Annotated in this window: 57 protein-coding genes, 1 pseudogene and 2 riboswitches (1 of these 60 running past the window's edge); of the genes and pseudogenes, 21 read left to right on the forward strand and 37 right to left on the reverse strand. The window is 69.3% G+C overall.

Features of this window, described 5'->3' with window-relative positions; all coding sequences use genetic code 11:
* Positions 1–155: 155 nt before the first annotated feature.
* From AU196_RS14155 to napA, 6 genes are read right to left on the reverse strand one after another with little or no spacing between them, the layout of a single operon-like run.
* Positions 156–782, reverse strand: coding sequence for an LON peptidase substrate-binding domain-containing protein (locus tag AU196_RS14155; protein WP_059095716.1), 627 nt, complete (start codon positions 780–782; stop codon positions 156–158).
* 4 nt (positions 783–786) lie between these two features.
* Positions 787–1,194, reverse strand: coding sequence for a hypothetical protein (locus AU196_RS14160; protein WP_231737573.1), 408 nt, complete (start codon positions 1,192–1,194; stop codon positions 787–789).
* A 9-nt stretch (positions 1,195–1,203) separates the two neighbouring features.
* Positions 1,204–2,334 carry a glutamate--cysteine ligase gene (locus AU196_RS14165; protein ID WP_059095779.1) on the reverse strand — a complete coding sequence of 377 codons (1,131 nt, stop codon included), beginning with the start codon at positions 2,332–2,334 and terminating at the stop codon, positions 1,204–1,206.
* Complete coding sequence (sodC, locus tag AU196_RS26135; protein WP_059095780.1) at positions 2,312–3,037, reverse strand: superoxide dismutase[Cu-Zn]; 726 nt, start codon at positions 3,035–3,037, stop codon at positions 2,312–2,314. Before sodC ends, AU196_RS14165 begins: the two co-directional genes overlap by 23 nt.
* Positions 3,038–3,047: 10 nt before the next feature.
* Complete coding sequence (locus AU196_RS14175; RefSeq protein WP_059095781.1) at positions 3,048–3,500, reverse strand: LytR C-terminal domain-containing protein; 453 nt, start codon at positions 3,498–3,500, stop codon at positions 3,048–3,050.
* Between the two features lie 50 nt (positions 3,501–3,550).
* Positions 3,551–3,859 carry a nucleoid-associated protein NapA gene (napA, locus tag AU196_RS14180; protein ID WP_011557996.1) on the reverse strand — a complete coding sequence of 103 codons (309 nt, stop codon included), beginning with the start codon at positions 3,857–3,859 and terminating at the stop codon, positions 3,551–3,553.
* Between the two features lie 136 nt (positions 3,860–3,995).
* Between napA and AU196_RS14185 the strand changes: the two genes are divergently transcribed.
* Genes AU196_RS14185 through AU196_RS14195 form a run of 3 tightly spaced genes read left to right on the forward strand, consistent with a single transcriptional unit; the run spans position 3,996 to position 6,303 of the window.
* Positions 3,996–4,589: a peptide deformylase gene (locus tag AU196_RS14185; RefSeq protein WP_059095717.1), complete on the forward strand. Its 594-nt coding sequence runs from the start codon at positions 3,996–3,998 to the stop codon at positions 4,587–4,589.
* 4 nt (positions 4,590–4,593) lie between these two features.
* Positions 4,594–5,496 carry an N-acetylglutamate synthase, CG3035 family gene (locus AU196_RS14190; RefSeq protein ID WP_059095718.1) on the forward strand — a complete coding sequence of 301 codons (903 nt, stop codon included), beginning with the start codon at positions 4,594–4,596 and terminating at the stop codon, positions 5,494–5,496.
* A 3-nt stretch (positions 5,497–5,499) separates the two neighbouring features.
* The gene (locus AU196_RS14195) at positions 5,500–6,303 is read left to right on the forward strand and encodes an exodeoxyribonuclease III (RefSeq protein ID WP_059095719.1); all 804 of its coding nucleotides are present in this window, start codon (positions 5,500–5,502) and stop codon (positions 6,301–6,303) included.
* Here the strand turns inward: AU196_RS14195 and AU196_RS14200 are convergent.
* Together AU196_RS14200 and AU196_RS14205 are read right to left on the reverse strand one after the other, a co-directional pair.
* On the reverse strand, positions 6,293–9,037 hold the full coding sequence (locus AU196_RS14200; RefSeq protein ID WP_059095720.1) for a helix-turn-helix transcriptional regulator: 2,745 nt from the start codon (positions 9,035–9,037) through the stop codon (positions 6,293–6,295). The genes AU196_RS14195 and AU196_RS14200 overlap by 11 nt on opposite strands.
* Before the next feature lie 44 nt (positions 9,038–9,081).
* Positions 9,082–10,782 carry an MFS transporter gene (locus AU196_RS14205; RefSeq protein WP_157546322.1) on the reverse strand — a complete coding sequence of 567 codons (1,701 nt, stop codon included), beginning with the start codon at positions 10,780–10,782 and terminating at the stop codon, positions 9,082–9,084.
* Positions 10,783–10,862: 80 nt separating this feature from the next.
* Positions 10,863–10,972, forward strand: a riboswitch (TPP riboswitch).
* Here AU196_RS14205 and thiD point away from each other — a divergent pair.
* The 5 genes from thiD (at position 10,962) to AU196_RS14230 (ending at position 14,903) form a co-directional block, all read left to right on the forward strand.
* Positions 10,962–11,810: a bifunctional hydroxymethylpyrimidine kinase/phosphomethylpyrimidine kinase gene (thiD, locus tag AU196_RS14210; protein WP_059095722.1), complete on the forward strand. Its 849-nt coding sequence runs from the start codon at positions 10,962–10,964 to the stop codon at positions 11,808–11,810. Its footprint overlaps the riboswitch before it by 11 nt.
* Positions 11,797–12,432, forward strand: a complete 636-nt coding sequence (locus AU196_RS14215) for an alpha/beta hydrolase family protein (protein WP_059095723.1) — start codon at positions 11,797–11,799, stop codon at positions 12,430–12,432. Before thiD ends, AU196_RS14215 begins: the two co-directional genes overlap by 14 nt.
* A 10-nt stretch (positions 12,433–12,442) precedes the next feature.
* The gene (locus tag AU196_RS14220) at positions 12,443–13,066 is read left to right on the forward strand and encodes a septum formation family protein (RefSeq protein ID WP_059095724.1); all 624 of its coding nucleotides are present in this window, start codon (positions 12,443–12,445) and stop codon (positions 13,064–13,066) included.
* A gap of 46 nt (positions 13,067–13,112) precedes the next feature.
* Complete coding sequence (locus AU196_RS14225) at positions 13,113–14,603, forward strand: flavin-containing monooxygenase (RefSeq protein WP_059095725.1); 1,491 nt, start codon at positions 13,113–13,115, stop codon at positions 14,601–14,603.
* Between the two features lie 33 nt (positions 14,604–14,636).
* Positions 14,637–14,903 (forward strand): DoxX-related protein, encoded by a 267-nt coding sequence (locus tag AU196_RS14230; protein WP_059095726.1) that lies wholly within the window; start codon positions 14,637–14,639, stop codon positions 14,901–14,903.
* Here the strand turns inward: AU196_RS14230 and AU196_RS14235 are convergent.
* Positions 14,870–16,117, reverse strand: coding sequence for a TetR/AcrR family transcriptional regulator (locus tag AU196_RS14235; RefSeq protein ID WP_059095782.1), 1,248 nt, complete (start codon positions 16,115–16,117; stop codon positions 14,870–14,872). The genes AU196_RS14230 and AU196_RS14235 overlap by 34 nt on opposite strands.
* A gap of 120 nt (positions 16,118–16,237) precedes the next feature.
* Here AU196_RS14235 and AU196_RS14240 point away from each other — a divergent pair, with 120 nt between their 5' ends.
* From AU196_RS14240 to AU196_RS14250, 3 genes are read left to right on the forward strand one after another with little or no spacing between them, the layout of a single operon-like run.
* Positions 16,238–16,576 (forward strand): hypothetical protein, encoded by a 339-nt coding sequence (locus AU196_RS14240; protein WP_059095727.1) that lies wholly within the window; start codon positions 16,238–16,240, stop codon positions 16,574–16,576.
* Positions 16,577–16,585: 9 nt separating this feature from the next.
* Positions 16,586–17,833, forward strand: a complete 1,248-nt coding sequence (locus AU196_RS14245; protein ID WP_059095728.1) for an APC family permease — start codon at positions 16,586–16,588, stop codon at positions 17,831–17,833.
* Positions 17,834–17,839: 6 nt separating this feature from the next.
* A complete protein-coding gene (locus AU196_RS14250) occupies positions 17,840–19,126 on the forward strand; it encodes a uracil-xanthine permease family protein (RefSeq protein WP_059095729.1) in 1,287 nt (428 codons plus the stop codon).
* Here AU196_RS14250 and AU196_RS14255 read toward each other — a convergent pair.
* The 12 genes from AU196_RS14255 to thiO all read right to left on the reverse strand — a co-directional run bounded on the left by AU196_RS14255 (position 19,123) and on the right by thiO (position 31,528).
* The gene (locus AU196_RS14255; RefSeq protein ID WP_059095730.1) at positions 19,123–20,415 is read right to left on the reverse strand and encodes a hypothetical protein; all 1,293 of its coding nucleotides are present in this window, start codon (positions 20,413–20,415) and stop codon (positions 19,123–19,125) included. The genes AU196_RS14250 and AU196_RS14255 overlap by 4 nt on opposite strands.
* Positions 20,416–20,904: 489 nt before the next feature.
* Positions 20,905–22,347, reverse strand: coding sequence for a M20/M25/M40 family metallo-hydrolase (locus AU196_RS14260; protein ID WP_059095731.1), 1,443 nt, complete (start codon positions 22,345–22,347; stop codon positions 20,905–20,907).
* Positions 22,347–23,852, reverse strand: coding sequence for a M28 family metallopeptidase (locus tag AU196_RS14265; RefSeq protein ID WP_059095732.1), 1,506 nt, complete (start codon positions 23,850–23,852; stop codon positions 22,347–22,349). The genes AU196_RS14260 and AU196_RS14265 overlap by 1 nt, the downstream gene beginning before the upstream one ends.
* A 36-nt stretch (positions 23,853–23,888) precedes the next feature.
* The gene (locus AU196_RS14270; protein WP_059095733.1) at positions 23,889–24,887 is read right to left on the reverse strand and encodes an HTTM domain-containing protein; all 999 of its coding nucleotides are present in this window, start codon (positions 24,885–24,887) and stop codon (positions 23,889–23,891) included.
* The gene (locus AU196_RS25850; RefSeq protein WP_059095734.1) at positions 24,884–25,441 is read right to left on the reverse strand and encodes a hypothetical protein; all 558 of its coding nucleotides are present in this window, start codon (positions 25,439–25,441) and stop codon (positions 24,884–24,886) included. The genes AU196_RS14270 and AU196_RS25850 overlap by 4 nt, the downstream gene beginning before the upstream one ends.
* A gap of 5 nt (positions 25,442–25,446) precedes the next feature.
* Positions 25,447–26,697: a hypothetical protein gene (locus AU196_RS25855; RefSeq protein WP_197415795.1), complete on the reverse strand. Its 1,251-nt coding sequence runs from the start codon at positions 26,695–26,697 to the stop codon at positions 25,447–25,449.
* A gap of 461 nt (positions 26,698–27,158) precedes the next feature.
* The gene (locus tag AU196_RS14285) at positions 27,159–27,899 is read right to left on the reverse strand and encodes an ABC transporter permease (RefSeq protein WP_059095736.1); all 741 of its coding nucleotides are present in this window, start codon (positions 27,897–27,899) and stop codon (positions 27,159–27,161) included.
* Positions 27,899–28,801: an ABC transporter ATP-binding protein gene (locus tag AU196_RS14290; RefSeq protein WP_059095737.1), complete on the reverse strand. Its 903-nt coding sequence runs from the start codon at positions 28,799–28,801 to the stop codon at positions 27,899–27,901. Before AU196_RS14290 ends, AU196_RS14285 begins: the two co-directional genes overlap by 1 nt.
* On the reverse strand, positions 28,798–29,556 hold the full coding sequence (locus AU196_RS14295) for an SGNH/GDSL hydrolase family protein (RefSeq protein ID WP_231737575.1): 759 nt from the start codon (positions 29,554–29,556) through the stop codon (positions 28,798–28,800). The genes AU196_RS14290 and AU196_RS14295 overlap by 4 nt, the downstream gene beginning before the upstream one ends.
* A 10-nt stretch (positions 29,557–29,566) precedes the next feature.
* Positions 29,567–30,325, reverse strand: a complete 759-nt coding sequence (locus tag AU196_RS14300) for a thiazole synthase (protein WP_059095738.1) — start codon at positions 30,323–30,325, stop codon at positions 29,567–29,569.
* Positions 30,318–30,515 carry a sulfur carrier protein ThiS gene (thiS, locus tag AU196_RS14305; RefSeq protein ID WP_059095739.1) on the reverse strand — a complete coding sequence of 66 codons (198 nt, stop codon included), beginning with the start codon at positions 30,513–30,515 and terminating at the stop codon, positions 30,318–30,320. The genes AU196_RS14300 and thiS overlap by 8 nt, the downstream gene beginning before the upstream one ends.
* Positions 30,512–31,528, reverse strand: coding sequence for a glycine oxidase ThiO (thiO, locus tag AU196_RS14310; protein ID WP_059095740.1), 1,017 nt, complete (start codon positions 31,526–31,528; stop codon positions 30,512–30,514). The genes thiS and thiO overlap by 4 nt, the downstream gene beginning before the upstream one ends.
* Positions 31,517–31,632, reverse strand: a riboswitch (TPP riboswitch). (Overlaps the previous gene by 12 nt.)
* 34 nt (positions 31,633–31,666) lie before the next feature.
* Between thiO and thiE the strand changes: the two genes are divergently transcribed.
* Positions 31,667–32,350 (forward strand): thiamine phosphate synthase, encoded by a 684-nt coding sequence (gene thiE / locus AU196_RS14315; protein WP_059095741.1) that lies wholly within the window; start codon positions 31,667–31,669, stop codon positions 32,348–32,350.
* Here the strand turns inward: thiE and AU196_RS14320 are convergent.
* A pseudogene (locus AU196_RS14320) lies at positions 32,337–32,840 on the reverse strand (NUDIX hydrolase); the annotation flags it as partial. The gene thiE and the pseudogene AU196_RS14320 sit on opposite strands and share 14 nt — an antisense overlap.
* A 132-nt stretch (positions 32,841–32,972) precedes the next feature.
* Between AU196_RS14320 and glnX the strand changes: the two are divergent.
* Genes glnX through AU196_RS14335 form a run of 3 tightly spaced genes read left to right on the forward strand, consistent with a single transcriptional unit; the run spans position 32,973 to position 37,584 of the window.
* A complete protein-coding gene (gene glnX, locus AU196_RS14325; protein ID WP_059095743.1) occupies positions 32,973–34,292 on the forward strand; it encodes a protein kinase G-activating protein GlnX in 1,320 nt (439 codons plus the stop codon).
* 32 nt (positions 34,293–34,324) lie between these two features.
* On the forward strand, positions 34,325–35,293 hold the full coding sequence (locus tag AU196_RS14330; RefSeq protein WP_502687263.1) for a glutamate ABC transporter substrate-binding protein: 969 nt from the start codon (positions 34,325–34,327) through the stop codon (positions 35,291–35,293).
* Positions 35,293–37,584, forward strand: a complete 2,292-nt coding sequence (locus AU196_RS14335; protein ID WP_059095745.1) for a serine/threonine-protein kinase PknG — start codon at positions 35,293–35,295, stop codon at positions 37,582–37,584. The genes AU196_RS14330 and AU196_RS14335 overlap by 1 nt, the downstream gene beginning before the upstream one ends.
* Positions 37,585–37,661: 77 nt before the next feature.
* Here AU196_RS14335 and AU196_RS14340 read toward each other — a convergent pair whose 3' ends face one another.
* From AU196_RS14340 to fgd, 4 genes are all read right to left on the reverse strand, one after another.
* Positions 37,662–38,519 (reverse strand): putative endonuclease domain-containing protein, encoded by an 858-nt coding sequence (locus tag AU196_RS14340; RefSeq protein ID WP_059095746.1) that lies wholly within the window; start codon positions 38,517–38,519, stop codon positions 37,662–37,664.
* Between the two features lie 158 nt (positions 38,520–38,677).
* Positions 38,678–39,865, reverse strand: coding sequence for an acetate kinase (locus tag AU196_RS14345; RefSeq protein ID WP_059095747.1), 1,188 nt, complete (start codon positions 39,863–39,865; stop codon positions 38,678–38,680).
* Complete coding sequence (gene pta, locus AU196_RS14350; protein ID WP_231737577.1) at positions 39,862–41,949, reverse strand: phosphate acetyltransferase; 2,088 nt, start codon at positions 41,947–41,949, stop codon at positions 39,862–39,864. The genes AU196_RS14345 and pta overlap by 4 nt, the downstream gene beginning before the upstream one ends.
* 65 nt (positions 41,950–42,014) lie before the next feature.
* Positions 42,015–43,025, reverse strand: coding sequence for a glucose-6-phosphate dehydrogenase (coenzyme-F420) (fgd, locus tag AU196_RS14355; protein WP_059095749.1), 1,011 nt, complete (start codon positions 43,023–43,025; stop codon positions 42,015–42,017).
* Positions 43,026–43,060: 35 nt separating this feature from the next.
* Here fgd and AU196_RS14360 point away from each other — a divergent pair, with 35 nt between their 5' ends.
* A complete protein-coding gene (locus AU196_RS14360) occupies positions 43,061–43,792 on the forward strand; it encodes an MBL fold metallo-hydrolase (protein ID WP_059095750.1) in 732 nt (243 codons plus the stop codon).
* Here the strand turns inward: AU196_RS14360 and AU196_RS14365 are convergent.
* Both AU196_RS14365 and AU196_RS14370 read right to left on the reverse strand, forming a co-directional pair.
* Positions 43,789–44,097 (reverse strand): hypothetical protein, encoded by a 309-nt coding sequence (locus AU196_RS14365; protein ID WP_059095751.1) that lies wholly within the window; start codon positions 44,095–44,097, stop codon positions 43,789–43,791. The two genes, AU196_RS14360 and AU196_RS14365, sit on opposite strands and share 4 nt — an antisense overlap.
* Before the next feature lie 20 nt (positions 44,098–44,117).
* The gene (locus AU196_RS14370) at positions 44,118–44,612 is read right to left on the reverse strand and encodes a GNAT family N-acetyltransferase (protein WP_059095752.1); all 495 of its coding nucleotides are present in this window, start codon (positions 44,610–44,612) and stop codon (positions 44,118–44,120) included.
* 59 nt (positions 44,613–44,671) lie between these two features.
* Between AU196_RS14370 and AU196_RS14375 the strand changes: the two genes are divergently transcribed.
* The gene (locus AU196_RS14375) at positions 44,672–45,535 is read left to right on the forward strand and encodes an SDR family oxidoreductase (RefSeq protein WP_059095753.1); all 864 of its coding nucleotides are present in this window, start codon (positions 44,672–44,674) and stop codon (positions 45,533–45,535) included.
* A gap of 22 nt (positions 45,536–45,557) precedes the next feature.
* Here AU196_RS14375 and AU196_RS14380 read toward each other — a convergent pair whose 3' ends face one another.
* The 6 genes from AU196_RS14380 to AU196_RS14405 are packed head-to-tail and all read right to left on the reverse strand — an operon-like array spanning position 45,558 to position 49,683.
* On the reverse strand, positions 45,558–45,941 hold the full coding sequence (locus AU196_RS14380) for a hypothetical protein (RefSeq protein ID WP_059095754.1): 384 nt from the start codon (positions 45,939–45,941) through the stop codon (positions 45,558–45,560).
* Complete coding sequence (locus AU196_RS14385) at positions 45,942–47,180, reverse strand: O-succinylhomoserine sulfhydrylase (protein WP_059095755.1); 1,239 nt, start codon at positions 47,178–47,180, stop codon at positions 45,942–45,944.
* Positions 47,177–47,590, reverse strand: coding sequence for a rhodanese-like domain-containing protein (locus AU196_RS14390; RefSeq protein WP_059095756.1), 414 nt, complete (start codon positions 47,588–47,590; stop codon positions 47,177–47,179). Before AU196_RS14390 ends, AU196_RS14385 begins: the two co-directional genes overlap by 4 nt.
* 19 nt (positions 47,591–47,609) lie before the next feature.
* Positions 47,610–48,068: an Rv0361 family membrane protein gene (locus AU196_RS14395; protein WP_059095757.1), complete on the reverse strand. Its 459-nt coding sequence runs from the start codon at positions 48,066–48,068 to the stop codon at positions 47,610–47,612.
* 3 nt (positions 48,069–48,071) lie between these two features.
* On the reverse strand, positions 48,072–49,331 hold the full coding sequence (gene purT, locus AU196_RS14400) for a formate-dependent phosphoribosylglycinamide formyltransferase (RefSeq protein ID WP_059095758.1): 1,260 nt from the start codon (positions 49,329–49,331) through the stop codon (positions 48,072–48,074).
* A 22-nt stretch (positions 49,332–49,353) separates the two neighbouring features.
* Entirely contained in the window at positions 49,354–49,683 is a 330-nt protein-coding gene (locus AU196_RS14405; RefSeq protein ID WP_059095759.1) for a UBP-type zinc finger domain-containing protein, read from the reverse strand.
* Positions 49,684–49,725: 42 nt separating this feature from the next.
* Between AU196_RS14405 and AU196_RS14410 the strand changes: the two genes are divergently transcribed.
* A complete protein-coding gene (locus tag AU196_RS14410; protein WP_059095760.1) occupies positions 49,726–51,327 on the forward strand; it encodes a Na+/H+ antiporter in 1,602 nt (533 codons plus the stop codon).
* On the opposite strand, the gene AU196_RS14415 is transcribed toward AU196_RS14410, so the two are convergent.
* Positions 51,324–51,797 carry a MarR family winged helix-turn-helix transcriptional regulator gene (locus AU196_RS14415; protein ID WP_059095761.1) on the reverse strand — a complete coding sequence of 158 codons (474 nt, stop codon included), beginning with the start codon at positions 51,795–51,797 and terminating at the stop codon, positions 51,324–51,326. The two genes, AU196_RS14410 and AU196_RS14415, sit on opposite strands and share 4 nt — an antisense overlap.
* 59 nt (positions 51,798–51,856) lie before the next feature.
* On the opposite strand from AU196_RS14415, the gene AU196_RS14420 reads away from it, so the two are divergent.
* Genes AU196_RS14420 through AU196_RS14430 form a run of 3 tightly spaced genes read left to right on the forward strand, consistent with a single transcriptional unit; the run spans position 51,857 to position 55,319 of the window.
* Positions 51,857–53,881 (forward strand): MMPL family transporter, encoded by a 2,025-nt coding sequence (locus AU196_RS14420; RefSeq protein ID WP_059095762.1) that lies wholly within the window; start codon positions 51,857–51,859, stop codon positions 53,879–53,881.
* A gap of 30 nt (positions 53,882–53,911) precedes the next feature.
* Entirely contained in the window at positions 53,912–55,117 is a 1,206-nt protein-coding gene (locus tag AU196_RS14425) for a cytochrome P450 (RefSeq protein ID WP_059095763.1), read from the forward strand.
* 7 nt (positions 55,118–55,124) lie between these two features.
* The gene (locus tag AU196_RS14430) at positions 55,125–55,319 is read left to right on the forward strand and encodes a ferredoxin (RefSeq protein WP_059095764.1); all 195 of its coding nucleotides are present in this window, start codon (positions 55,125–55,127) and stop codon (positions 55,317–55,319) included.
* Here the strand turns inward: AU196_RS14430 and AU196_RS14435 are convergent.
* Both AU196_RS14435 and AU196_RS14440 read right to left on the reverse strand, forming a co-directional pair.
* Entirely contained in the window at positions 55,276–55,920 is a 645-nt protein-coding gene (locus AU196_RS14435; RefSeq protein ID WP_059095765.1) for a hypothetical protein, read from the reverse strand. The two genes, AU196_RS14430 and AU196_RS14435, sit on opposite strands and share 44 nt — an antisense overlap.
* 44 nt (positions 55,921–55,964) lie before the next feature.
* Positions 55,965–56,216, reverse strand: partial view of a PaaI family thioesterase gene (locus AU196_RS14440; protein WP_059095766.1) — the end only. 396 nt of this gene lie beyond the right edge of the window; 252 of the gene's 648 nt are visible here — the last part of the coding sequence; the start codon falls outside the window, past its right edge — the gene reads right to left on this strand; it ends in the stop codon at positions 55,965–55,967.

A 56,216-nucleotide genomic window follows, 5' to 3' on the forward strand; every position in this document is an offset into this window, starting at 1 on the left:
CAAGGAAGGTGCGCCCCGCACCGACCGCGGATTGAAGATGCCCAGACGCCGCCGCACCCGCGCCCAAGACCGCGCCCGCCGCATCCAAACCGAACGCCGCCTCAACGACGACCTCGTCGCCGAACGCACCAAACCACCACCGTTCTGACGCGGTATCACTCGGAGAGCTGGAACTCCACCATCGCCGTGACCGTGTCGACGGCCTCACTCAACGCGGTCAACCGCGCCGACACCGAGGGCGCCGACAGCACCGCATACCTGTCGGCCTGCCCCATCGGCACGCGGGCCGCCAAGCCGTACAGGCGCTTCACGACGTCGGACTCCTCGGGCCCGAGCACAGCCGAGCGGCCGGCGAACTCCGAACCCCTTGCGGCGGCGACGCGTTCGTACAGAGCGACGATGCGGTCCTCGACGTCGAACACCGCCGCGGAGTCGATCGAACCCACTTCGTCATCCCACATCTCGATGTCGGCCCGCGGATACGGCGCGTCGTCCAGCCACCGGGTCACCCGGATCCGTTCGCCCATCAGGCATTTGAGCCGGAACTGCGACACACCCAGATCGGCGTATTCCACGATGCGGGCCAGCGACCCCACGTTGCTGCGGCGATCACCCCCACCGACCTCGCGTCCCGCCTCGATCAGCACCACACCGAACGCGGGATCGGTCATCGCGAGGCAGTCCTGCACCAGTGCGACATACCGCGGCTCGAAGATCCGCAGGGGCAGTTCCTCACCGGGCAGCATCGCCACCTCGAGCGGGAACATCGGCGTCACGGTCATCGGCTCAGTTGAAGCCGCCCCCGACGACCGCGTCCTTGACGAGCGTCGCCGGATCGGCGAATGTGCACATCGCGCTGGCCATCGTGATCCACAGTTCCGGGTTGAGCGCGACGAGTTCGTTCTGCTCGCCGATCGCCTCGATCACCTGGCGCTGCGTCTGCGGGTCCATCCCGACGAAGTCGCCGCAGGCGGTGTCGACCAAGCCGGTCCCCGGCGCACCGGGCGGCCGCGGCGCACGCGACGTCGGGTCGGGCACCCGGGCCCTGGTGGTCGGTGACGTGCTCGTCGTCGGGGTGCTCAGCCCGGTCTGGTCGGGATCGGCCATCGGCGTCCCGGTCGTGACGGTGCTGCAGCCGGCGGCGGTGAGCGCGCCGACCACGCACACCGTCAGCACCCATCGCCGCGCCGTCATCGGACCAGCCTATAGCTCCAGTTCGGCAACCAGGGCGTCAACGACCGCACGCAGATCGCCGTCGTGTTCTTCGGCCACGCGGCGCTGCCGCTGATAACTGGCGCCGTCGCGGTAGATGTCGGCCACCCCGGCGAGTTCATCGGCACAGCCCAGCGATCGCGCCACCGGCTCCAGATGAGTCAGCAGATCGTCGAGATCCTCGGTGACCAACCGCTCGTTGCTCTCCGCGTCGAGGATGATCTCCGCGTCCAGCCCGTACCGCGCGGCGCGCCACTTGTTCTCCTGCACATGCCACGGCGGCATGACCGGCAACTGCTCGCCCGCGTCCAGCCGACGGTCGAGGTCGACGACGAGGCAGTGCGTCAGCGCCACGAGCGATCCGAGCTCGGCGATGTTGGACACCCCGTCGAAGACGCGGATCTCCACGGTCCCCAGGTGGGGCGAGGGCCGGATGTCCCACCGGATCTCGTTCATGTGGTCGATGATGCCGGTCTTCTTCTGGTCGTGGACGAACCGTTCGAACTCCGGCCACGACTGGAACTGGAACGGTAGGCCTGCGGTCGGCAACTGCTGGAACATCATCGCCCGGTTGCTGGCGTATCCGGTGTCCGCGCCGTCCCAGTACGGCGACGACGCCGACAGGGCCAGCAGGTGCGGGTACTGGTTCAGCAACGAGGAGATGATCGGCATGACCTTGTGCGCCGACGAGATCCCGACGTGCACGTGCACACCCCAGATCAGCATCTGCCTGCCCCACCACTGCGTGCGCTTGATCAACTCGGCGTAGCGCGGTGCATCGGTCAGCTGCTGCCTCGACCAGTCGGCGAACGGGTGCGTGCCTGCGCAGAACAACTCCATGCCGCGGTCGCGCACGATCCGCCGGACGGTCTGCAGGGTGTTGCGCAGATCCTCCATCGCCTCACCGGTGTTCTCGCAAATCCCGGTAACGACCTCGACGGTGTTGCGCAGCAACTCCTTGTGCACGTGCGGGGTCTCGCCGATCTCGGCGATGACGGTGGCCGCCTCGTTGCTCAGATCGCGGGTGTGGGCGTCGACGAGCGCGAACTCCCACTCCACGCCCACGGTGGGCCGGGGTGACCCGGCGAAGTCGATCCGGCTATTCGGCGGGACGGATAACACCGCACGCCACCCGCCCACCGGCGTCACCGGTGGCCATGGTCGCCTGATCCGGTCCCGGGGTTCCGTTGACCTGGTTGTAGCGCTCCGGCGGGATGTTGGCGAAGTTATCGGACTTCTCATGGATGATGATCGCGGTTCCCTCACCGGAAGTGAGGTCCTCGGCGGTGAACGCGTCGGTGGTGGTCATGACCTCCGCCGAACCGTCCTCGCGCACCTGCAACGAGGTGAGGTCGCCGCTGGCCGGGTGCCCGGTCTTGCCCTCGGTCTGGAAGTGCCCACCCGCGGAGTTGAAGTTGCCAGGCGCGCCGCCGCTGGGAGCCACCGAGTTGGGCTCGCACTTGCCGACCTGATGGACATGCATCCCGTGGAAACCCGGCTCCAGCTGACCGGCGGCGACGGTCTGGACGGTCACCGTGGCGAAGCCGCCGCTGAAGTCGAACTCGGCCTTCGCGACGGTGGTGCCGTCGGGGCTGCGCAGGTCCGCGGTCAGCTTCTGGCCGCCCTCGGCCTGGCCTTCCGAACCGCCACCGCCCCCCTCTTGTCCGCCCGGCTCCGCCGACGGCGACGGCGAACCGGTCCACACCGGCGGCGTGGTGCCCGGCTCACTGGACACCGGTTCATTGGGACTGCACGCGCTCAGCGCGAGCGCGGGAACGGCGAACAGGGCGGCGACGGCGGCGGATTTCAGACCGGGCTTGAGCATGGTCACGAGCCTAACCGGTGACCGCCACGATCACGCCTGGTGGTTGTTCGGTCAGCTCGGGGACCCGCGGCTCGACCGGCGCCTCGAGCAGTCGGCCCACCTCGTCGGCGGCCTCCTGCTCGCCCTCGCCGAAGTAGACGGTCGTCCCGGTGACGCCCTCGAGCGTCAGGTTCCCGGTCTCGGTGACGTTCCAGCCCTCGTCCCGCAACCGGGTCGCCACGCCCTCCGCGGCGCCTGCCACATCGGAGATGTTGAAGACCCGGACCTCGGGACGGGCACCGGCCTCCCTGGCGGGTTCGGGCGACGGGGTGACGGTCGTGGTGGTGGCGACGGTCGCCTCGTCGGCCGACGAGTCATCGGATCCCAGTGCCTGCAATCCCACCAACAGGAAGACGATGCCGAGAAAGAGCAGCACCATGACGATGGCGCGCAAAGGCAGTCCGGAGGATTCTCGCTGGTTCATCACGCCCCACTGTAGCTAGCGGGCGGCCTCGCCCCGCACGACGCGCGGTATCAGGTGACCTCGAAGCCCAACCGGCGCGCGGCCCGCGCCTTCTGCCGGCTCGCCCGCAGCCGACGCAGGCGTTTGACCAACATCGGATCCGCCGCCAGCGCCTCCGGCCGGTCGACGAGCGCGTTGAGCACCTGGTAGTAGCGGGTGGCCGACATCGAGAACAGTTCTTTGATGGCGTCTTCTTTGCTGCCCGCGTATTTCCACCACTGGCGCTCGAACGCCAGAATGTCGAATTCGCGCCTGGTCAGTCCTGCAGGCAGATCAGAGTCGTCGCCGGATTGCTCAGTCTGCGCCATGGCGCCGTCCATATTGCTCCTCGGACCCTCCGACATTCGAAATGACATCCATGTGGTTCGGCGCTCATTCAATCACGGCGACAGGAGTTGCGGCGTCACCGATGCGGGCGAGTCGGCTCACTGAAGCTGCTCCCCTAAGCTGCACGACGTGGCAGTCGTTCCGATCCGCATCGTGGGAGATCCCGTCCTGCGCACCGAGACCACCCCGATTCCCGTCGGCGAGGACGGTTCCCTTCCCGCCGATGTGACCGACCTCATCCGCGACCTCTACCAGACGATGGACGCCGCCAACGGTGTCGGCTTGGCCGCCAACCAGATCGGCGTCTCCAAGCGGGTGTTCGTCTACGACTGCCCCGATTCGCGCGGTCGCGGGAGCCGGCGGCGCGGCGTCGTGGTCAACCCGGTGCTGGAGACGTCCGAGGTCCCCGAGACCATGCCCGATCCCGACGACGACGAAGAGGGCTGCCTCTCGGTGCCCGGTGAGCAGTTCCCCACCGGCCGCGCCGACTGGGCCCGGGTGACGGGTCTGGACGCCGACGGTGCCCCCGTCACCATCGAGGGCACCGGACTGTTCGCGCGAATGCTGCAGCACGAGACCGGCCACCTCGACGGCTTTCTCTACCTCGACCGCCTCGTCGGCAGGCACGCCCGCGCGGCCAAGCGCGCGGTCAAGGGCAACGGCTGGGGGGTGCCCGGGCTGAGCTGGATGCCGGGCGAGGATCCCGACCCGTTCGGCCACTGACCCCGTGCCCGAGCTGCCCCGCCCCGGCACCCGGGTGAGCCTGCGCTACCGGCTTGCCCCCGGCTCGGTCCCGCCGCTCAACGACGTCGTCGGCCACCTGCTCGACCGCGAGCCGGTGGTCCGCGTCCGCACGAAAGCCGGTGACTGCGTGGAGATCTCCCCGACGGACGTGGTCAGCGTGCGGGTGCTGACCGACACCCCCGTCAAGGCGTCGCAGATCCGCGCCGTCGAGCACGCGGCCGCGTTGGCATGGCCGGGTCTGCAGCGGGTGTGGGTGGACGGCTGGCTGTTGCGCGCCTCCGACGGCCACACCCACCGCGGCAATTCCGCTGTCCCTCTTGACATCAACGCCCACGCGGCGACCGTCCCGGCGATCAGGGACTGGTACGCCGAGCGCGGCCTCACCCCCTGGCTGGCGGTGCCCGACCGGTTGGTGCGGTTACCGCGGGATCTCACCGAGGCCGACATCCACCTGGAGAGCATCGTGATGGTGCGCACCCTGCACGACGTGACGGCGCCGACCATCACGGTCGCCTCGCGACCCGATGCCGCGTGGCTGGCCGTCTACGAGCGCGACGTGCCCGCCGAGGTGTTGACGGCGGTGGTGGACGGGCAGGTCGGGTTCGGCCGCATCGACGACGCCGCGGTGGGCCGGGCGGCGGTCACCCCCGCGCACGACGGCACCCGCTGGGTGGGGCTCTCCGCCGTGCGCGTCGCCGAGGACCGGCGCCGTCGCGGCCATGCCCGCACCCTGTGCGCCGAGCTGCTGCAGTGGGGGGTGCGCAACGGCGCGAGCCACGCCTACGTGCAGGTGCTCTCCGACAATGCCGGCGCCATCGCGCTCTACGAGTCGATGGGGTTCACGGCACAGCACCGGGAGCGCTACGTCGACGCTTCTAAGCTGTAGCGCATGCGGCTGGCCACCTGGAACGTCAACTCGATCCGCGCCCGGGTGGACCGGGTCACCGACTGGCTGGAGCGGGCGGACGTGGACGTGCTCGCCATGCAGGAGACGAAGTGCAACGACGAACAATTCCCCACCATGCCGTTCGCCGCACTCGGCTACGACGTCGTGCACTGCGGGTTCAACCAGTGGAACGGTGTCGCGATCGCGTCGCGGGTGGGCATCGACGACGTGCAGGTCGGATTCGACGGCCAACCGACCTGGGGTGGCAAGCCCGACGTCGAGGCCGCTGCCGAGGCCAGGGCGCTCGGGGCGACGTGCGGGGGCGTGCGGGTGTGGAGCCTCTACGTGCCCAACGGCCGGTTCGTCGGCTCACCGCACTACGCCTACAAGTTGGAATGGCTTGCCGCACTGTGTGATACCGCTCACGGCTGGCTGAAGGCCGACCCAGCGCTGCCGATCGCGATGGTCGGCGACTGGAACATCGCCCCCACCGACGACGACGTGTGGAGCGTCGAGGCCTACCAGGACAGCACCCACGTCACACCGCCCGAGCGGGACGCCTTCACCGCGATCGTCGACGCGGGGTACGCCGACGTGGTGCGGCCGTTCACACCCGGGCCCGGCGTCTTCACCTACTGGGACTACACCCGTCTGGCGTTCCAGAAGCGGCGCGGTATGCGCATCGACTTCATCCTCGGATCGCCGGCCTTCGCCGACCGGGTCACCCACGCCGAGATCGTGCGCGAGGAGCGCAAGGGCAAGGGCGCCAGCGATCACGCCCCGGTGCTGGTGGACATCAGGCGTTGAGCACCCGGGCGAGTTCGCTGCGCGAACGGATGCCGAGTCTGCGGTAGACGCGCGAGAGGTTGGCCTCCACCGTCTTCTCGCTCACGAACAGCGCGGCGGCGATCTCGCGGTTCGTCATCCCCTGCGCGGCGAGGTCGGCGAAGCGTCGCTCGGAATCGGCGAGGCCTGCCGCGGTCTGCCGCCCGGTGAGCCCGGCCAGTTCGGCGCGGGCCTGCCGAGCCCACAGCTCCGCACCGATCCGGTCGAACGCCGCGAGAGCGGTCGAGACGGTGGCGGTGGCGCTGTCATACTGACGCCGCCGGTGCTGCAGCCGACCCACCACGAGCTGGGTGCGGGCCAGTTCGAGCGGCATCGACAACCGCTCGTGTTCCTTCAACGCGCGCTCGCCCGCGGTGATGGCGCCGGTGAGGTCACCGCGCGCCGCGAGCAGCACCGCCCGGCACCGCGCGCCGACAGCCAGCATCCACGGCCGGTCGAGGCGGGTTCCGTTGTCCTCCAACGCTTCGACGAGGCGTTCGGCGTCGTCGAAGATGCCGACGCCGACGAGCGCCTCCGCGGTGTCCGGCAGGAACGGCGCCGTGATCAGTTCGGTGGACGCGGGCATCGCCGACCACCCCTCGACCGCCGGGCCCAGCACCTCCACCGCGGCCTCGTGGTTCCCGAGTGACACCTCGAGAAGTCCGAGGCTGGTCACCACCCACACGCCCAGCCGGCTCGACTGGCAGCGCTCCCCGACGGCGAACGCCTGCTCGGCGAAACGGCGGGTCTGTTCCTCGCGGCCGAGGTGGGCGCTGACCATGACTCGCACGATCAGCGCGATGAACAGCGGCAGATCACCATGTGACTGCAGGGCCCGCTCGACGCTGTCCTCGGCCACCCGCTCGGCCGCGCGCAGATCGGCCCGCCAGATGTGGACCTGGCCGAGATGGAAGTCGAGGAACGACCGTTCGCTCTCGTCACCGCGGTCGATGCTGTGCTGTGCGATCGCGGTGAACTGTTCGGCCGCCTCGTCGAGCCGGTCGGTCCACAGCATGAGCAGTGCGTGCAACGTCCTGGGCCGCGCCGCCAGCGGCATGTCCTCGGGTTCGTCGAAGTCGAACACCCCCGCCAGTTCCGCCTCGTCGAGTCCGTCGCCGATCAGGAAACGCAACAGCGCCCGCATGGGCCGGGCCTGACTCAACAGATCGGCCCGCTGCAGTGTCGAGGCCTGGGCCACCGCTTCTTCGGCGCGCTGCACCGCCCGGTCCACGCGTCCGGCGTTGAATTCCATGAACGACAGCATCACGAGCATCTGCACCCGCCGGTCGGGGCTGACACCCGGCTCGGCGAGGGCCCGCTCCAGCAGCGTCCCGGCTTCGGCAGAGCTGTTGTCCCACAACCGCACGAGGCCCAGCAGGTGCAACGCCGTGGCCCGCAGTTCACCTGGGTCCATCTCGGAGATGCTGTACTCCAACAGCTCCCGCGCACGCACGGTGTCGCCCGCCTCGAAGTGGCACGCAGCGGCGCGCAGGGCACGTTCTGGGGTGTCACCGCCGCGGGCGCGGGCCATGTCGAGCAGTTCCGCGGCCGCCGCGGGCGCACCCCGCTGGTGTGCCGATTCGGCCGCCTCGTCGAGCGCCTTGACCGTCTTCTCGTCGGCGCCGTCGCCCGCGAGGGCTCGGTGGCGGGCCCGCGACTCCGGGTTGTCGACGATGTCGGCCAGCCGGCCGTGCATCCACCGTCGTTCGTCCGTCGACGCCTCGACATACACCCCGCGGGCCAGCAGTGGATGGCTGAAGGTCACCTTGTACCCGTTGATCTCGACGATCCCGTGTCGTTCGGCCTCCTCCAGCGCGGCGACGGTCCACTCGACGTTCTCACCCACGGCGCGCGCCACCAGATCCACGGTGGGCGACGCGATGCACGCGGTCGCCAACAGCACTTCCCGGGTGTGGTCGGGCAGCCCGGCGATCCGTGTCCGCACCAACTCGGCCAGCGTGGCGGGCAGCGGCGGCCCGGCGTCGGCGGCGTCGCGGTTCAGCGCGCGAGCCAATTCGAGTGCGTAGAAAGGGTTTCCGGCCGACACCTCGTACACCCAGTCCATCTTGGGGCGGGTCAGCGACTGGCCGAGCTGGTGGTTGATCATGGCGTGCAGGCCCCCGACCGACATGGGGTGGACCTGGGCCCGGTGCAGACGCTCCGGACGCGACGGTTCCAGCATCAGGTCGGTGCCGTCGCCGTCGCCGGCGCGCACGGTGACGAGGAAGCCGATGGCGCCCGTGCACCGCCGGGCCACCGACGCGAGCACGACGGCGGTCGGCGGGTCGAGCCACTGCATGTCGTCGACCGCGACCAGGACGGGGCTGGCCTGGGCCAGCCGTTCGACCACCGACCGCACGGCGGCGGCGACGGCGCGCTGATCGGTGCCGGGGCCGGTGTCGTCGGCGTGCGACAGGACCCGGTCGATCGCGAGTCGCTGCGGTGCGGGCAGGTGGTCGAGCACGGCCGCGTCGACCTCGGTGAGCAGTTCGGCCAGCGACGAGTACGCCGCCGCCGACTCGCTGGCCACCGGGTGCGCCGAGAGCACTTGGAAGCCGCGGGCGCGGGCGCGTTCGATGCCGGCCCGCCACACGGTGCTCTTACCGATCCCGGCGTCGCCCTCGAGCACCAGCACCGAGGTACCCGTCGGCACTGCGGCGAGCAGGCTGTCGACGGCGCTCAACTCCGCATCGCGGCTGATGAGCTGCAGGGGCACTCACGTATCTTCGCAGCCGATCGGGGGCGCTGCGCGCCGGATCGTCATGGTTGCTCGGCGTAGCGCCCCTCGTTGAACAGCGACGCGACCGCACCGATCAGCATCATCACCGCGGCGGCGCCGAACACCACCACCAGACCGGTGTGGAAGGGTTCGATGATCAGGTGCGGGAAGAACGTCTGACCGGTCAGCACCTCGGCGTTGACGCCGGGCTGCTGCAGCGCATGTGACGGTTCCAGCAGTTCGCCGATCGGGTTGTAGCCCAGGAACGCCGCGAACAGGCTGCCCACGGGCGGCGTGCCTGCGACCTCGTCGGCGACTGCGGCCGAGACGCCCTGCGCCTGCAGTCCGGTGCTCATGGCCCCGGGCAGCGTGCTGGCCAGGCCGACGATCATCAGCGAGAAGAAGACGCCGATCGACAGGGATCCGCCGGCGTTGAAGAACGTGGCCCGCACACCGGAGGCGGCACCCCGTGCGGTCGGCGGCACGCTGGACATGATCGACGCCGAGTTCGGGGAGGTGAACACGCCGCCGCCGACGCCGTTGAGGAAGATCAGCGTCGCGAAGATCCAGTAGTCGAAGTCGACGGGGATCATCACCAGCGCCACGAAGGTGACACACATCAGCAGCATGCCGCCGACGGCGAACGGCCTTGCGCCGTAGCGGTCGGACAGCCATCCCGACACCGGTCCGGCCACCAGGAATCCGAAGGTCAGCGGCAGCATGTAGATCGCCGCCCACAGCGGGGTGACCTCGAAGTCGTAGCCGCGCAGGGGCAGCCAGATGCCCTGTAGCCAGATGATCAGCATGAACTGCAGCCCGCCGCGGCCGACCGACGACATCAGCCCCGCCAGGTTGCCCATGCCGAACGCGGTGATGCGGAACAGCCGGATGTCCACCAGTGGCTGGGCGACCCGCAACTCGATGACGCAGAACGCCACCAGCGCCAGCACTCCGAAGGCGATGGCGGCGAGCACCCACGGGTTACCCCACCCGGTGGGTGAGCCGCCGTACGGCTGGATGCTGTAGGTGATGCCGGTGAGCAGCACCGTCAACCCGACACCGAGCGTCGACGCGCCCGCCCAGTCGAGGCGTCCGGGGCTGCGCTCCCCCACTTCGCGCAGCGATTTCATCGCCCAGACCGTGCCGAGGACGCCGATCGGCACGCCCACCCAGAAGATGGCCTGCCAGTGCCACTCGGACAGTGCGCCGCCGATGACCAGTCCGAGGAACGAGCCGGCAACCGCGGCAACCATGTTGACGCCCAGCGCCATACCGCGCTGGTGGGCGGGGAACGCATCGGTGAGGATGGCCGCCGAGGAGGCGATCAGCATCGCACCGCCGACACCCTGGACCACCCGCCACCCGATCAGCCACCACGCGCCGGCGTCGAGGTCGAACGGTTGGAAGGACAACGCGACCGCGCAGAGCGTGAAGACGACGAAGCCGAGGTTGTAGATGCGGACGCGGCCGAACATGTCGCCCAGGCGGCCGAACAGCACCACGAGCACCGCGGTGACCACCATGTAGCCCATCAGCAGCCACAGCAGGTAGGTGACGTTGGCCGGCTGCAGGGGGTTCAGGCCGATGCCGCGGAAGATCGCGGGCAGCGAGATCAGCACGATCGAGGAGTTCACCGTCGCCAGGAGCATCCCCAGCGTGGTGTTGGAGAGCACCACCCACTTGTAGCGGGGGTGGTCACGATCGGTGGTGATCCGGCGGCGGCCGGTGAGCTCGGTGGTCATCAGAACACATATATTAGCTATACAAATAATCGGCGGCAATCCGTTCACCCACTCCGGGGTCTGCGCTAGGTTGAGAGCGCACGAGACCACGCGGGAGCGCGCACCGAGCGTGCTGAGAGGACAACTGGGGTTGTCGACCGTACGAACCTGACCGGGTAATGCCGGCGTAGGGAGTTCTGATGACCGACACGACATACCTCCCCCTGCCGCCGCCCGGCCAGACCCCGGCGCGGGTGCTCACCATCGCGGGCACCGACTCCGGCGGCGGCGCCGGGATCCAGGCCGACTCGCGGACCTTTGCCATGCTGGGCGTACACGGGTGCGTCGCGGTGGTCGCCGTCACCATCCAGAACTCGTTGGGCGTCAAAGGTTTTCACGAGATCCCGGTCGACATCATCACCGGGCAGATCGAGGCGGTGGTCGAGGACATCGGCGTCCAGGCCGCCAAGACCGGGATGCTGGCCTCCTCCGAGATCATCTCCGCCGTCGCCGACACCTGGCGCCGTCTGCAACCGGCCCCGCTGATCGTCGACCCGGTGTGCGCGTCGATGCACGGCGATCCGCTCCTGCACCCGTCGGCGCTCGACGCGTTGCGGACCGACCTGTTCCCGATCGCCACGCTGGTCACGCCCAACCTCGACGAGGTGCGGCTGATCACCGGCATCGACGTGGTCGACCCCGCGTCCCAGCGGGACGCCGCACGGGCCCTGCACGCGCTCGGTCCGCAGTGGGCGCTGGTCAAGGGTGGCCATCTGCGCTCCTCGGCGCACAGCCCCGACCTGCTCTTCGACGGCACCGAGTTCCATGAGTTCGACGCCGAGCGCATCGACACCGGCCACGACCACGGCGCGGGCGACAGCCTGGCGGCCGCCACGGCGTCGGCGTTGGCGCACGGGTACTCCGTCCCGGACGCGGTCGCGTTCGCCAAGGCGTGGGTGACCGAATGCCTGCGCGCCGCATACCCGTTGGGCCACGGCCACGGTCCGGTCTCCGCGCTGTTCAGGCTGGGCGCCGATGAACCTCGATGACATCGCCGGCATCGCCCACCACCCGGAGGGCACACCGTGCGGGGCGGTGCTGCTGACCCACGGCGCCGGCGGCAACCGGGACTCCCCGTTGTTGGTCCGGTACTGCGACGAGTGGGCCGGACGGGGCTGGCTGGCCGTGCGCTACGACCTGCCCTACCGCAGGCGTCGGCCGAAGGGCCCGCCGTCGGGGTCGGCCGCCGCCGACCGGGCGGGGGTGGCCGATGCGGTCAGCGCGGTCCGCGAACTGTCGGACGGCCCGGTGATCGCCGGCGGCCACTCCTACGGGGGCCGGATGACGTCGATGGCGGTCGCCGGCTCGCCGGATGACGACGGGGTGGCCGTCGATCTGCTGATGCTGTCCTCCTACCCGCTGCATCCGCCCGGTAAGCCGGAGCGGTCGCGCACCGAACACCTGCCCCGCATCGGGGTGCCGGCGGTGTTCGTCCACGGCACCGCCGATCCGTTCGGGAGCATCGACGAACTGGCCGCGGCGACGGCGCTCGTCGGCGGCCCGACCGAGCTCGTCGAGATCACCGGCGCGCGGCACGACCTGGGGTCCAAGGCGCTCGACGTGCCGCGACTGGCGGTCGACGCCGCGCTGCGACTGCTGGCGACCGGTTAGGGTCGAACACATGACCACGCCGCCGGGCCCGCCCGGGCAGCCCCCGTACGGTCAGCAACCCTACGGTGAGCAGCCCTTCGGTCCGCCCGCCTACGGTCAACCCGCCTACGGTCAGCCGTACTTCCCTCCTCCCCCGCCGCAGCCCTATGCCGGGATGCCGCAGGCCGGACCGCCACCGGCACCGCCCAAGAAGAACAGGCTGTGGCTGATCCTGGGCCTGGTGGCGCTGACGGTGGTCGTCATCGCGATCGCGGTGGTGCTCTTCGTCGTCCTGGTGCTCCGTGAGGGAACAGTCACAGCAACGCAGGTGAAGCTGGGCGACTGCCTGTCCGAGATCCCCGACGGCAGCCAGGTCCGGACCCTCAAGACCGTCGACTGCGCCGAACCCCACGTCGGCGAGGTGTTCGCGGTGCTCGAGATGCCCGACGGCGCCTTCCCCGGCCAGGACGCCCTGGTGGAGTACGCGAACCGGTGCGCCCCCGAGCTGGCGAGTTACTCACCGGCGGCGGTCACCGACGACACCGTGCAGTTGTTCGTGCTCTTCCCCACCGACGAGACCTGGTCCGACGGCGACCGTGCGGTGACCTGCGTCGCAACCCTGAATCCGCCGCGCGCGGGATCACTCAAGCGCTGACGCCGGCGCGACGGGGCCACGCTGATACCTGGGGTACCGTCTACTCATGACTTCGCAGCAGTATGACGCGGTCATCGTGGGTGCCGGGTTCGCCGGAATCGGCGCCGCGATCCAGCTCAAACGGATGGGCTACGCGAACTTCGTCATCCTCGACCGCGAGGACGACCTCGGGGGCACCTGGTACGTCAACCACTACCCGGGCCTGGCCGTCGACGTCCCCACCACCACCTACAGCTATTTCTTCGAGCCGAACCCGAAGTGGTCGCGGCTGTTCTCCACCGGCGCCGAGATCAAGCAGTACGCCGACGACGTGGCCGACAAGTACGACGTCCGTCGCCACATCCGCTTCAACACCGCCGTCGAGGGCGCGCGGTGGGACGAGGAGGCGAAACTCTGGCGCGTCGCGCTCGCCGACGGGCAGACGCTGAGCACCCGTTACCTCATCACCGCGACCGGCTTCCTCTCCCAGCCGCGCATGCCGGACATCCCCGGCATCACGTCGTTCGAGGGCCGGGTCATCCACACCACGGACTGGGACGACAGCTTTGACCCGGCCGGCCGCCGGATCGGGATCATCGGCACCGGCGCCACCGCGGTACAGCTGATCCCCGAGCTGGCCAAGACCGCGGGCGACCTGACCGTCTACCAGCGCACGCCGATCTGGGTGGCGCCCAAGGTCGACGTGCGCTTCTCCGAACGCACCAAGCGACTCTTCGCCCGCGTCCCGGTGCTGCAGCGCATGGTCCGGGCCGTCACCGACACGATCTACGAGCTGATGATCACCATCGGCGTGGTGCACTACAAGGTGCCGCTGTTCCGGCGCCTCAACATGTCGGCGATGGACCTGTGCAAGATGAACCAGTTCATCGCGATCCGCGACAAGGAACTGCGCCGCAAGCTCACCCCCGACTACGACATCGGCTGCAAGCGACCGACGTTCTCCAACAGTTACTTCCGCACGTTCACCAAACCCCACGTGCATCTTCAGGCCGACGGGATCGAACGCGTCGAGGCCGACGGCATCGTCAACGCCGACGGGACGAAGACCGTCATCGACACGCTGGTGCTGGCCACCGGATTCGACCTGTGGGAGGCCAACTTCCCGGCGATCGAGATCATCGGCCGGGGTGGCCGCAATCTCGGGAAGTGGTGGCGGGAGACGCGATTCCAGGCGTACCAGGGGGTGTCGATGCCGTACTTCCCGAACCTGCTCAGCCTGGCCAGCCCGTACGCATTCCTCGGTCTGAACTTCTTCAACACCATGGAGTATCAGATGCGGCTGATGGACCGGCTGTTCACCGAGGTGCACCGCCGCGGCGCGACGACGTTCGAGGTCACCGAGGAAGCCAACACCCACTATCTCGAGCGGATGACCGAGGCGCTCGGCAGTTCGCTGTGGACGCTCGGAAACTGTGCCTCGTCGCGGTCCTACTATTTCAACCCGAGCGGCGAACCGTCGCTGCTGCGCCCGATGTCGACCCGCGACGCCATCAGGGAGGCGTCCGAGTTTCCGTTGAGCGACTACCAGATCGCCTGAGCGATCGTCAGAGTGTGTGAGAGAGGACCATTCGTGCCGCAGAAGGACAAGCGCGCCGCCAAGCTGACCGGCCTGGCCATCGCCGGCATGGGCCTGGCCCATTTCGCCCGTCCGCAGGTGTTCGAGCCCATCACCGTGGCGGCGTTCCCGCAGAACACGCGCCGCCACATCTACACCAACGGCAGCATCGAGACGGCGGTCGGTCTGGCGCTGGCCGGCCGCAGGACCCGCAAGCTCGGCCTCGCCGGTCTGCTCGGATACGTGGCCTACTTGGCGGGCAACACCGTTCGCAAGCGGTAGCCGCCGAGCAAGGTCAGGTCCATCAGCCCCGCGACGAGCGCCCGCGCGTAGGGCGAGTTGCGGTAGTGCACCAGCCGGCCCAGGTCGATGGTGACCGCCAACGCCGCGTAGACCGCGAAACGTGCTTGTCCCGCAGTCCATTCCGGGCGCAGCGTCACCACCAGGTCGGCCCACGTCTCGACCGTCGAGCGTTGGAGGTTGCGCAGGATCTGCTGATCGGCCGGTGACATGTTGAGGCGTTCGGTGTAGTACACGTAATCCAGTTCGGGCTCACTGAACGACCTGGCCACGTGGCCGTCGATGAGCTTGGCCAGCGCCTCCTCGCGGTCGGCGGTGGTGTCGAGGATGACCGACATCTCCGCCGACCATCGATCGGCCGACCGGCGGAAGGCTCCGGCCAGAATGTCGCTCTTCCCGGAGAAGTACCGGTAGATCCCCGAGGCGGGCATGCTCACCGCGGCGGCGATGTCCTCCATGGAGGTGTCGCGATAGCCCTTCTGGTTGAACAACCGCATCGATTCCACCAGCAGCGCTTCGTATTTCGACCGGTGCCCGGCTGCGGTGGCCACGACGGGTTCGGGCGCGTCGGACAGCGTTGGGAATTCGGCGGGGACGAGAGCCAGCACGAGTTCGGCGAGCAGCGGCCGGATCTGGCCGGCGGGCAACTTGGCCCGGTGGTCCACGATGCTGCCGAGCACGCTGATCATCGCCGTCGACAAGGTCCACCGCTGCCGGGAGTCGAGTTCCGGGCGGAGCGCGCGCAGCGGTTGTTGGAACCTGCGGTGCACGGTGCGGATCTGCGAATCGAGGGTCGCCTGATCGTCACCGCGCAGGAAACGCGCTTCCCAGCGGTACAGCCCGCCGGACTCCCGGTTGGCCAGCGCCGTGTCGCACACCGCGGTGGCCAGGTGGGCCAGGGTCTGCCGCGGATCGCAGGTGGCGTCACCACCGAACTCGTCGTCGACGAACGCGGTCGCGTCCACCAGCTGTTGGCCCAGCGCCAGGACCGCGTCGCGGAACAGTTCGTATTTGCCGGTGTAGTGGCGGTACAGCGCGGCCGCCGAGATCCCGACGCGGGAGGCGATCGCATCCATGCTGACCCCGTGGTAGCCCAGCGAACTGAAGGCCTCGGCGGAGGCCCGGGCGATCTGGGCTTTGCGGTCCTTGGGACGGCGCCGAACACCGTCACCGCGGCCGGGCGGGGTGGGCGCCATGCCGAACACACTAACGCCGCACGTCGGCCCAACCCCCGGGGACGGAGGAGATTCTCGTTCGGTATCGACGCCGACTGAGAATGGACGTTAACATAGCGGGAGGTCTCGGAGGGGGTAATCGTGTCGGCACGGGCGTGGTGCGTCGCCATCGGCGGCGCGATTTTGGTGGCGATCGGCCTGTTCGCGCTGCGCTTCCCGGTTCTGATCGACGGCTATGACCAGTGGGGTTGGCAGGTCGAGTGCGGGAGCGGATTCATCGCCAACCTGACCCAGGCCGAGAACGCCGCCGTCGACGGCACCGACTTCGTCGCCTCCTGCCAGACCGCCCTGCTGACCCGCCGGCTGTGGACCATTCCGCTGATCGCGATCGGAGTCGTCGCCCTGCTCGCAGTGTTGCTCACGGTGACCGTCGTTCACCACGACGAGGATGAACTCGTCACCGACCGGGAAACTCCCTAGCATCGCGGTGTGAACGCACCCGGCGGCCCCACGCTGTCGCGCCGCCTCGGCCTCAACGACGCGATCGTCGTCGGTCTCGGCGCGATGGTCGGCGCCGGGGTATTCACCGCTTTCGGGCCCGCGGCGGCTGCTGCAGGTAGCGGCCTGCTGGTCGGCCTGGGCATGGCGGCGGTCGTCGCGTACTGCAACGCCACCTCCTCGGCGCGCCTCGCCGCGCGCTACCCGGAGTCCGGTGGCACCTACGTCTACGGCCGGGAGCGGTTGGGACGGTTCTGGGGTTACCTGGCGGGCTGGGGTTTCGTCGTGGGCAAGACCGCCTCGTGCGCGGCGATGGCGCTGACCGTCGGCGTCTATGTGTGGCCCGACCACGCGCGTCTGATCGCCGTCGCCTCGGTGGTCGCGCTCACCGCGGTCAACTACGCCGGGATAAAGAAGTCGGCGCTGCTCACACGGGTGATCGTGGCGGCTGTGCTGGCCGTGCTCGCGAGTGTGGCGGTGCTCGTCCTCGGTTTCGGCGGACCCGTGAGCGGGCGGCTGGATATCGGGGCGGACGTCACGGTGAGTGGTGTGCTGCAGTCGGCCGGGCTGTTGTTCTTCGCGTTCGCCGGATACGCCCGCATCGCGACACTCGGCGAGGAGGTACGCGACCCGGCGCGGACGATCCCGCGGGCCATCCCGATCGCGCTGGGCATCACGCTCGCGGTCTACGCGGTCGTGGCGGTGGCGGTGCTGGCGCAATTGGGCAGTTCCGCCCTCGCCACGTCGACGGCCCCGCTGGCCGACGCCGTCCGCGCCGCGGGGTTCTCGGCGTGGGTTCCGGTCGTGAGTGTCGGCGCCGCCGTCGCCGCGCTGGGCTCGCTGCTCGCGTTGATCCTCGGCGTCTCCCGCACGACGCTGGCGATGGCGCGCGACCGGCATCTGCCGTCCGGACTGGCCGCCGTGCACGCCCGCTTCGGCACGCCGCACCGAGCGGAGGTCGCGGTGGGTGTCGTGGTCGCCGTCCTGGCCGCGACGGTGGATCTGCGGGAGGCGATCGGTTTCTCGTCGTTCGCGGTGCTGATGTACTACGCGATCGCCAACGCGTCGGCGTGGACGCTCGGCCACCGGGTGGTGCCGGCCGTGGGGCTGGCCGGCTGCCTGCTGCTGGCGTTCGCGCTGCCGTGGACATCGGTGATCGTCGGGGCGGCGGTGCTCGCGGTGGGCGCGCTGGCCTACTCGGTACGGCGCGCGCGGAGCACCGGCGACGGTGCAAGATAGGCAACCGTGATCTCAGCCAAGACCAGGTGGTCGTGGAAGCCCGTCGAAGCCCGCTCGGACGCCGACTTCGTCGTCGCACCGGACGAACGCCTGAGCTGGGCCCGCACCATCGGCCTGGGCGCACAGCACGTCGTGGCGATGTTCGGCGCGACGTTCCTGGTGCCGGTGCTGACCGGATTCCCGCCCGCCACCACCCTGTTGTTCTCGGGCGTCGGCACCATCCTGTTCCTGATCATCACCGGGAACCGGCTGCCCAGCTATCTGGGTTCGAGCTTCTCGGTGATCGCCCCCGTCACCGCGGCCGTCGCGGCCGAGGGCACCGGTAGCGCACTCGGCGGCATCGTCGCACTCGGCCTGGTGCTCATCGCGATCGGCGGCGTCGTCCACCTGGTCGGCACCCGCTGGCTCGACGTCACCCTCCCCCCGGTGGTGACCGGCGCGATCGTGGCGCTGATCGGCTTCAACCTCGCCCCCGCCGCGAAGAACAATTACGAGGCGGGTCCGGTGGTGGCCACCGTCACGCTGGTCCTGCTGGTGGCCACTCTGGCCTTCTTCCGAGGCATGATCGGCCGGTTGGCGATCTTCCTCGCGGTGGCGATCGGCTATCTGCTCGCGCTGGCGCTCGGTGAGGTCGACACCTCCGCGATCGCGGCGGCGCCCTGGCTGGGATTGCCCGACTTCGAGGCACCGTCCTTCTCACTCGCCGTGCTGCCGATGTTCCTGCCCGCGGTGGTCGCGCTGATCGCCGAGAACATCGGGCACGTCAAATCCGTTGGGCAGATGACGAAGACCGACATGGACCCGCTGATCGGGCGGGCGCTGGCCGCCGACGGGGTGGCGACCACGCTGGCCGGCTGCGGCGGCGGATCGGCGACCACCACGTATGCGGAGAACATCGGCGTCATGGCCGCCACCCGCGTGTATTCGACGGCGGCGTACTGGGTGGCCGCGGTGGTCGCGATCGCGCTGTCGCTGTGCCCCAAGATCGGCGCGGCGATCTCGGCGACCCCGGCCGGGGTGCTCGGCGGTGCCACGGTGGTGCTCTACGGGCTGGTGGGCATCCTGGGTGTACGTATCTGGCTGACCAACCACGTCGACTTCTCACTGCCGATCAACCAGATGACCGCGGCGATCCCGCTCATCATCGGTATCGCCGACTTCACCTGGCAGGCAGGCGAACTCACGTTCACCGGCATCGCACTCGGGTCCATCGCCGCACTCCTCGTCTATCACGGGATGCGCCTGCTGGGCCTGCGGACGAGCAGATCCGCCGAGCCCGCGGAGCGGATCTAGCCGGCGTCAGCCGACGCCGAGTCACCCTCGGACGTCGAGCCGCCCTCGGAGGCTGAGCCGCTGTCGGAGGCCGAGCCGCTGTCGGAGGAGGTTTCGGACTTCGCGGGCTTGCTCACCTTGCCGGTGAGGGTCGCCGCGGCGTGTTTGAACCCGTTGCGGACGTCGTTGACGGCGCCTTCGACGCCCTTGCGAAGCTCCTTGAGCGGATCGGTCTTCTTGGTGACAACGGGCTCGGTTTCCGCGGCCAGTTCATCGTCGCCACCCTCGACGACCACCACCTCGTCCACCGTGGCGGACTCGGCGGCCGCCGGCACGTCGGCGGTGGGGCTCGGCGCCGAGACATCGGCTTCGGCATCGGTTTTCGCAGCCTCAACGGTGTCGGACGCAGGCACCACGTCCAACGTGACCGTGGTCGTGACCGTCTCGGTCGCCTCGGAGCTCACTGTCGCCGCCCGCGCTGCAGTCGGCGCGGACGCGCCGATGGCGCGCGCGATCATGTCGCGGGCGCTCAGTAGCGCGGCGACGAGGCCCTGGTCGTAGTTGTACGGCGGGGTGCCCGGGTTGAGCAGTCGGTCCAGCACCGCCGCGGTGACATTCGCGCTGCCGGTGGTGATCGCGTTGATGAACTCCTCGGGGTCGCCCGCCTCGGCAGCGGCGAGGAGCGCTTCCGCCGCTCCGCCGATGGCCGTGTTGAGCGCGTACGCGGTCTGCAGCGGCAGGAGCCCGATGTTCAGCAGGAACTCCTGGTCGGCGAGGAGACCGATCACGTTCTGTGCGCTGACGAACGGCTGTTGGAGGACGCCCACCAAGTCCTGGAGGACGCCGTCACCGAAGAAGATGCTGTCGAGCAGCGGCCCGATGACCGGCGACAGTGCGAGATCGAACAGGGTGTTCATCCCCAGGGTGATCTCACCGGCAGCGAACTGCTCGAACGCGGTCTCGAGCCGTCCCGGGGCCTCCACGAGCGCGGTCTGGATCGACTCCCCGAACACCCCGGCGATCTCACCGAGCGTCTGGGCGCTGGCGACCTGGTTGGCCAGGATCTGCTCCAGGATCGGTGCCGGATTCGCGAACACTCGCTGACCGAGCGCGCCGGTGTCCTCGAACGCCTTCTCGAAGATCGGCGCGAACACCTCGATCGGGTTGACGAGCGCGTTGAGCTCGACCGCCGAGGACGCGATCGCGGGCAACTCGACGTCCGGAATCGGCACCACCGGGCTGAAGGCGATGGCGCCGGCACCGGCGAGGGCAACCCCCGCCGACATGTAAGAGCGAACCGCGGCCTGCATTCATTTCTCCTTTGCTCGTCCCCACCCGGACCAGAAACCTACCCGAGAGTAAGTTAAATGCAAGAGGAAATTCGCAGATCACAGCGATTCTTGTCGCCGCGCCTGAGGTGACACAGACGAGTATCCAGATAACGAAGGTTGCTGAACTCCGCCTGTCGCCCGGCGCGACTGACCTTCAGCTAACTGATTGCAAGTACAACTATTGGCGGGTCGCGCAAACCGCGCCCATGATGGACGGGCCGGCTTCATAAAGTTCGCTGAGCGGCCGGGCCGCGGGCTCCTCGCGCCGGTTTTCCGTCCACATCGAGCCGATCTATGTCGTGGACCACCTTTGCCGGTCCGTTATGAACTGGCTCACAGGCCGGGAATCCGGCTAAGCCGCGGAAAGTCGACCGGGTCGATCGCAGCAACGACCGGTCGACAAATCCGCTCTGTTGTCCAGTTCGCTGTCGCAAACGGCGCTCGTGTAAACAACGGTTTCGGTGGCGCCTACCGCGTCTTCCGGGCGCGTCGGTCACGCGGGGGGACGCCGTTGACGCCGTCGGTCGACTGCGCGTACGTGCCCACCGCGAAGGCCACCGCCGGGGCCATGAGCCCCAGCGCGCGGCGGTCGACGTTGTGGATCGTGTCCCGGGGGGTGTGGTAGTTCGGGTCGAACGCAACGTCGGCCCGGCCGCCCCAGAGCCGGGCCTGAACCGGGGTCTTCTGTTGTGCCGCACCCGTTGTCGTACCGCCGAACGGCACTCCCGCGGCCATGAACGGGTGGTAGTCGGTCTGGCCGCTCAACGCCATGTCGGCGGGCCGCACACCCACCTGGTTGAGGTATCCGGCGAGTAGCCGTTCGATGCCCGCCGAGCCCTCCGGCACGGGCACCGGCGTCGTGGCGGCGGACTGGTCGCCGTCGTAGGTGAAGTACCCGGCGTTGGGTGAGCCGACCATGTCGACGTTGAGGTACAGCGCGATGTCGTCGAGCTGCTCTTCGTCGAGGCCGCGCAGATAGGCCCGGGATCCCTCGAGGCCGATCTCCTCCGAACCCCAGAACGCGAACCGGACTGCGTTGACGACCTGGGGTGAACTTCCCAGTTGCAGGGCGGTCTCCAGGACCGCGGCCACGCCGGTGGCGTTGTCGTTGATGCCCGGTCCGCTCGCGACACTGTCGAGGTGTGCGCCGGCGATCACGACATTGCGGGTGTCGCCGGTCTTCGTCTGCGCGAGCACGTTCCGCGATTTCGCCATCACCGGCTGGCCGTCCAGACGCAATCGCACCGGCGCCGACGTGCGGCGCAGCGCAGCGTCGGTGTCCGCGTTGATGATTCCGACCGGAATGGTGAGTTCCCGGTAGTACCCGGGCGTGAACAGGCCAGGTGGGCTCCCGCCGCCGGCGCGGCCAGTGGCCACGAGCACGCCCACTGCTCCCTTGGCGACGGCCACGTTCTGTTTGACCACCACCGAGCACCCCGTGTCGTCGACCACTGCGATCGCGCGACGGACGTCGACCCTGCCGTAGTCGCCGGCGCTGCAACCGGCCGGCTTGCTCGGGCGCAAGGTGAGGGCGTCGAGTCCGCCGGGGCCGGTGTCCACCAGCAGCGACGCCTTCTCCACCGGATGTCCGCGGCCGTTGACGGTCAGTTTCGGTGCTCCACCACGAGTGCCGCCGTAGCGGTCGAACTCCGGGGTCTGTACCTCAAACCCCTTGTCGCGCAACATATCGGCCACATAGTCGACGCTGGCGTCGAACCCCGCCGTACCCTGCGCGCGGTTGCCGCCGTGGCGTTCGGCGATGTCCTGCAGCGCCTCGAGGTGGGTGTAGAGCGCGTCCACGGTGATCTCGCCCGCCAACTCTTCGGGCGAGACGACCGGCGGCGGAGCGGGTGACGAGCAGGCCATCGCCAGCGCCGCCGCCGCAGCGGTGACAACCCAGCCGATGCGCATCAGGAGCTGACGGGATGGCGGGTGCGGTCGTCGCGGATCGGAATACCGTTGCGGCCGCGCTGATCCTGGGCGTACAGCCCGACCGCGTACGCGACGCCGCCACCGTTGATCTCCATCGCGGTGCGGTCGATGTGCGCGAGATCGTCGCCCTTCTTGTGGTAGTTCGGATCGAAGGGTTGGTTGGCTTCTCCGCCCCACCGCTGCGCCTGCTCCGGTGTCTTCTCCTCCTCGGCGCCGGAGAACAAGCCACCGGCCGGGATGCCGGCGAGGGTGAAGCCGTCGTAGTCGGAGCGGCCGTCGAAGCTGGTGTCCTCGGCCGGTTTACCGGCGTCGTCGAGGTACTGCGTCATGGTGCGTTCGATACCCGCCGACCCTTCCGGCACGCGCGGTGAGCCCGCCTCGGGGTTCGGGGGTGCGGATTGATCGCCGTCGTAGGTGAAGTAGCCCGGGTTGGGTGAGCCGAGCATGTCGAAGTTGAGGTAGAGCGAGATGTCCTTGAGCTGTTCCTCGTCGAGCGACTCGACGTAGTCACGGGATCCGAGCAGGCCCTGCTCCTCGGCGCCCCAGAAGCCGAAGCGCACCGCGTTGCGCAGGTCGGGTTCGACACCCAGCTGCAGCGCCGTCTCGAGGACGGCGGCGACCCCGGAGCCGTTGTCGTTGATGCCCGGACCTTCGGGGACGCTGTCGAGGTGGGCGCCCACCATCACCACATCGGAGGTGGATCCGGTCTTGGTCTGCGCGATGACGTTCCGAGTGCGCTCCGCGCGCACACCGGCCTTCAGCCGCAGCGTGGTCTCCCCAGGGGCGTCGCGTAACTCCCCGCCGATCGCCTTGGTCACGCTGACCGCGGGGATCTTGACGTCGGTGTCGTCGCCGAGGGTGCCGTTGACCACATCACCATCGACGTTGTTGACCACCACCAGCGCCACTGCGCCGCGTTCGGCGGCGATGGTCTGTTTGACCCCGAACGGGCATTCGCCGCGGTCGACGAGAACGATCGCCCCCTGCACGGGCAGCCCGTCGTAGTCCGAGGCGGTGCACCCGGGCGAATCTTCGATGCGGGCGGCCACCAGCGGGCCTTCGACGCCCTGCGGGGCGGTGCCGACGGTGTACTCCAACGGTTTGGCCTCGATGGTCCGGCCGCCGACGGTCAGCTGCGGCTCCTCTGCGAAGGGCAGCCGCACCTCGAAGTCGGGGGTTTGCACATCGAAACCCTTGTCGCGCAGGGCATTGGCCACATAGTCGATACTCGCGTCGTAGCCCGGTGTGCCGAGCGCTCGGTTGCCTCCGTGCGCGTCGGCGATCTCCTGCAGTTCGGTGAGGTGGCCCATCATCGCGTCGACGGTCACCTTCTCCTGCAGCGCGGTGCCGAACTCCTTGGCCTCGGGTGCAGTCTCCTGAGTGGACGGCGACGGGGCGGGGGCCGCTTCCTTGTCGTCACCACACCCGGTCAAGCCTGCGGCGACGGCTGCTATCGACAGCACCGCCAGAATCTCGCGCACCATTGCATCCACGTTAGCGGCTGCGACTGTGGGCGCGGGTCAACCGCCGCTCCGGGCAAGGCTGCGCGTCACGTCGTCTGACCGTTGTCGCGAGTGGCGCCCACTGCGTCTGCGCGGGCGGCCGGCGATCCGCTCGGCGATGCCACCTGCGATCGCCTCGGCGCGGCCACTGGGAAGGAACGCCAGGTACAGGACGAACATGGCCAGACTGAACAGCCCGATCGACATGCTGACGAAGATGCTCAGATGCAGGACGACGCCGGCGGCCAGCACCCACGGCCGGGCGCGGCGGTTCCACACCAACAGTCCGATGGCCAATTCGATCACCAGCGTCGACCAACTCATGACGTTCGAGATGAGCAGACTGTCGGTGATCCACGCCGGGGTGGTGAAGAACAGCAAGTCGTTCTGCCGCAACGAATACGACACCGCGGTGCCGTCCTGCCAGGTTTTGCCGTGGAGCTTCGCGACGACTGTCGAGACATAGATGATCGACACCTGGATCTGCATGAGCCGGACGGGCCAGATCCGCCGCTGCTCCGCCGTCCAGAAGGAGCCGGTTCGTCGACGCTGGTCCAGCGACAGTGCGGCACCCGAGGCGGCCAGAGCGATGAACAGCGCCTCGACCCGCAGCAGTACGTCACCGGCGTTCATCACGAACGGATTGCGGCGCTCGAAGGACACCACCATGACGAAGACCAGAATGGCGGCCAGCCTGCTACGCCAACCCAGGGTGAGAGCGATCGATGCCAACAGCAGCAGGGCCCACCCGGCGAAGACGGCGGCGTCGCTGGGGAACAACCGGAAGACGCTCCAGGTGAAGTCCGCGGTCGGAGGGCGCGGGACAACTCCGTCGGGACCGAAGCGGTCGTACAACTCCGGGTACAGCGTCACCGTCCAGACGATCATCAGCAGACCGAAGGCGATCCGGATCAGACCGAGTGGATAGGCCGAGTCGTAGCTGAACCAGAATCTGCGCCAGGCCCGCACCGAGTCGCCGCCCACCTGTCGCAGCCGTGACCGAGCGTCGACCGTCATCGCGTCGCCACCGAATTCGGCGCGTCGACCGGCGCACGGTCCTGGGCGGGTGTGACCTTCTGGTCGAACAGTAACCTGCGCACCGTTTTCGGCTCGCCGTCACCGGGCAGGGGCAGCGTCCGGATTTGCACGACCATCAGCACGCGGACCGCGTGTTCGCCGGGTTCGGTCACTTCGCGGACGACGTACTTGGCCAACCCGGATCGAAGTGCCTTGTGCCTGATGACCTCTTCCTTGAGCTTGCGCCAGCGATATCCCGGGAGGGAGCGGTCGGCGTCGAGCCGCCACACCCGGTCTTCGCCGTCGCTCATGATGACGTGCACCTCGACCTCGGTGAGTTTCCGCGGTGGGTTCGGGGAGAACACGCCCCAGCTCTGGTCCAGACCTGTTGCGCGGGTCAATGGTTGGAGGATCGGCGCGGCGGTGTCCTTGATCGCCGAGTCCGGCAGTGAGCCGACGACGGCGACGAGGACGAGCAGCGCCACCAGCACGCTGATGGCGATGTCCGCGGCCCGTCGGCGTTTCGGCGTGGGTTCACCGTCGAGTGGCTCCATGCCGGTTACAGCTCCCACCATCCGTCGCGGCCGGCGGGTCCGCCACCGAAGAGCAGGTCGACGAACCGGGAGACCAGTTCTTCGAAGAAGTGGACGACCTTCCAGAAGAGGTCGGAGAGGAACTTGAAGAAGCGCGCGACCGGATTCGGGGTCGGTCGATCGGACGGGTTGGTGCCGTCGACAGCGTCGGTGGTATCGGATCCGTCGCTCAGGTCGAGGGTCGAATCGATTGTGTCGGCGATGCCGTCGACCGCCGTGTCGAGGCTGTCGGTCAGATCCGACCCATCCACCACATCAGTCAGATCCAACGAATCGGCCACCCCGTCAACAGTGTCCAGAACCCCGTCGGCCGCAGTGTCGAGCACATCACCCACACCATCGGCATCCGATGCATCCAGCGTGGAATCCACCGCGTCGGCCACACCGTCGACCGCCGTGTCGAGCGTGTCGGTCAGATCCGACCCATCCACCACATCGGTCAGATCCAACGAATCGGCCACCCCGTCAACAGTGTCCAGAACCCCGTCGGCCGCAGTGTCGAGCACATCACCCACACCATCGGCATCCGATGCCGAGTCGCTGACATCAAGCGCCGAATCCACCGCATCCACCGTGGAATCGACCGTGTCACCCACACCGTCCACAGCGGTATCGACCACATCGGTCAAGTCCGTGAGATCTGTCGCATCGGTGAGGTCGAGCGCCTCGTCCAGGCCGTCCACCGTGGTGTCGAGCGTGTCGGTCACGCCGTCGACCGTGTCGTCCACGGTGTCAAGCACCCCGTCGGCGAGGTCGCTGAGGTCGAGGTTCCCGAGGTCGAGTCCTCCGCCACCTCCGAGATCCAGCAATCCTCGTGTGCCGATACGAGGCTCGTCATCCCCCTCGTCCGCCGGTGCCGGTTCGTCCTTGGGCGTGTCCGAGGAGCCACCCGCCGCCTCGGCGGAGCTGTCGGACCCCTGATCGCCCTGACCCTCGTCGGCGTCATCGCTCGCCGGAGCGAGCGGGACCATCCCCACCCCCGGCGCGGACAGCAGCTGGATCTCCGGAGCGTGGGGCGCTTGGGAGTAGGCCGTCACAGACAGCGCCATCCCGCCGGCACAGAGCACCGTCAGCGTTCGCCGTACCGCCGACGCCCTGCTCGAGGTCTCCAAGGTGTCCGACGCGGGTGGCTCGTTCGGCGGTTGCAGCGAGTGCTTGCCCATGTCCCGAACCCCTTCGACGGTGCCGGCAGGCTTCCTTGCCTGGTGATGGGTCAATCTAGGGCTGTGTTTTCGGCGTTGTCAATATTCGCTGCAATATTCGGCACACGCATTCTTGCCGTCAGATGAACATTGCTTACGCAAAGTATCTTCCCATCGAACAAATCCGCCCGCGGCGGCGACGGCAAAGACACGTGGCTGCGCCACGATGTGCCGCGAACCGCTCGCCACATAGTCGACCTGCTTTTAAGCGGCGCGCCTAGCACGGTCGGACCCACCCCACACCCTCTGGGCAAGCTCATACCGCCTTACCATAACCACACTTCGGCCGTGGCAAGTTTCGGAAAAGGCACCGAAATAATCGCGGCGAACCGTCACGACTGCACCTCAGCCTGTTTTTGCTGAACGCGTACCTGCTCGCGAACTCGGTACGCGCACCCCACCGGGCCCCCACTGCACGATCTGTTTGATCAAGCAAGAACGACAAATTTGCCCGTAACGCAAACAGATTCCTGCGGTCAGGGGTCGCGGCGGTTGATGTCGACGGCGGCGGCGAGGAACACCACCGCCACCACAGCCGTGAAGTACAGCAGCGCCCCCAGCGGACCCCACCACATCGGGAAGGTCTGCACCCATGCCACCTCGGTGAAGGTGTTGACGTTGGCGAACGGCATCAGCGGTCCCACCCGCGCCCCCACCCGGGGAATGGACCCGAGCAGCGGTTCGATGACGAACGGCAGCAGGAGCAGGATCGCGATCACCCCGGCGCTGTGCCGCACCAACGTCCCGAGTCCGACGGCGAGCACCGCCCCCAGGGCCGCATACAGACCGATCGCGCCCGTCGTCCGCCACACCGCGAACTCGGTGAACGCCAGACCCGCGCCCTGTTCGGGCGTGCCCACCAGGCGCACGGCCAGCACCGACGCCAGCACCATCACCAACGCACAGACCCCTGAGAAGAGCGCTGCCAGAACGGCCTTCGCGGTGAGAACGCGGATGCGCCTCGGCGTCGCGAGGAACGTGGTGCGGATCATCCCGGTGCGGTACTCGCCGGTCACGGTCAACGCCGCCAGCACCATCAGAACCGGAACCGCGAACGCGGCGACGCCGATAGCCGCGCGTTCCGGTTCCAACGGCACCGATGCACTGCCGACGGACGCCTGAATGACCGCGAATCCCAGGCTGACCACGATGACCGCGAACAGCGACCACAGTGGTGAACGGGTGCTGCCCAGTTTGATCCGCTCGGCGCGCAGCATCAGCGCTGCGCCCGGAAGTCGACGGCCTGGTCGGTCAGCGCCATATAGGCCTCCTCCAGCGACGCACGCTGAATGCTCAACTCGTGCAACGTCAGTCCGTGTCTCGCCGCGAGTTCACCGACCTGCTCGGTCGATGCGCCGTGGACGAGAACGGCCGAATCCTCGATCGTCGACGACAACCCTGCCGCGGCCAACGCGTCGCACATCCGCGGGCGGTCCGGTGTCCGCACCCGGACGGTGTCGAGTCCGGCGCGGTTGACGAACTCGCCGACCGTGGTCGCCGCGATGAGCTTTCCACGTCCGATCACCAGCAATCGGTCCGCGGTCTGGGCCATCTCGGCGAGCAGATGGCTGGACACGAACACGGTGCGGCCCTCGCCGGCGAGGTCGCGCATCAGTGTGCGGATCCACCGGATGCCTTCGGGGTCGAGGCCGTTGACCGGCTCATCGAACAGCAGTACCTGCGGATCGCCGAGCAGGGCGGCCGCGATCCCGAGTCGTTGGGACATCCCCAACGAGAACGCACCCGCCGGCTTGCCCGCGACCTCGGCGAGGCCGACCATGCCGAGAACGTCGTCGACACGTGAGTCGGACAGCTTGTTACTGGCGGCGATCCACCGCAGATGCGAACGCGCGGTGCGAGTGGGATGGATCTGCCTGGCGTCGAGCAGCGCGCCCACCGTCCGCAGCGGATGCCGGTGCTCGCGATACGGCCGGCCCATGACCGTGGCGGTGCCCGCACTCGGCCGGTCCAGCCCCAGGATCATCCGCATGGTCGTCGACTTACCCGCACCGTTCGGCCCCAGGAATCCGGTGACGACACCGGGTTCCACAGTGCAGGTCAGGTCGTCGACGGCGCGGACCCGGCCGAATCTCTTGGTGAGACCGGTCAACTCGATCATCGCGGCGACTCCACCGCCGCGACCACCAGGTCGGCCACGGCGCGCATCCCGGCGGAATTGGGATGCAGGGGCGCCGGCCGACCCGGCCAGGGGATGCCCGGACCGGTGGTCCAGGGCTCTGCCGACCACGCGTGGTGAGCGCGGCTGGCCTGCGCGGCGCGGACCCAGCCGCATCCCGCGTCGGCGGCGGCCCGACCGGTCAGCCGCTCGAGCGTGTCGGCGATCCGCCGACCCAGCGCCGCATCGGCACCCGACAGGGGTTGAACCGGTTGACCGGGCGGCGGCAACAACGTCAGGTAGTCGACGAACAACACCTCGGCGTCCGGTGACCGGCCCCGTACCGCCCGGGCCACGCGGTGCAGCGATTCGCGGACCTCGACCAGTGCGCGGTCTCGGGCGGTCGCGTCGAACAGCGCGCGCACCGGCGGAAGCCAGCGAACCGGCCGGGGAAGTCCGGCGGCCATCAGCATCGGTACGTAGCCGACGTCGTTGCCGCCGATCGTCACTGTCACCAGGGACTCGGTGCCGTCGAGCGCCTCGATCTGCGGCGGTGTGCCGTGCTGCGGTTCGTCGAGGACGTTGGCGGTGGTGGCCCCCGAATAGGTGACGTCGGTCAGGTCGAGGCCCAGTCGTTCGGCCACCAGGTGCGGATAGTTGCGCGCCGAACGGCCCGCGCGGAACGGCGCACCGTCGGCCGAGGGCCGGATGCCCGGGCCCGCCGCCATGGACGAACCGAGCGCCACGTAGCGCGTCACAGTGCCGTACTCATAGAGCGGGACTCGAAGCCTGCGCCCAGAACCGCTTCGGGATTCGGCCGGCGTGGCGGGCGAGGTGCCCCGCGGTCACGGCCGCAGCCATCGCGGCGGCCATTGCAGGTGGATCGGCCGCCCGGGTCACAGCGCTCGCCAGAAGTACTGCATCGCAACCCAATTCCATCGCCAGTGCGGCGTCACTGGCGGTGCCGATGCCGGCGTCGAGGATCACGGGCACGTTCGCGGCGCCGACGATCATCTCGATGTGGTGCGGGTTGGCGATCCCCAGCCCGGTGCCGATGGGCGACCCCAACGGCATGACCGCCGCACAGCCGATGTCCTCGAGTCGCCGCGCGAGCACCGGATCGTCGTTGGTGTAGGGCAGCACGGTGAAACCGTCATCGACGAGTTGTTCTGCCGCCCGGACCAATTCGACCGCGTCGGGTAACAGGGTACGTTCGTCGGCGATCACCTCGAGCTTCACCCAGTCCGTGCCGAGCGCCTCCCGGGCGAGCTGTGCGGTGAGCACCGCCTCCGCGGCCCCGCGACATCCCGCGGTGTTGGGCAGCGGGCTGATCCCCAGCCGGTGCAGCAGTTCGAGTACGCCGGTGCCGGTTTCGGCGTCGACGCGCCGCATCGCGACCGTGGTCAGCTCGGTGCCGGACGCGATCAGGGCCTGTTCCAGTACGGCGAGATTGGCCGCCCCGCCGGTCCCGAGTATCAGGCGCGACCCGAACTCACGGCCGGCGATCGTGAACGTCTGGTCAGCCACCCTGCACCGCCGTGACCACCTCGACGCGGGCGCCGTCGCGCAGCGGCGTCTCCCATTCCGACCGGGGCAGCACCGACCAGTCGACCGCCACCGCAATACCCTTGTCGGGAAACCCCATTCGAGCCACCAGCTCCGCGACGGTGGTCTGCCCGTCGAGGTGGACGTCTTCGTTGTTGACGGTCACGTTCATGTCCTGGCTCCCTGTGTCGTCTGCAGTTCGACCGCGACCCGCTCGGCTGTCCATGGCGCGAGCAGGAAGCCGTTGCGGCCGTGCCCTGCTGCCACCAGTGTGCGCTCGTCGAGCCACTCGACAAGAGGCAGCCCGTCGGGCGTCATCGGTCGCAGTCCCGCCGCGCACTCGGCGAACTCGTACTCCCCCAGTGCCGGCATGACCGCGCACGCGTCGTCGAGCAGGTCGCGCACCCCGGTCACCACGGGGGCGGTGTCGCGGCCGTGTTCGTACTGGGTGGCGCCGACGACCACGCCGTCGGCCCGCGGCACCAGGTACACCTGCCTGCCGTGGACGCGGGCGCGAACCACCCGGCGCGGGACGGGCATACACCCGCGCCGCCAGCGCAGGCGCAACACCTCACCCTTCACGGGGCGGATCGGCAGGCCGGGCCACAGCGTCGGGGCGTCGACACCGTTGGCGAGCACCCTGAGGACGACGTCGTCGACGGAGGCGAGATCGTCGACCGGGGGCGCCCACCGCACCCCGAGCCGGGTGCAGTGCGCCTCCAGTGCGTCGACGACGGCACGGTTGTCGACGGCCAGTTCGGTGTCGGCGACGAAGCCGTGGCGGATGCCCGGGGCCAGCAGCGGTTCGATGTCGCGGGCCGCTGTGGTGAGTGTGACGGGGTGGCCTTGGGCGGCCAGCCATTCGCCGACGGTCCTGAGGTCCGCGGCGTCGGCGCGGTCCACCGCCACCACCAGCGACTCCCGGGCGGTCACCACGTCGGCGGGCAGCCCCTCCAGGAAGCCGTCGTGCCACAACCGCAGCGAAACCAGCCCGATGCGCAGCAGCTCATGCTCGCCGGGCCAGCCCTCGCTGTGCGGGGCGAGCATCCCGCCGGCCACCCATGACGCACCCCTCTCGGGGCTGCGGTGCACCCGCACCGTCCAGCCGTCGAGCGCGGCGCGGCGCGCGACCGACAGGCCGATGACCCCGCCGCCGATGACGGCGAGAGTCTTGTCCGGTGGCATGGCCCTCCCTTCGCCGGCATGACCCGGATCAGGTCCGACGGTAAGGGCCGGATGATCGGACCCACTCTCAGTCCCGCTGTCCCGGGACTCCCGTGTGGCCATCAACCCTACCCGCGGCCGAAGCGCTACCGTCGCCGTGTGCGTGAACCCCTCGACCCGCTCGGCCCGCGCCTCGAGCAGGCCTCGCTGTACCTGTGCACGGATGCCCGCCGCGAACGTGGTGACCTCGCCGAGTTCGCCGACGCGGCGCTCGCCGGCGGTGTCGACGTGATCCAACTGCGCGACAAGGGGTCGGCCGGCGAACATCGATTCGGGCCGCTCGAGGCACGCGAGGAACTGGCCGCCCTCGAGATCCTGGGCGACGCCGCCCGCCGCCACGGCGCACTGCTGGCGGTCAACGACCGCGCGGACATCGCGCTGGCCGCCGGGGCCGACGTGCTGCACCTGGGCCAGGACGATCTGCCGCTGGCCGTGGCCCGCCGGATCATCGGCGCGGGCCCGCTGATCGGCCGGTCCACCCACGACAGCGCTCAGGTCGGCGCGGCGGTTGCCGAGGAGGTCGACTACTTCTGCGTCGGGCCGTGCTGGCCCACGCCGACCAAACCGGGGCGCCCCGCCCCCGGACTCGACCTGGTCCGTGAGGCCGCCGCGCTGAGCGCCGACAAGCCGTGGTTCGCGATCGGCGGTATCGACGAGGCCCGGCTGCCCGACGTGCTCGAGGCCGGTGCCCGCCGCATCGTCGTGGTGCGGGCGATCACGGCGGCCGACGATCCGAAGGCGGCAGCTCAGCGCCTCAAGGGCGCGCTCACCGCTGGCCGTTGACCATCAGCGGGAAGGCCGCGGTGACGGTCCGCAGCCGCTCCCAACTGGCGGCGAACCCCGGGTGCAGAGGCAGCGCGGCGACGTCTTCTTCGGGAACCCAGCGCAGTTCGGCGCTCTCCCGGTTGGGCACGGTGTGCAGCAGTTCGGGCGCATCGGCGATCACGGTGGTGTAGGTCCACGACGCGCCGCCGGAGCCGACGACTTCGGCGGTCACCACGGTGGTCCGCACGATCAGCTGGTCGGCGGACAGCCCCGCTTCCTCGTGGGCCTCGCGCACCGCGGCCTGCTCGGGTGTCTCGTGGCTGTCGCGGGCGCCCCCGGGCAGACCCCATGTCCCGCCCTGATGACTCCACGGCGCCCGGTGCTGCAGCAACACTGCGGCCGACCCGTCGGACCGTGGCGCGCGCAACAGCAGACCGGCGGCGCCGTGCCTGCCCCAGTAGCGGCCGCCGCCGTCGGAGAATACCCAGCCGTCACCGTCGCCACGCACCCGTACAGGATAGGGCCGCACCAACCTCTGCGGCTCCGCTCGATTGGGCGCGAGCCGTGACAGAACCTCTTAGGATTCTTTTATAGAGTCGAACGGTCGGAGAGTTGCCGGATAGATGAGGACGGCGCACAGGTGACTGTGGAGTTGGCGCATCCCTCGACCGAGCCACTCGCGTCCCGGTCGCCGACCACTCCCGCCCACCCGCGCTGGTGGTTCCTGTGGACCACCCCGGGCCGCATCCTCACCATCGGCGTCGTGCTCGCCGCGCTCGCGATCGCCAGCGCCTTCGCCACGTCGACGACGATCAACGACCGCCAGCGGGCGCTCACGACCGTCCTCAATCACACCGAGCCGCTGTCGTTCGCCGCCGGGGAGTTGTACAGCCGGCTCTCGGTGGCCGACGCCGCCGCCGCGACCGCGTTCATCGCCGGCACCGAACCCCGCGACGTGCGCCAACGCTACGAACAGGCGATCACCGACGCCGCGGTGGCCTTGACCCGGGCCTCGAGCGGGCTGACCGACGAGCAGCTGGTGCAGTTGCTCGGCCGGATCAACGCCGAACTCGCGGTGTACACCGGACTGGTGGAGACGGCGCGGACCAACAACCGGGCGGGCAACCCGGTCGGCTCCTCGTATCTGTCCGAGGCGTCGTCGCTGATGCAGACGAAGATCCTGCCCGACGCCGAACGGCTCTACGAACGCACCTCGGCACAGGTCGATCAGGAGACGGGAGCCTCGACCCGCATCCCGGCGCCGGTCATCCTCGTGGTGCTGGCGACGTTGCTGTTCGGTCTGTTCGCCAACCGCTGGCTGGCCCGGCGGACGCGGCGGCGGGTGAACATCGGGTTCGTCGCAGGCGGGTTGGCGGTGCTGATCATGGTGCTGTGGGTCGGTACCGCGCTGACGATCTCCACGACCGACAGCCGCAGCGCCAAGGGCGCCGGCGCCGAATCGCTCAAGACCATCACCACCCTGGCCATCACCGCGCAGCAGGCCCGCGCCGACGAGACACTGGCTCTGATCCGCCGCGGCGACGAGGAGGTCCGCAAACAGTCGTACTACCAGCGGATCGACGGGATGCAGAAGACTCTGGCGCAGTACCTCGCCCGCGAGGACGCTATCGACAGCACCGACCTGGCCGCCGCCGAGGACCTGCTCTCCCGGTGGCGGGCGGCCGACGACCGCATCAACGCCTACATCGCCGTCGGCAACTACCAGGCCGCCACCCAGGTCGCGCTCGGCACCGGCGAGGACGATTCGACGCCCGCGTTCGACAAGCTCAACGACGCGCTGAGCAAGGCGATCGAGCAGAGCCGGAGCCAGCTGCGCAACGACATCCTCAACGCCCGGCGGGTGCTGTCGGGTGCGACGGCGGGCGCCGCGGCGCTCAGCGTGATCGCCGCGGTGGCGGTGGCGCTGGGACTGTGGCCACGACTCAGTGAGTACCGGTGATGAGCGCTCGCGCGAAGAACAGACAGCCGCTGATGAGCGTGTCGAGGTTGTTCGCGTTGCTCACCGCCACCCTGGTGGTGCTCACCGGGTGTGGGCAGGCCGCCTCGGTGGTGCCGACACCCGGTGTCACCCTCGCGCCGCCCACCCCGGCGGGGATGGAGGAGCTACCGCCCGAGCACGCGCGGCTGCCGATGCCGGAGGCCGACGACTGCAACCGCCGGGCGAGCCTGCGGCCCTTCCCGACGCGCGCCGAGGCGGACGACGCGGTGGCGTACATCCGCGAGCGGGGCAGGCTCATCGTCGGCCTCGACATCGGCAGCAACCTCTTCTCGTTCCGCGATCCGATCACCGGTGACATCACCGGGTTCGACGTCGACATCGCCGGTGAGATCGCCCGCGACATCTTCGGCAGCCCCGCGCAGGTCGACTACCGCATCCTGTCGTCGGCCGACCGGATCATCGCGTTGCAGAACAACCAAGTCGACGTCGTCGTCAAGACCATGACGATCACCTGCGAGCGGAAAGAGAAGGTCGGCTTCTCCACGGTGTACCTCAACGCCAACCAGCGGATCCTGGCACCTCGCGACTCGGCGATCACGCGGGCCGCGGACCTGTCGGGACGGCGGGTGTGCGTGGTGAAGGGGACGACGTCGCTACGGCGGGTCCAGCAGATCAGCCCCCCGCCGATCATCGTGTCGACGGTCACCTGGGCGGACTGCCTGGTGGCGCTGCAGCAGCGGCAGGTCGACGCCGTCAGCACCGACGACACGATCCTGGCCGGGTTGGTGGCGCAAGACCCGTACCTGCACATCGTCGGGCCGAGCATGAACGAGGAGCCCTACGGGATCGGGGTGAACCTGGAGAACACGGGGCTGGTGCGGTTCGTCAACGGGACGCTGCAGCGCATCCGCAACGACGGCACCTGGTCTGCGCTCTACCGCAAGTGGTTGACGGTACTGGGCCCCGCGCCCTCACCGCCGGTGGCGAGGTACGTGGACTGATGGCCAGGCCCGAACACGATCTCGACGCCGCCATCGATCCCGGCATGGAGGAGGATCCCGGTACCCAGCCGGCGAGCCTCGACGACCTCGATCTGGACTCGGCGTCGACGATGCGCCCGATGGCCACCCAGGCGGTGTTCCGGCCGGACTTCGACGACTCCGACAGCATCAGCGTGCACACCGGGGACACCGAACCGCAGGACCACGCGACCACGGCGATCCGGACGCTGTCGCCGGTCCGCAGGCTCGGCGGCGGGCTGGTGGAGATCCCGCGGGTGCCCACTAAGGATCCGCTCGAAGCGCTGATGACCAATCCGGTGGTCGCCGAGAACAAACGCTTCTGCTGGAACTGCGGGCGGCCGGTCGGGCGGTCGACGTCGGACGGCAAGGCGCTGTCGGAGGGCTGGTGCCCGCATTGCGGCAGTCAGTATTCGTTCCTGCCGCAACTCAATCCGGGTGACATGGTCGCCGACCAGTACGAGATCAAGGGCTGCATCGCCCACGGCGGCCTCGGCTGGGTGTACCTGGCGTTCGACCACAACGTCAACGAACGGCCGGTGGTGCTCAAGGGTCTGGTGCACTCCGGTGACGCCGAGGCCCAGGCCATCGCGATGGCGGAGCGGCAGTTCCTGGCCGAGGTGACGCACCCCGGGATCGTGAAGATCTACAACTTCGTCGAACACGACGACAAACACGGCAGCCCCGTCGGTTACATCGTGATGGAGTACGTCGGCGGGACGTCGCTGAAACAGGCCAGAGGGCAACGTCTTCCGGTCGCCCAGGCCATCGGCTACATGCTGGAGATCCTGCCTGCGCTGGGGTATCTGCACTCGCTGGGGTTGACGTACAACGACCTCAAACCCGAGAACATCATGCTCACCGAGGATCAGGTCAAGCTGATCGACCTCGGCGCGGTGTCGACGATCAACTCGTTCGGCTACCTGTACGGCACCCCGGGTTACCAGGCGCCGGAGATCGTGCGGACGGGTCCGACCGTGCAGAGCGACATCTACACCGTCGGCCGGACGCTGGCGGCGTTGACGCTCGAATTGCGTACGCGCAAGGGTCGTTACGTCGAGGGCCTGCCCGCCGACGATCCGGTGCTGGTCCAGTACGACTCGTTCGGCCGGCTGCTGCGAAGGGCGATCGACCCGGACCCGCGGCGCCGGTTCGCCAGCGCCGAGGAGATGTCCTCACAGCTGCTGGGTGTGCTGCGCGAGGTGGTGGCCCGCGACACCGGTGTCCCGAGATCCGGTCTGTCGACGGTGTTCTCACCCACGCGGTCGACGTTCGGCATCGACCTGCTGGTCGCCCACACCGATGTCTATGTCGACGGGCAGGTGCATTCGGAGAAGCTCACCGCCCAGGAGATCGTGCGGGCACTGCCCGTACCGCTGGTGGATCCGACCGATGTGGGCGCCGCGGTGCTCTCGGCGAGCGTGCTGAGCCAGCCGGTGCAGACGCTCGATCAGTTGCGTGCCGCCCGGCACGGTTCGCTGGACTCGGAGGGCATCGACCTCTCCGAATCGGTCGAGTTGCCGCTCATGGAGGTGCGCGCGCTGCTCGACCTCGGGGACGTCGCGAAGGCCACCCGTAAACTCGACGATCTGTCCACCCGCGTGGGCTGGCGCTGGCGGCTGGTGTGGTTCCGCGCGGTCGCCGAGCTGTTGTCGGCCGATTACGATGCGGCCACAAAGCATTTCACCGAGGTCCTCGACACGCTGCCCGGGGAGTTGGCACCGAAATTGGCGTTGGCCGCGACCGCCGAGCTCTGCGGCTCCGACCTCGAACAGGCGCCGTCGCGCAAGTTCTACGAGACGGTGTGGGGCACCGACCACGGCATCATCTCCGCGGGGTTCGGGCTGGCGCGCGCGCAGTCCGCGGAGGGTGACCGCGAGGGTGCCGTGCGCACACTCGACGAGGTTCCGGCCACGTCACGGCATTTCACCACCGCCCGGTTGACCAGTGCGGTGACGCTGCTGTCGGGGCGGTCGTCGAGCGAGATCACCGAACAGCAGATCCGTGACGCCGCCCGCCGGGTCGAGGCGCTGCCCGACACCGAACCGCGGGTGCTGCAGATCCGGGCGCTGGTGCTGGGCACCGCGATGGACTGGCTCGTCGACAACTCCGCGAACACCAACCATATCCTCGGATTCCCGTTCACCGAACACGGATTGCAGCTCGGCGTCGAGGCGTCGCTGCGCGCGCTGGCACGCGTCGCGCCCACGCAGGCGCACCGCTACGCGCTGATCGACCTGGCGAACAGCGTGCGCCCGATGAGCACGTTCTGATGCTGGCCTTGGCGCCGACTGTGTAACCAGGGCGGGTTTCCGGCCGACCTTCCGCCCTGGTTGCACACTCGACGCCCTCAGGACACACTCGCCAGGCGCAGGGCCCGGGCTTGCCGGACCCGTCGCACGATGTCGACAGGATGGTCCTCTTTGACCACCCGAACGACGAGCCATCCGGCGGCGTCGACTTTCTCCGCGCGGCGGACGTCCCTGGTGTACACCCACCGATTCGTCTGATGGTGTTCGCCGTCGTACTCCACGGCGACCATGCACTCCTCCCACCCCATGTCGAGGTACGCGAAAGCGGCTCCGTCGGCACCGAGCACCGGTATCTGCGTGCGCGGGCGGGGCATACCGGCCCGGATGAGCAGCAGTCTCAGCCAGGTCTCCCTTGGTGACTCTGCTCCGGCGTCGACGAGATCGAGCACTGTCTCGAGTTGCCGCAGACCGCGGACACCCGGGTGGCGCGCTGCGAGCTCCGCCACATCGCCGCTTCTCAAACCCGTTGCCCGGGTGTGCGCGTCGAGCCGTGCCACAGCCTGAACCACTGTGCCTTCGCGCCCGAGATCGAATGCGGTGCGCGCCGGACTGGTGACGGCGTAGCCGTTCACGATCTGTCTTTCCCCGTCCAGCAGTACTGCGCGCCGAGTTCGAATACCTTGCGGGGGCCTGGGGTTGGCGTGGACGAGGTCGACGACGACGTCGGCATCGATCCACTTCGTCCCGTACACCGCCGCGGCCGCCAACCCCGCGACGGTGGCCTGCCTGCGCGACCACAACCACGCCGCCGACGTCCGTTGCGGCAGCGTCAGCGGCGAGCCCCTCGACAGGTAGACGTCGGGGAACACCGCACGGTAACGGGTTCGCAGCTGATGACGGTTCAGCACACCGGCCGACAGCGCCTCGCTCCCGACGAATGGGGCCCGCAGATCCATGCCCGCACAGTGGCGGAGCGGCCCGACATCCTCACCCGCCCGTCGCGAAGTTATCCACAACCCGAGCGTGCTCTCAGGGCGCCCAGTGTGTCGTCACGGCGTGATTTCGGCCGAACACCCGCCATGAGGACACACTCGACGCAGCGGACACGGCCGAACTAAAGGACCTCGACGCACGCCCGTGCGATCGCCAACTCCTCGTTGGTCGGGATGACGAGCACCGTGGTGGGCGACGTCTCCGCCGAGATGCGGCGCGCGGTGTGCGACGGGCTGTCGTTGAGATGCTCGTCCAGTTCGATGCCCAGCCGCCCGAGGCCCGACAGCGCATCGCGTCGCACCGCCGCGTCGTTCTCGCCCACCCCGGCGGTGAAGACGATGACGTCGGCGCCGCCCAGCAGGGCGAGGTAGGCCCCGATGTACTTGCGCAACCGGTGGATGTACACCTCGTAGGCGAGTTGCGCGTCCTTGTCGCCGCTTTCGATGCGCTGATGCAGCACCCGGAAGTCGATCTCACCGCCGAGACCGCGCACGCCTGCGCGCTTGTTGAGCATCGTCTCGATGTCGTCGACAGTCATTCCCGCGGTGCGCCACAGGTAGACGAGCACGCCGGGGTCGAGGTCGCCGGATCGGGTGCCCATCACCAGACCTTCCATCGGCGTCAGGCCCATCGAGGTGTCCACCGGCCGGCCACCGACGATCGCCGACGCCGATGCGCCGTTGCCCAGGTGCAGCACGATCTGGCTCAACGACGACAACGGGGCGTCGAGGAACACCGCCGCCTGCTCACTGACGTACTGGTGCGACGTGCCGTGGAAGCCGTACCGCCGGATGTGCCATTGCGTCGCGATGTCGCGGTCGATCGCGTACGTGGCTGCGGCAGCGGGCAAGTCGTGGAAGAAGGCGGTGTCGAACACCGCGACGTGCGGCAGATCCGGGAACGCCTTGCGGGCCTCGCGGATGCCGAGCACGGCAGGCGGGTTGTGCAGCGGCGCCATCGGAGCCAGCTCCTCGATGGTGTCGACCAGTCCGTCGTCGATCACCGTCGGCTCGTAGAGGTCAGGGCCGCCGTGCACCACCCGATGTCCGACCGCGACCAGTCCGACACTGCCCAGCTCGGCCCCGGCCTCGTCGAACATGCCGTAGGCGGTGCGCAGCGCGGCCTCGTGGTCGGGCACCCGGTCGCTGTGCGTGATCTCCCGCTCGCCGCACACCAGACTCGCCGACGACGAGTCCTCGCCGATGCGCTCGACGATCCCGTCGGCGAGGGACAAGCCCGAATCCGGGTCGATCAGTTGGAATTTCAGCGACGAGGAGCCGGAGTTCAGTACCAGAACGGTGCGCGTCATCGCTCCCCCTGCGCCTGGATCGCGGTGATCGCGACCGTGTTGACGATGTCCTCGACCAGTGCGCCGCGCGACAGGTCGTTGACCGGTTGATTCAACCCCTGCAGCACCGGCCCGATCGCGATCGCGCCGGCGCTGCGCTGCACCGCCTTGTAGGTGTTGTTGCCGGTGTTGAGGTCGGGGAAGATCAGTACGGTGGCCCGTCCGGCGACGGGTGAATCCGGCATCTTGGTCTTGGCGACCGACGGCTCCACGGCGGCGTCGTACTGGATCGGCCCCTCCACCAACATGTCCGGTTCCCGCTTGTGGACCAATTCTGTTGCTGCCCGCACCTTTTCGACCTCCGCGCCGGTTCCGGACGTACCGGTCGAATACGACAGCATCGCCACCCGCGGCTCGATGCCGAACTGCGCCGCGGTGCGGGCGGAGGAGATCGCGATGTCGGCGAGCTGTTCGGACGTCGGGTCGGGGACGATGGCGCAGTCGCCGTAGGCGAGCACGCGGTCGGCCAGGCACATCAGGAAGATGCTCGACACCGTCGACACGTCGGGCAGGGTCTTGATGATCTCGAACGCCGGACGAACTGTGTGGGCTGTGGTGTGCGCCGCCCCGGAGACCATCCCGTCGACCATGTCGTTGTGCACCAGCATGGTGCCGAAATACGAGACGTCGTGGATGATCTCGCGGGCCTGCTCCAGGGTCACGCCCTTGTGCTTGCGCAGTTCGGCGTACTGCTCGGCGAACTGGTCGCACAGCTCGCTGGTGCGCGGATCGAGCACCGCCGCGGCGCTCAGGTCGACGCCGAGTTCGGCTGCGCGGGCCCGCACCTGCGCCTCCTCGCCGAGGATCGTCAGATCCGCGACGCCGCGCTGCAGCAGCCGGCCTGCGGCCTTGAGGATGCGGTCGTCGTCGCCCTCCGGAAGCACGATGCGCTTGCGGTCCGCGCGCGCCCGGTCGAGGAGTTGGTAGGTGAACATCTGCGGCGTGGTGACGGTCGGGATCGGGATCGCCAGCCGGCTCAACAGTTCCGCCGTGTCGACGTGGGCCTCCATCAGCGTCAGCGCGGTGTCGATCTTGCGTGCCGACGCGGCGGTGACCCGCCCCCTGGTCCCCGCCACCCGGCTCGCGGTCTCGAACGTGCCGTAGTCGGTGGCGACGATCGGCAGACGCAGTCGCAGGCCGGCGACCAGCCTGGCGATCGACGGATGCAGTTCCAGACCACCGTTGAGGATGATGCTCGACAACGACGGGAAACCCTCGGCCGAATGCGCGCTCGCCACGGCGAGGACGACGTCGGACCGGTCGCCCGGCGTGACCACCGTGACACCCTCGGTCAACCGTTCCAGGACGTGCTCGGCGGTCATCCCGGCGACCAGCACGTCCATCGCTTCGCGGTGCAGGAGCGTCTCGTCGCCGCTGATCACGGTGCCGTCGACGGCGTCACGCAGTTCGGCGACCGAGGGCGCGACCAACAGGGGTTCCTCGGGCAGGACGTAGACCTGCGGGGTGCCGTCGCGTTTCAGCGCCTCACGCACCTCGGCGAGCCGGTCCGGATCACACCGGTTGGCCACCACGGCGGCGGTGTGGGCGTGCTGGGCGGCGATCTCGTCGAGGCAGACCTCCACGACCTGGACGACCTCGTCCGGGGTGCGGCCGCGTGCCTTGACGGCGAGGACGACGGGCGCGCTGAGGTTGGCGGCGATCCGCGCGTTCATCGACAGCTCGCTGGGGCTGGCCACGTCGGTGTAGTCGCTGCCGACGATGAGGACCGCATCGCACTGGTCGGCGACGCGGTGGAAGCGGTCGACGATGTCACCGAGCGCGTTGTCGGGGTCCTCGTGCAGGTCGTGGTAGCTGACCCCGACACACTGCTCGTACGGCAGGCCCGCCGTGGCGTGCGCGAGCAGCAACTCGAGGATGTAGTCCCGCGCCGGACCCTGTCGGGTGATGGGGCGGAACACCCCGACTCTGGCCGCGGTGGCCGTCAGACGGTCGAGCAGTCCGAGCGCGATGGTCGATTTTCCTGTGTCGCCTTCCGGCGACGCGACGTAGATGGCGGATACGCGCGGTGCGGCCTCGTCAGACACCCTCATAGCCTGCCGCATCAGCGGCATCGCGGCCAACAGTCCGGCCGCCGACGGCGGGGTGAGCCTCAGCCGAGTTTGCGCAGGCGTGGCTCGAGGTCGCGCTGGAACAGCTCCAGGAAGCGGCGCTGATCATGGCCGGGGGCGTGGAACACCAAGTGGTTCAGGCCCCACCCCACGTAGTCCTTGACCTTCTCCACCGCCTCGTCCGGATCCGATGCGACGATCCACCGCTTGGCGACCTGCTCGATCGGCAACTCGTCGGCGGCCTTCTCCATCTCGATCGGATCGTCGATGCTGTGCTTCTGCTCGGCCGTCAACGACAACGGCGCCCAGAACCGCGTATTCTCCAGCGCCAGTTCCGGATCCGTGTCGTAGGAGATCTTGATCTCGATCATCTTGTCGACCTCGTCGACGTTCTTGCCCGCCGCATCGGCACCCTCGGCCACCGCGGGCATCAACTTGTCCTTGTACAGCTCCTCACCCTTGCCCGAGGTGCAGATGAAGCCGTCACCGGCACGGCCGGCGTACTTCGCCACCACCGGCCCGCCCGCGGCGATGTACACCGGCACACCACCGTCGGGCACGTCGTAGATCGACGCACCCTTGGTGCGGTAGTACTCGCCGTCGAAATCGACGCGATCCCCCAGCCACAACTCGCGCATCAGCCGCACCGACTCCCGCAACCGCGCGAACCGCTCCTTGAAGTCCGGCCAGTCCCCCTCGTAGCCCGTCGCGATCTCGTTGAGCGCCTCACCGGTGCCCACGCCGAGGAAGATCCGGCCCGGGTACAGACACGCCATCGTCGCGAACGCCTGCGCGATCACCGCCGGGTTGTACCGGAACGTCGGCGTCAACACCGACGTCCCCAACTGCAGCCGCTCGGTGCGCTCACCCACCGCGGTCATCCACGCCAACGAGAACGGCGCATGCCCACCCTCGTGACGCCACGGCTGGAAGTGGTCGCTGACCGTGGCGCTGTCCATCCCGTGCTCTTCGGCGGCCACCGCCAGCTCGACGAGTTCACGCGGCGCGAACTGCTCCGCCGATGCCTTGTATCCGAGTTTGAGTTCAGCCACGTAGTTGTTTCTACTCCTCTGCCTACACTCGCGGCATGGCAGCAGCCCTCACGGCCGTCACCGAGCGGGTCCACCTCGCGCAGACCGACCTGGTGAACTGGACCCTGGTGGCCGACGACCGGGGCCTGATGCTCATCGACGCCGGCTATCCCGGTCACCGCGACGACGTCGTGGATTCGGTGCGACAGTTGGGTTTCCGCATCGACGACATCCGCGCAATCCTGTTGACGCACGCCCACATCGACCACTTCGGTTCGGCGATCTGGTTCGCCGAGACGCACGGTGTACCGGTCTACGCGCACGCCGACGAGGTCGGCCACGCCAGGCGCGACCACCTCGAGCAGGTGTCACCGCTCGAGGTGGCCCGGCATGCGTGGCAACCGCGATGGCTGACGTGGTCGCTCGCGATCATCCGCAAGGGCGGTACGTACCGCGGCGGCATCCCGACCGCGCAGGCTCTCACGGACGCGGTCGCCGCGACGCTGCCCGGAACACCGCGGGCGGTCCCGACGCCCGGCCACACGGGCGGGCACTGCTCCTACGTCGTCGACGGCGTACTGGTCAGCGGGGACGCCCTGGTGACCGGCCACCCCCTGCTCGCCGACACCCGGCCGCAGCTGCTGCCCGAGCTGTTCAACCACGATCAGGCCCGGTGCGTGGCCAGCCTCGCCGCGTTGGCGTCGCTGGAGACCGATGTGCTGTTGCCCGGCCACGGTCCGCTGTGGCGGGGACCGGTCCGCGAGGCCGCGCAGGCGGCCGCGCGCTAGGTCAGGATCCGGTAGCCGAGCAGGAACACCGCGGTCAGGCACAGGCCGCACGCCACCACGATCGTCGGCATCAGGATCATGTGGTCGAGTTCATCGGGGTCGAGCGCGTCCCGCTGCACGGGGCCGAACAGGATGCGCCCCAGCCCGGTCTCCCGCAGCCGGCGGGTCAGGCGGCCGAGCACATGGCGGTCGGCACGGCGGCCGACGAACGCCCTCAACGACACGCCCACGGCGGTGATGACGGCCGCGGCGAGCAGGATCAGCCACCCCGCGGCCGCCTGTGACACCCCCACCGCCAACGGCATTGCGCCAGCCTACAAAGCGGTCACGGCAGCATCTTGGCGAAGGCCACCGGATACACCTCACCCTCGGCGGGCAGCGGTTCGGCGAACCGCTGATATCCGGTGGCGAGGTAGAGCGCCTCGGCCTCGGGCTGCCGGTCACCGGTGGTGAGGTAGACCCGGCGATAACCGCGGGCGGCGATCTCGCGCTCCAGGACGGCGAGCAGGGCGCGGCCGAAGCCCCGCCGGCGATGCGCGCTGTCGGTCCAGATGCGTTTGAGTTCGGCGGTCGCGACTCCCTCGACGAGACCGAAGCGGCGGAACGCGCCGCCGGTCACGGGTGTGTCGCCGAGCAGTCCGACCAGCATGGCGCCGTCCGGCGGGGCGAACTCGGCGGCCGGATACCTGCGCAGCCACGCCAGGATCGCCTCGGCGCGGCCCTCGTAGCGGTCGGCGTACTCGACGGCGAGTTCACCGAGCAGGGGTTCCGCCAGCGGGTCGGTCTGGTCCACGGACACGAACCGCAAGTCCTCGATCACCGGATCACCCTGTCAGACCCACTTCCGATCAAGAATTGACACCTGTAAAGTTCGGCGGCATGGACAACATCAGTGGCAAGACCATCGCGATCACCGGCGCCGCTCGCGGTATCGGTTACGCCACGGCGAAGGCTCTGCTGGCGCGGGGCGCCAGCGTCGTCATCGGCGATCGTGACGTGGCGCTGCAAGAGTCGGCGGTCGCGCAGCTGACCAAGTTGGGACCGGTGTCGGGCTATCCGCTCGATGTCACCGACCGCGAGTCCTTCGCGACGTTCCTGGACAAGGCGCGGACCGACGGCGGCGGCCACATCGACGTGCTGATCAACAACGCCGGCGTGATGCCGATCGGCCCCTTCCTCGAGCAGTCCGAACGGGCGATCCGGTCGTCGATCGAGGTCAACCTCTACGGGGTGATCGCCGGATGTCAGCTGGCGCTGCCCGACATGATCGCTCGGCGGCGTGGTCACATCATCAACATCGCGTCGCTGTCCGGGGTGATTCCCGTCCCGGGTCAGGTGGTGTACGTCGGCGCGAAGTTCGGCGTGGTGGGGCTGTCGGCGGCACTGGCGGACGAGATGGCACCCCACGGTGTACACGTCTCGGTGGTGATGCCCCCGTTCACCCGGACCGAGTTGATCTCGGGGACCAAGGAGACGCCGGGAACCAAGCCGGTCGAGCCCGAGGACATCGCGGCGGCGATCGTCAAGACGCTCGACAAGCCGAAGACGCACGTGTCGGTGCCGCCGTTCTTGCGCTTCACCGCGCAGGCGGCGCAGATGCTCGGCCCGCGCGGTCGGCGATGGATGAACAGGAAGCTCGGGCTGGACAACGTGTTCCTCGAGTTCGACACCGCCCAGCGCAAGAGCTACGAGGACCGCGCGCAGACGGCGCTCGGCGTGGTCGAGGGCGGCGAGAAGGGCTGACCCCTCGCCGAACTGCGCCTGCCTACGCGAACTCGGGCACCGGATCCCCGGCCCGATATCCCTCGATGGTCTCGAGGTGGTCGAGCAGCGCCTCGGCCGAGAAGACGTAGTCGACACCGTCGGCGCCCGCGCCCACGAAAATCACGTGCCACTCCTCGTCTTCGGTCAGCCAGATCCGCGTCACCGTCTCGACGGTCTCGTCCTCCGACGAGATGCCCGACGGCGGGAAATACCACGTGACCATCTCGTCGCTCGAGTTGTCGACGTCGAATTCCCAACCGCGCGAGGTGATCACCTCGTCGACGAGCAGACCCTCGTCCTCGGGGCCGTCGATCACGAACCGCGGCCCACGCGCCGCCTGACGCTTGCGCCGCCGCGCCTTCTTCGCCTCCGAGCGCCTCGACACCTAGCTCAGCGCCCGGTCCAGGTCCCGGATCAGATCGTCGGTGCCCTCCAGCCCGACCGACACCCGCACCACGCCGTCGCCCAGACCGATCGCGGCGCGACCCTCGGGGCCCATCGCCCGGTGGGTCGTGGTGGCGGGGTGCGTGATCAACGACTTGGCGTCGCCGAGGTTGTTGGAGATGTCGATCAACTCCAGCTTGTCGAGCACCTCGAAGGCCCGGTCCTTGCCGCCGGAGAGTTCGAAGGTGACGACGGTGCCGCCGCCACTCATCTGCCGCTTCGCCAGGTCGTACTGCGGATGTGACTCCAAGAACGGGTATTTCACCCAACTCACCGACGGATGTCCCTCGAGGAATTCGGCGATCCGCTGCGCCGACCGGTTCGAGTGGTCCACCCGCACCGCCAGCGTCTCGAGCCCCTTCAACAGCGTCCAGGCGTTGAACGCGCTGATCGCCGGACCGGTGTGGCGCATCAGCTTCTGCACCGGGCCGTCGATGTACTCCTGCGAACCGAGGATGGCGCCGCCGAGCACCCGGCCCTGGCCGTCGATGTGCTTGGTGCCGGAGTACACCACCACGTCCGCGCCCAGCGGCATGCCCTGCTGCAGGAGAGGGGTCGCGAAGACGTTGTCCAACACCACCTTTGCGCCCGCCGCATGCGCCAAATCGCAGACCGCGGCGATGTCGACCAGCGACTGCATCGGGTTCGACGGCGTCTCGAAGAAGACCGCCTGCGTGGGGACCGACAGCGCCTCCTCCCACTGCGAGAGATCGTCGCCGTCGACGAACACGGTCTCCACACCCCAGCGCGGCAGGATCTCGTTGCAGACGACGAAGCACGAGCCGAACAGCGACCGCGCCGCCACCAACCGGTCTCCCGCGCCCAGCAACGCACCCAGCGACGTGAACACCGCCGCCATTCCCGTCGCGGTCGCGAAGCACGCAGGCGCGTCCTCGATCAGCCGCAGCCGCTCCTCGAACATCGAGATCGTCGGGTTGCCGTAGCGCGAATACACGTACCGGTCGATCTCACCGGTGAACGCCTTCTCCGCCTCGGCGGCCGACGCGTAGACGTACCCCGAGGTGAGGTACATGGCCTCGGCGGTCTCCTCGAAGCCCGAGCGCAGCAGACCGCCGCGCACGCCCAGCGTCGCCTGGCTGACACCCTCGGGCAGTTCGGCGGGCCGACGCACCGAAGGTGTCTGTGCTCCTTGCGTCCGCGACGGCACCTCAGAGGTCATGACTGCTTCCAGGGCAGCCCCACGGCCTTCCAGCCGGTGCGGCCGCGGTGCTTCTGTTCGTCGAGGTCACCTTCGAAGCCGTCGAGGATGTTGTACGACGGCCCGATCCCCGCCTCGGTCGCGGCCTCGGCGGCGCCGATCGAGCGGTTACCGGAGCGGCACAGGAACACCACCGGGCGCTCACCGGGCGTGATCCCCGCGGCCTTCAGATCGTCGACGAAACCCTCGTTGCGGGCGCCGTCGGTCCGGTTCCACTCGATGAACACGGCATCGCGGGACAGCGACGACAGATCGGGCACCCCCACGAAGCGCCACTCGGCATCGGTGCGGACGTCGACCAGCACCGCGTTCGGGTCGCCGTCGAGGAGCTGCCAGGCCTCCTCGGGCGTGATGTCTCCCGCATAACTCACGGCCGTGAGTCTCGCACACCTAGCCGGAAGCGGTCGAACACACCTTCCACGCTCCGTCCTCCAGGACGAAGGTCGTCGTCACCCCGAACTTGTCGTCTTCCGACCTGTCGAAGTGATAGGTGACGGTGGCGGTGGCCCGGTCGCCTTCGACCGCGACGTCGCTCACGCCGTCGATGAACCGGTCGCCCTGTTCTGCTGACGACTTCTGCTGCCGCGCAAGCACTTCCGCTTCGGTCGCGTGCTCCGCCCGACATGTGTGGGCCTGGTAGTCCTGATAGCTGCCGCGCTGCAGCGCGTCGTTCTGGGCGGCTGCGGCGCGGCCGATGAGCTGTTCTGGAGTGGGTTCGTCACCCTCGAACGCGTTCACCAGCCAGATACCGATCACGACGAGCACAATGATCACCAGCGCGATCATGAACGGCGCGGCGGTGGGCCGGTCACTGGGGCGGCCGGTGTCCGGGCCGGGTTCAGCGGGCATCGCTCACCACAGCTTGCGCAGCGCGGCGCCCACCCGGCGGGCGCGGTCCCTGGCGATGATCACGTCGGGTGCGGTGGCCAGGGCGACCCCGAGCCGGCGCCGGCCGTCGGTCTCGTCCGGGCGGCCGAACAGCCGCACATCGCTCTCCTGGGTGGCCAGCGCCTCGGCCACCACCGCGGAGATGTCGGCACCCGACGGTTCGGCCACCGAGGTCTCGGTGCCCGCATAACGGACCTCCGCCGCACCGGGCGAGATCATGATCGTGTCGACCTCCAGGCCGAGGACCGCCCGGGCGTGCAGTTCGAACTGCGAGAGCCGCTGGGAACGCAGCGTCACCAGGCCGGTGTCCTGCGGCCGGGCCCGGACGTCCGAGAAGTACACCTCGTCGCCGCGCACCAGCAGCTCGACGGCGAAGACGCCCCGTCCGCCCAGCGAGTTGACGATGCGCGCGGCGATCGACTTCGCGGCGTCCAGCGCCGCGGGCGTCATCTGCTGCGGCTGCCACGACTCGAGCGCGTCGCCATCGCCGGGGCGGTGGCCGATCGGTTCGCAGAACGTCAGCGTGGGGCCGGTCGCGCCGGTGCTGCGGACCGTCAGCAGTGTCACCTCGTAGTCGACCTCGACGACGGTCTCCGCCATCACCCGGTTGTGGGTGATGCGCCCCGCGGCGATCGCACGCCGCCAGGCGGGTTCGACGTCCTCGGCGCGCAGCAGGACCGACTGCCCCTCCCCCGGAGCGCCGGAGATGGGTTTGACGACGAGCGGGAACCCGGCGTGCTGGGCCACCGCGCCGAGTTCCTCGGCGGACCCGGCGAACCAGAACGGGGCGGTCGGCAGGCCGAGCTCGTCGGAGGCCAGCCGGCGCAGCCCTTCGCGGTCCTGCCCGAGGCGGGTGCTGCGCGGCGTCGGGAACACGTCGATGCCGTCGCGTTCGGCGACGGCGATCAACGCGTCGGCGGCGATGGCGCCCGACTGCGCCACCACGTACCGCGGCTTCTCGCGCTCGATGAGCGCGGCGACGGCTTCGGTGTCGGTCAACCGGACGACGGCCGAGCGGTCGGCCACCCCGTGCGCCGGCGCGTCGGCGTACCGGTCGACGGCCACCACTACCGCACCCAGTCGCTGGAAGGCCAGCGCCAGTTCCCGACTGAGTTCCCCGGCGCCGAGCAGCAGCACCGTGCTCCTCGGCGCGGCCGGCGCCGTCGGCGGGATCACCACCTCCGGGTCCGTGACGGGTGTGTCGGCGTCGGTTGATTCAGTCATCGCCCGCCAGCCTGCCAGATGGTCATCCCACCCGGAGGTCGATGTAGCACCACCGCCACGACTCCCCCGGTTCGGCCGACCGCATGACCGGATGCCCGGTGTGCTGGAAGTGCGCGGTGGCGTGCTGATGTGGGCTGGAATCGCAGCAGCCGACGTACCCACACGTCAGGCACATGCGCAGGTGCGCCCACGTGTTCTCGCCCAGGTCGGCGCACCCTTCGCATCGGCCGGGAGTGTTCGGCGGCGGCGCGGTGTTGACCGCTTCGACACCGGACACCGCCAGGTGCTCACACGTGCGGGGCGCCGCCGTGTCCTGCGCCCGCCGGGTGGCTCGACGTGCTCTGCTGCGCATGGTGATCGAGGATACGGACGCGACGAGAGGAGGATTCCCGAGGTGGGTCCCTCATTGCTGGCCGTCCTGGTCGCCGCGGTGCTGCTGGCGGCGGTGGCGCGCCGGGCCGACGTGTCGGCCCCGCTCGCGCTGGTGGTCGCCGGGCTGGCAGCCGGGCTGATCCCCGGCATGCCCGACATTCAGCTCGATCCCGACCTCGTGCTGTACGTCGTGCTGCCGCCGTTGCTGTGGTCGGCCGGACTGGAGAGCAGCTACGTGGCCCTCCGGCGCAACGTGCGGTCGATCGGGATGCTGGCGGTCGGGTTGCCGCTGGCGACGACGTTCGCGGTCGGGGTGGTGGCCTATCTCGCGGTGCCCGAACTCACCGTCGCCGCGGCGCTGACGCTGGGCGCGATCGTGGCGCCGCCCGATGCGGTGTCGGCGACCGCGGTGGGCCGCAGGCTGGGTCTGCCCCGCCGGCTGATGACGCTGCTGGGCGGCGAGAGCCTGCTCAACGACGCGACCGCGCTGACCGCCTACAAGGTCGCGCTCGGCCTGGCGATCGGCGGGTCGGCCAGCTGGACCGGCGGGCTGGGGACGTTCGCACTGGCCGCGGTCGGCGGTGTGCTCGTCGGCGGCGCGCTGGGCGCGGTGATCGTCTCCGTGCGGTCGCGGTTGCGCGATCCGCTGGTCGAGAGCGCCCTGGGCCTGGTGGCCCCGTTCGGCATCTACCTGCTGGCCGAGGAGGTGCACGGTTCGGGGGTGCTCGCGGTGGTGGTGGCCGCACTCATCCTCGGACAGCACTCGACCAACGCGAGCTACGCGACCCGACTGCAGGACTCCGCGGTGTGGAAGGCCGTGCAGCTGCTGCTGGAGTCGTTCGCGTTCCTGTTGATCGGCCTGCAGCTGCCGAAGGTGATCGAGGAACTGGCGGGCGTCTCCGCGGCGGTCCTCACGGTCTCGTCGCTGGCGGTGCTCGCGACGGTCATCGCGGTGCGGATCGCGTGGGTCTACCTGTTCGCCTACCTGCCGCGGCTGGTGTCCCCCGCGCTGCGCGACCGCGAGCCCGCCCCGAGGCCCGCGCAGGTGTTCGTCGTGGCGTGGGCCGGTATGCGCGGGGTGGTGTCGCTGGCCGCGGCGTTCGCGGTGCCGGCGACCACGCTGACCGGCGCCGAGTTCCCGGGCCGGCCGCAACTGCTGTTCCTGACCTTCGTCGTCGTGGTCGGCACCCTGCTGCTGCACGGGCTCACGCTGCCGTGGCTGATCCGGCGGCTGGGCGTGCAGGGCGACGAGGCGCACACCGATGCGGTGGCGGCCGCGGCCGCACAGGACCGGGCGTCCAGGGCGGCTGCCGAACGCCTCGACCAGATCCTCGCGCAGCACCGGTCCGACGGCACGGACGACGACGTGGTGGAGCGCGCGGCCGACGTGCTGCGCGGTTGGAACACGCGACGGCGAAACTCCGCGTGGGAGCAACTCGGCCGCGACGAGTCCGACATCGGCGAGAGCCCTGCGGCGGTGTTCCGCCGGCTGCGGCTGGAGATGCTGGCCGTCGAACGCGCGACGCTGATCGCCGAACGCGATAGCGGGCACATCGACGACGAGGTGCTGCGCTCGGTGCTGTACGGCCTCGACCTCGAGGAGGCGACGCTCAACCGGCGTTAGTCGCCCAGGTCGCGCCGGAACGCCGCCATCGCGTCGATCAGCGCCGCGAACGTGCGGTGCGCGGCGGCGATGTCGTCGTCGGGCATGCCGGCCATCGCGCGGGTGGTGTGGTCGTTCAAGGGCGCGAAGAACTCGCCGGCCACCCCCATACCGTGTTCGGCGACCCGCAGGATCACCTTGCGCCGGTCGGCCGGGTCGGACTCGCGCCGAAGATGACCGGAGGTGATCATCCGCTCGACGAGGTAGGTGATCGCCGCACCCGACATGCCCATCTGCCTGCGCAGGTCGCCCGCGGTCAGCGGCCGGCCGGCCGTCTCGGCGACGATGACGTGCAGTAGTGCTCGAAAATCGTTCAACGACAACGAATGTCGGGCTGCGAAGACCCGCCCGATCTGTTCGGACTCGGCCGACAGGGCGCGCACGTCCGCGGCGATGAGCGCTTCGAGCGCGGCGCGGTCGGCGTCAGCCACCCGACGAGGATAGGCCGCGCAGATGTTCAGTTTCTGAAATATCGGGAATAGTGGTCGGTATGGCGGGTCGTTTCTCCTGGGTCGTGGCGTTGCTGGTGGTACTCGTGTCCGGCGGGCTGATGGGCGTCCTCACCGGCGGCGAGTCGAGCTCCCAGTCACCGGTCTCGGTGCCGGCGGATGCGGAATCCGCCAAGGTCAACGCCCTGCGGAGCGAGTTCCCCGGCGGCGACGAGGCGCCGGTGATCCTCGTGGTGACCCGCACCGACGGCGGCCCGCTGTCACCCGCCGACGTGGCTGCCACCGAGGAGGCGCGCCAGCGCATGCTCACCGGTGCGGGCAGCGCCCCCGCCGGTCCCCCGGTGCTGGTCTCCGAGGACGACGAGGCGGCCATCGCCACCGTGCCGCTCGCCGGCGACCTGTCCGGATTCGACCTCACCGACGCGGTCAAGGGCCTTCGGAAGGCCGCCACCGACGGACTGCCCGGCGATCTGCGGGCCGAGGTGACCGGCGGGCCTGCGTTCGGCGCCGACATCGCCAACTCGTTCTCCGGCGCCAACGTCACGCTGCTGGCGGTGACGGCCGCCGTCGTGGCGCTGCTGCTGATCGTGACGTACCGCTCTCCGGTGCTGTTCCTGGTGCCGCTGGCGGTGATCGGATTCGCCGACCGGGTGGCCGCCCTGGTCGGCACCGCGATCGCCGAGGCCGTCGGCATGACCCCCGACGGCTCGACCTCCGGCATCACCAGCGTCCTGGTGTTCGGCGCGGGCACCAACTACGCGTTGCTGCTGATCTCCCGATACCGCGAGGAGCTGAGCCGAGCCGGCGACCATCGCGAAGCGCTCGCCGTCGCCGTGCGCGCCGCCAGGCCGGCCATCCTGGCCAGCAACGCCACCGTGGTGCTGGCCCTGCTGACGCTGGTGTTCGCGTCAGCTCCGAGCACCCGGGCCCTCGGTGTGCAGGCCGCCGCCGGTCTGGTGGTCGCGGCCGTCTTCGTGCTGCTGGTGCTGCCCGCCCTGCTGCGGGTGTTCGGCAAGAAACTGTTCTGGCCGTTCATCCCCAAGGAGGGCGCCGCGCCGCTGACCGACAGCGGGCTGTGGCACCGCATCGCCGACGGTGTGGCGCGCCGCCCGGTCCGCGTCGCCGTGCTGTCGATCGGCACGCTGGCCGTGTTGTGCACCGGCCTGCTGTTCACCCCGATCGGGCTGACCCAGACCGAGCAGTTCCGGGTGCAGGCCGAATCGGTCACCGGCTACGAGACCCTGGCCGACCACTTCCCCAGCGGGCTGACCGATCCCACCCGCGTCGTCGGCCCCTCGGACAAGACGGGCGAGCTGCAGCGCGCCATCACCGAGACCCCGGGCGTCGTGTCGGCGAACCCGGCCGGCACGTCCCCGTCCGGGCTGACGCAGTGGTCGGTGGTGCTGTCCGCCGAACCCGCCTCCGACGAGGCGTTCTCGACGATCGACCGGCTGCGCGACACCGTGCGCGCCGTGGACTCGTCGGCGCTGGTCGGCGGTTCCGACGCACAGGCCCGCGACATCAGCACCGCCGCCGGCCGCGACCGCATGGTGGTGATCCCGACGATCCTCGCCGTGGTCCTCGTGGTGTTGTACGTCCTGCTGCGCTCGGCGCTCGCGCCGCTGATCCTGGTCGGGGTGACGGTGCTCAGCGCCCTGGCCGCGCTCGGGCTCGGCGGCTGGGCCAGCGTCCACCTGTTCGGCTTCCCGGCACTCGACGACACGACCCCGTTGTTCGCGTTCCTGTTCCTCGTGGCACTCGGCGTGGACTACACGATCTTCCTGGTCACCCGCGCCCGGGAGGAGACACCGGAGCACGGCACGCGCCAGGGCATCGTGCGCGCGGTGTCGGCGACCGGCGCGGTCATCACCAGCGCGGGCATCGTGCTGGCCGCGGTGTTCTGCGTCCTCGGCGTGTTGCCGCTGATCGTGCTCACCCAGCTGGGCATCATCGTCGGCCTGGGCATCCTGCTCGACACGTTCCTGGTGCGCACGGTCATCATCCCGGCCCTGTTCACGGTGTTCGGGCCGAAGATCTGGTGGCCGGCGCTGCGCGCGTCGCCGTAGTCGGCCCCGACGGGCGTACGTTCGTGAGGTATGACGGCCGCCCCAGCCCTTCCGCCACTCCACATGCGGCGCACCGGTTTCGACCCGACGCCGGAACTGCGCGAGATCCGGGAGTCGGCGGGCGTGCGCGTGGCCAAGAACGCGTTCGGCATGGACGTGTACCTGGTGACCCGCCACGACGACGTCAAAGCCGTGCTCGCCGACCACGAGCGGTTCTCCAACACCCGCCCGCCCGGTTTCGTCGTCCCGGGTGCGCCCGCCGTGCCCGACGGGGAACAGGCGCGCGCCGCCGCGGGCAACCTGCTCGCCAACGATCCGCCCGAACACCAGCGGCTGCGCCGGATGCTCACCCCCGAGTTCACGCTGCGCCGGATCAACCGGCTGGAACCGCGGATCGTGGCAATCGTCGACGAACATCTCGACGCGATGCAGAAAGCCGGCCCGCCGACCGATCTGGTGGCCGCGTTCGCGTTGCCCATCCCGTCGTTGGTGATCTGCGAACTGCTCGGCGTCCCGTACGCCGACCGGGAGGACTTCCAGCGGCGCAGCGCCCGTCAACTCGACCTGTCACTGCCGATCCCCGAGCGGTTCGACCTGGCCCGGCAGGGCCGCGAATACATGCACTCGCTGGTCGGACGGGCCCGCCACAGACCGGGCGACGACATCCTCGGCATGTTGGTGCGCGAGCACGGCGACGAGTTGACCGACGACGAACTGGTCGGCATCGCCGGACTGCTGCTGCTCGCCGGGCACGAGACCACCTCCAACATGCTCGGCCTCGGGGTGTTGGCCCTGCTGCGCCACCCCGAGCAGCTCGCGGCCGTGCGCGACGACCCCGACGCGGTGGGTCCGGCGGTCGAGGAGCTGCTCCGGTGGCTGTCGATCGTGCACAGCGGCATCCCTCGGATCACCACCACCGACGTCGAGGTGGCCGGCGTGCCGATTCCCCAGGGGCAGTTGGTGTTCGTCTCGCTGCCGTCGGCCAACCGGGACCCGAGTTTCGTCGACGCGCCGGAAACGCTCGACATCGGCCGCGGCGCACCCGGTCACCTCGCGTTCGGGCACGGCGTGCACCACTGCCTCGGTGCGCCGCTGGCCCGCATGGAGATGCGGATCGCGTTCCCCGCGCTGCTGCGCCGCTTCCCGACATTGACGCTGGCCGAACCGTTCTCCGACGTCGAGTTCCGCTCGTTCCACTTCATCTACGGGTTACGGTCGCTACTGGTGGGATGGTGATGACGCGATGAGGATCGACGCGGACCGCGATGTGTGCATCAGCGCGGGCAACTGTGTGATGACCGCGCCGGAGGTGTTCGACCAGGACGACGACGGCATCGTCGTCCTGCTGGCCGATCCGGTGCCCGAGGGCGAGCAGGACCACGCCCGGGAAGCGGTCAAGCTGTGTCCGGCGACGGCGCTGCGGGTGGCGCAGGAGTGAAGCTGCGGCGCAGCAACAACGCGCTGATGACCAACACCCACGCCGGGAACGCCAGGGTGAGCCACATGCTGACCTCCGCGGCCGCGATCAGGGCCAGCGCGACGAGATAGGTGCCGTAGACCAGCGGCCTCGGCATCAGACCGCTGCGCAGCCAGATCGTGGCCAGCGAGATCATGAACACCGCGGCCATCCGCAACGCGTACGTCTTCGAGATCGACAGCAGCACCGTCTGCCCGAGCAGGGCCACGTCGGAACCGCGTACCGCGGTGTGTCCGCTCATCGACTCCAGGCCCGCGCCCACCCCGGCGGCGACGAACATCATCGCCAGGAACAGCAGGCCGCTGCCGAGGAACACCGTCGAGAAGAACTTGTCCTCGTACCGGCCGAACCCGTCGCGGACGACACCGATGAACCACAGGAACGCAATCCCGGCGAACGGCATGAGCATCGCCGCCACCCGTAACCGGTGACTGCCGGCGTCGATCCATTGGGAGCCGGGTTCGGCGCCCTCCGGAAGCGACAGGCGGATCAGGATCAGCGCCGCCCCGAACAACAGCGCGAAGACCACTCCGGCCAGCGCCGCGGCTTTGGGCGTCGACATCCGGTGCGGTTGAGGTCCGGCCACGCGGCCATCGTCGCACCCACTCAGGGCTGTCCGGGCAGCAATCGGATCATCAGGCCGTTCGCCTCGGCCAGCAGGGTGTCGCCGCCGTCACGCAGTTCGGCGTTGACGAAAGCCTTGCGCCCCTCGGCTTCTCGCAGCCAACCCCGGGCCGTCAGCACGGTGTCGATCGGGGTCACGTTGCGGTAGTCGACGTGCAGGAACGCGGTGCGGCTGATCGGGCGGCCGGTCGCGTGGATGACCATGCCGAACATCGAGTCGAACAGCAGGGGCAG

Origin of the sequence: Mycobacterium sp. IS-1742, from assembly GCF_001500125.1 — a bacterium.
Taxonomy (GTDB): Bacteria; Actinomycetota; Actinomycetes; order Mycobacteriales; family Mycobacteriaceae; genus Mycobacterium.

Coding starts and splice junctions, on each gene's coding strand:
- AU196_RS14365 (WP_059095751.1), bottom strand. CDS start 44,097: ATGCCGTTGGCGGTGGGGGTGTCACAGGCGGCCGCGGGGTGGCTGATC.
- AU196_RS14345 (WP_059095747.1), bottom strand. CDS start 39,865: ATGACGCGCACCGTTCTGGTACTGAACTCCGGCTCCTCGTCGCTGAAA.
- AU196_RS14405 (WP_059095759.1), bottom strand. CDS start 49,683: ATGCGCAGCAGAGCACGTCGAGCCACCCGGCGGGCGCAGGACACGGCG.
- AU196_RS14330 (WP_502687263.1), top strand. CDS start 34,325: ATGAGCGTGTCGAGGTTGTTCGCGTTGCTCACCGCCACCCTGGTGGTG.
- AU196_RS14285 (WP_059095736.1), bottom strand. CDS start 27,899: ATGCTGCGCGCCGAGCGGATCAAACTGGGCAGCACCCGTTCACCACTG.
- AU196_RS14265 (WP_059095732.1), bottom strand. CDS start 23,852: ATGGTGCGCGAGATTCTGGCGGTGCTGTCGATAGCAGCCGTCGCCGCA.
- AU196_RS14215 (WP_059095723.1), top strand. CDS start 11,797: ATGAACCTCGATGACATCGCCGGCATCGCCCACCACCCGGAGGGCACA.
- thiD (WP_059095722.1), top strand. CDS start 10,962: ATGACCGACACGACATACCTCCCCCTGCCGCCGCCCGGCCAGACCCCG.
- AU196_RS14360 (WP_059095750.1), top strand. CDS start 43,061: ATGGCAGCAGCCCTCACGGCCGTCACCGAGCGGGTCCACCTCGCGCAG.
- AU196_RS14385 (WP_059095755.1), bottom strand. CDS start 47,180: ATGACCTCTGAGGTGCCGTCGCGGACGCAAGGAGCACAGACACCTTCG.
- AU196_RS14175 (WP_059095781.1), bottom strand. CDS start 3,500: ATGAACCAGCGAGAATCCTCCGGACTGCCTTTGCGCGCCATCGTCATG.
- AU196_RS14220 (WP_059095724.1), top strand. CDS start 12,443: ATGACCACGCCGCCGGGCCCGCCCGGGCAGCCCCCGTACGGTCAGCAA.
- AU196_RS14290 (WP_059095737.1), bottom strand. CDS start 28,801: ATGATCGAGTTGACCGGTCTCACCAAGAGATTCGGCCGGGTCCGCGCC.
- napA (WP_011557996.1), bottom strand. CDS start 3,859: ATGGACGGCGCCATGGCGCAGACTGAGCAATCCGGCGACGACTCTGAT.
- AU196_RS14255 (WP_059095730.1), bottom strand. CDS start 20,415: ATGCAGGCCGCGGTTCGCTCTTACATGTCGGCGGGGGTTGCCCTCGCC.
- AU196_RS14195 (WP_059095719.1), top strand. CDS start 5,500: ATGCGGCTGGCCACCTGGAACGTCAACTCGATCCGCGCCCGGGTGGAC.
- AU196_RS14225 (WP_059095725.1), top strand. CDS start 13,113: ATGACTTCGCAGCAGTATGACGCGGTCATCGTGGGTGCCGGGTTCGCC.
- AU196_RS14375 (WP_059095753.1), top strand. CDS start 44,672: ATGGACAACATCAGTGGCAAGACCATCGCGATCACCGGCGCCGCTCGC.
- AU196_RS14260 (WP_059095731.1), bottom strand. CDS start 22,347: ATGCGCATCGGCTGGGTTGTCACCGCTGCGGCGGCGGCGCTGGCGATG.
- AU196_RS14430 (WP_059095764.1), top strand. CDS start 55,125: ATGAGGATCGACGCGGACCGCGATGTGTGCATCAGCGCGGGCAACTGT.
- AU196_RS14270 (WP_059095733.1), bottom strand. CDS start 24,887: ATGACGGTCGACGCTCGGTCACGGCTGCGACAGGTGGGCGGCGACTCG.
- AU196_RS14435 (WP_059095765.1), bottom strand. CDS start 55,920: ATGTCGACGCCCAAAGCCGCGGCGCTGGCCGGAGTGGTCTTCGCGCTG.
- AU196_RS14160 (WP_231737573.1), bottom strand. CDS start 1,194: ATGACGGCGCGGCGATGGGTGCTGACGGTGTGCGTGGTCGGCGCGCTC.
- thiO (WP_059095740.1), bottom strand. CDS start 31,528: ATGCCACCGGACAAGACTCTCGCCGTCATCGGCGGCGGGGTCATCGGC.
- purT (WP_059095758.1), bottom strand. CDS start 49,331: ATGACTGAATCAACCGACGCCGACACACCCGTCACGGACCCGGAGGTG.
- AU196_RS14205 (WP_157546322.1), bottom strand. CDS start 10,782: ATGACCACCGAGCTCACCGGCCGCCGCCGGATCACCACCGATCGTGAC.
- AU196_RS14335 (WP_059095745.1), top strand. CDS start 35,293: ATGGCCAGGCCCGAACACGATCTCGACGCCGCCATCGATCCCGGCATG.
- AU196_RS14425 (WP_059095763.1), top strand. CDS start 53,912: ATGACGGCCGCCCCAGCCCTTCCGCCACTCCACATGCGGCGCACCGGT.
- sodC (WP_059095780.1), bottom strand. CDS start 3,037: ATGCTCAAGCCCGGTCTGAAATCCGCCGCCGTCGCCGCCCTGTTCGCC.
- AU196_RS25850 (WP_059095734.1), bottom strand. CDS start 25,441: ATGGAGCCACTCGACGGTGAACCCACGCCGAAACGCCGACGGGCCGCG.
- AU196_RS14395 (WP_059095757.1), bottom strand. CDS start 48,068: ATGCCCGCTGAACCCGGCCCGGACACCGGCCGCCCCAGTGACCGGCCC.
- AU196_RS14420 (WP_059095762.1), top strand. CDS start 51,857: ATGGCGGGTCGTTTCTCCTGGGTCGTGGCGTTGCTGGTGGTACTCGTG.
- AU196_RS14155 (WP_059095716.1), bottom strand. CDS start 782: ATGACCGTGACGCCGATGTTCCCGCTCGAGGTGGCGATGCTGCCCGGT.
- thiS (WP_059095739.1), bottom strand. CDS start 30,515: ATGAACGTGACCGTCAACAACGAAGACGTCCACCTCGACGGGCAGACC.
- AU196_RS14235 (WP_059095782.1), bottom strand. CDS start 16,117: ATGGCGCCCACCCCGCCCGGCCGCGGTGACGGTGTTCGGCGCCGTCCC.
- AU196_RS14340 (WP_059095746.1), bottom strand. CDS start 38,519: ATGGATCTGCGGGCCCCATTCGTCGGGAGCGAGGCGCTGTCGGCCGGT.